Source organism: Candidatus Accumulibacter contiguus (genome assembly GCF_012940005.1).
Taxonomy (GTDB): Bacteria; Pseudomonadota; Gammaproteobacteria; order Burkholderiales; family Rhodocyclaceae; genus Accumulibacter; species Accumulibacter contiguus.
The window spans coordinates 1-57,671 of record NZ_SPMX01000022.1 but is presented as its reverse complement, the minus strand read 5'-3'; the positions used below and the strand labels follow the sequence as shown (position 1 = coordinate 57,671).

The following is a 57,671-nucleotide window of genomic DNA, read 5'->3' as shown; positions in this document are numbered from 1 at the left end:
CCGTCGCTGTGCGCGCCAGGACGTCCGATTCCACAGCGCCTGCTCGGCCTCGGCCTGCTCGACGACCATGGGCAACTGGCCGACATCGCGCACGCCGCCGTCAACCCGCTCGCCCGCCCGCTGGTCGATGCCATCGCGGACGACGACGCCCGCCAATGGGCGGCCGCCGCGCTGCCGGCGCTCGCAGACGCGTGGATCGACGGCGACACCTTCCGCTGGCCGGTCGCCTTTGCCGCCGAGGCCTGGCGCCTGATCCAGCGGGCCGGGTCGGCAGCGCCAGCCCGGCTGATCGACGCCGCCACCGCCGTGCTCGCCCGCCATCGCCACGAGCAGGGCGACCGCGCCCAGGCCATCCTCGATCAACTGGTCCTGCCGGCGCGCCAGGCGCTCGCTGCGCAAGGCCACGCTCCGTCCCGCGACTTCTGGTCTGCCGTCCATGATGTGGCGGACCGCGCCGGCGACCCAGGGTTGCGCATGGCGAGCGTCGCGGGGCTCAAGAACCGCGCCACCTCGCCCTTCGAGCGTGGCTCGGCGCTGCTGCGGGAAGCAAGGGCCGCCCAGTCCAGCGGTGATCCCGACGGCGCCAATGGCTGCTTTGCGGAGGCGGTGGAGCTTTTCCGTTCGGCAGGTGCAGAGCGGGAAGTCGCGATTGCGCGCGGGGGTCAGGCCGACATCCTGCAGGCGCGCGGGCAGCTCGACGAGGCGCTGCGCATCCGGCGGGAAGAAGAGCTGCCGGTCTATGAAAAGCTCGGCGATGTGCGCGAGAAGTCGGTGGTGCACTTCAAGATCGCTTCATTGCGTCTGGACAGGAACGAGCAGCAGACCGAGGAAGGTTTCCTGGCCATTTTCGAGAGCCTCCGCCAGGCCTACGACATCGCCGCGCAGATGCGCATTCCCGACGGGATCTCGGCCGTCGGGCCGCTTCTTGCGCAGTTCCTGGCAATGGGGCAGGCGTTCGCGCCCGCGCTGGCGGTGCTGGCGCAAGTGGACGAAGCCTGTGCGGTGCTCGGGGACGAGGCCGGGCGGCGGCGGGCGGCTGATCTGCGGCAGCAGATCGAGGCGATGCAGTGCGGGCAGGCTTGACGGCCGCGAAGCTCGGTGGTCACGGGCGGGAAGCGGATTGGCTCGGGACGACCCGGGTGGACCGCATGAAACCTGACGCGGGCGCAGCCGCGGTCCGCGTCCGGCTTGCCGCGCGCCAACTGGCGCGGATCAGCGTGGCCGGCATGCGCGTCCTGAACGGCATCCGGATGCTCGGCTGGGCAGCGATCCTGGCGACCTTCCTGATCGCGACCGACGACGTCCAGGCTGCTCCCGATCGCCAGGCCGTTCTCGTACTGAGCTCGTACCACCTGGGTTTCGCGTGGACCGACGCCCAGGTCGAAGGAATCACGTCGGTACTCGAGGAGAGCCGCCTGCGTCCGGAGATCTTCCTGGAGTACATGGATGTCCTGCGACTGCCGGCCCCCTACGACGAGCGCGGCTTCGCAGACCATCTCGGGCGCCGCTACCGCTCGCAGCGCTTCGACCTGATCATCGCCACCGATGACGCAGCCGTTTCCTTCCTCGCCAGGAATCAGCCGTCGCTGTTCGCCGGCACGCCGGTCGTTTTCAGCGATGCGGCGGCCTTCGACGCGACAGCTTTGCCGCCGGAGATCGCGATCACGGGAGTGATCGAACGGATCGACATCCCGTCGACCCTGCAGGCGGCACAGCACCTGCGACCGAAGGCCGCGCAAGTCGTGGTGTACGCGAACCGGGCCGATTCCGGCACGGGTTTGGAGCATGCGCGCGAGGTCCTCGGCACGCTGAAGACGAACATACCGATCCGGATCAAGCACGATCTCGAGCTCGAGGAAATCGTCGCCAGCGCCGCCGCGCTGTCGGCCGAGGACATCGTCTTCGTCCTGGCCTCCGCCCATGACGCTGCGGGCAAGTGGCACAGTCCGGCGGAAGTCATCGGCCGGGTGAGCGCCGCGTCGCCGGCGCCGCTGTTCGACATCACCAGCCATCGCGTTCGCGGCGGCCTGACCCTCGGCGGCAAGGTCGAGGACGGCACCGACATCGGTCGGCTCGCGGCACGGATGGCGCTGCGCATCCTGGCGGGCGAGGACGCGCGGAGCATTCCGGTGCAACAGGCGCCGCTCGCCTACGTCTTCAACCATGGCCAAATGCAGCGCCACGGCATCGACGAGTCTGAACTTCCCGAAGGAAGCGTCGTCGTCGGCAAGCCGCCGACGCTGTACGATCAGTATCGCGGCACCGTCTGGGTGACGGCGGCCGTGCTCCTCGCCTTGAGCCTGGCCGTGCTCCTGCTAATCAACAGCATCCGCCGGCGCAAGGGCGCGGAGAGATCCTTGCGCACCTCCAACACCCTGATCAACGCCATCAGCCAGACGCAGGCCCTGTACATCGCTGGCGCCGATACCCGCGAGGTCTTCGAGCGCATGTTGTCCTCACTGCTGGAGATGACCGAAAGCGAGTACGGTTTCATCGGCGAGGTATGCCGCAACGAAGACGGCTCGCCCTTCCTGCGCACGCAGGCGATCACCAACATCGCCTGGAACGACGAAACGCGGGCATTCTACGCGACGCATGCGCCACAGGGTCTGGAGTTCCGCAACCTGAACACGCTCTTCGGCGCCGTGATGACCACCGCAAGGCCGGTGATCGCCAACGATCCCGACAACGATCCGCGGCGACACGGCCGTCCGCCCGGCCATCCCGCGCTGAACGCATTCATGGGACTGCCCTTCTTCCGTGGCGACGAGCTGGTGGGAATGGTCGGTGTCGCCAACCGCAAGGGGGGCTACGGCGAGCAACTGGCGACACAGCTCGCTCCCTTCCTGAACAACTGCGCAAGTCTCACCGAGGCCGTGCACGAAAACCGGAGACGTCGCGACGCCGAAACGGCGCTGAAGAACAACGAGGAGCGACTGCGCCTCGCCCTGGTCGCGGGGAACCTCGGCTTCTACGACCTCGACCTCGGCACCGGCGAGGCGGTGATCAGCGCCGAGTATGCCGGCATGCTGGGTTACGCAGCCGGCGAACTGGAATTGAATGCGGCGAGCTGGCTCGAGCGCGTGCACCCGGACGACCGCGACGCCGCCGGGCGGACATTGCACGAGTGCATCGCCGGCACTCGCACCGAATATCAGCTGGAGTACCGGCTGCAGACCAGGTCGGGCGAATGGCGATGGATTCAGTCGGTCGGCAGGGTGGTCGCCTGCGACGGGCAAGGGCGGCCGCTCAGGCTGCTCGGCACGCATGCCGACATCAGCACCCGCAAGCAGTCGGAGGAGATGCTGGAGCTGACCAGCCTCTCGGTGGAGCACGCGTCGGACGCCATCTTCTGGCTGGACCGGGACGGCGGTTTCGTCCATGCCAACGATCAGGCGTGCCGCTCGCTCGGCTACACGCGCGAAGAACTGTTGCGGCTGCACCTCTGGGATGTCGATCCGGACACCAGCGAAGCCGGCTGGCGCGAATCGGCGCAAGGCTCCGAACTGGCCGGCTTGCTGGGCAACGGCACGCGGCACCGGCGCAAGGACGGCAGCATCTTCCCGGTCGAAGCATCGTCGCGATCCATCGCTTTCGGCGGTCGGGTCTACGGCTTCGCCTTCGTGCGCGACGTATCCGAGCGCAGGCGCGCCGAAGAAGCGGTGCGCCAGAGCGAGGACCGCCTGCGGCAGGCGATCCGCGTCTCCGGGATCGGCATCTTCGACCACGATCACCGGGCCGACACGATCTACTGGTCGCCCGAGATGGGCGCGATATTCGGCTGGGGAGCGGATGAGCCACGGACCGTCGATGGGTTCATCGAGTTCGTCCATCCCGACGACCGCGAGATGGTGCTGGCGGCCACTCGCCTCGCCCACGACCCGAGCGGCGACGGCCAGTACGCATCCGAGTACCGGATCGTTGGCCACGCCGCTGTCGTCCGCTGGGTGCTGGCGATGGGGCAGACGTCTTTCGCTGGCGAGGGCGGCTCGCGTCAGCCACTGCGCACGGTCGGGGCCGCCCTCGAGATCACCGCCCGCAAGCAGGCCGAGGAGTCCCTCCGGCGTGCAAACGAGGATCTCGACGAGCGCGTCAGGCTGCGCACCGAAGAGCTCGCCACCTCCAACGCGCAGTTGCGGGAAACGCTGGACACCCTGCGTCGCGCCCAGGAAGAACTCATCCGCAGCGAGAAGCTGGCCTCGCTGGGTTCGCTGGTAGCCGGCGTGGCGCACGAGATGGGAACACCGCTGGGCAACAGCCTGATGGTGGCCACCACCCTGTCGGACAGGATCCGCAAGTTCTCGCAACTGACGGAGGGCGCGAGCCTGTCGCGCACGGCGCTGCGGGACTTCTTCGCCGTTGCGATGCAGGCCACCAGCCTGCTCGAGCGCAGCCTCCTGCAGGCGAACGACCTGATCGGACACTTCAAGCAGGTCGCCGTCGACCAAACCAGCGCGCAGCGCCGGCAGTTCGACCTCGCGGCGACGATCGGCGAGATCGTGGCCACACTGGAACCGCAGTACAGGAAGACCCCGCATCGCCTCCGGGTCGACATCCCGGACGGCATCGTCATGGACAGCTTCCCCGGCCCCTTGGGCCAAGTCATCACCAACCTGGCAGCCAACGCGCTCAAGCATGGCTTCGCGCAGGCCGAAGCAGGCCTCCTCGAGATCGAGGTGAGCCAGCCCCTCAACGGACGCATCACCATGACGGTCAGCGACAACGGCTGTGGAATTGCCGCCGAACACCTGCCGCGCATCTTCGATCCGTTTTTCACGACCCGCCTCGGCCAAGGCGGCAGCGGCCTCGGCCTGCACATCGTCTACAGCATCGCCACCCGGGTGCTCGGCGGCCGCATCGAGGCGCGCAGCACACCCGGCACGGGAACCACCTTTGTCCTCGAACTGCCGCTGCAGGCCCCTGACGCGCAGCCCGCAGCGGCCACATGGGGCACCGTGCCCCGCTGAGATGGTGCTCGCCCGTCGCCTGTTGCCGGTACGCGGACCGCCGCGGCGGCAGATGCCGGTCAACTGCCGCATCGCAAGCGATTGATTCGGCGTCGTGTCCGCGCAGCGCCATGCCGGCCGCTGCGAAGGCGAGCCGCCACGCCGCCGCGTCCTGCGGGCAGAGAAAGCCGGCGGCGAAGGGCGAACGTCGCGAGACCGCCGGGTTGAACTGCTGCGGCTGGAAGATCACCCCGGCGACCCCGCTGCCGTATCGCCGACGCGCGCTTGCCGACACTTCGCCCAGACGCACCCGGTTCATCACGCCCCAGGCGATTCCGCGCGCCACCCGCGGATCGCCGGCGAAGCCGGTCGACCGCGCCTCGGCGTACACCAGCCGGGCCAGCAGTTCCTCGTCGCCCGGCCGGACGGCGAGAAGCACCTCCTGTGGTGCCTGCTCCGCCACGCGTCGCAGACACGACGGCAGGTCCTCGGCAAATGCCGCGTGCGCCGCCAGCAATCCGCAGGCCAGCGCCGCCACGGCGGCTGTCGCCAATGGCCCTGCCCGTCCCCTGCCCCGCCCGCATCCTTGAACACGTCGTCGGCGCGGCCGACGTAGGTGATGTAGCCGTCGGCATCGATCAAGATCCCCCTGCTGCTGCCGTCCGCGGACAATACGCCGCGACCGACACCCTTCGACAAGTAATAGCGGCTTGATCTCCGCCAGACAAAGAAGGGAACGTCATGCTCTCGGCAGAGAGCATCCATCTCCTCGCCCCTGTTCTGGCGGGTCAAGGCGGCGCAGACCGGAATGTTGTCGAAATCAACGAACAAAGCGCTTTTCATGAACCGTCTTCCTCAAGACTCACCTCACTCAACCCCAATCGCCTTGAATACCGCATCCACCGGATCGGAATAGAAACTGGTCTGGAATTTGGCGAACAGTTCCCCCGGAACGCTGGGAATATCGCCAACACTGGACATTGGCAACAGTATCTTCTTCGCCCCGGCGTCAAACGCAAGCTGCAGGCTTTCGGCAAGATTGCGCACCTGCACCACCGTACCGCCAAGGCTCATGTCACCCATGATTGCCATCTGCGACTGAACCGGGCGGCCCAGCGCTGCCGAGCAAAGGGCAATGAAGCTGGCAAGCGTGAATGACTGCGGCGCACCCGCATTCTGCAACTCGAGCAGCTGCAGGTGGAAATCGTGTTCGCCTGGCTTGATCGATGCGCTGATGCGCGAGGAATTGGCCTTGAAATAGTCGAAGGCAACCCGCACCGGTTCGCGTGGTGCAGCACCCGACGCTGATACTTTTCCACCGCCGGCGATGGTTTGAATTTCGATACGGTAGATCCCCGGCATTTCGGACGTTCCCATGCTGATCGTGTGCAGCGCTCCCGGTGCGAGGCGGCCATCCGGAATCAGTGCGCCGCTCGATTGTTCGGGAACGGCAACAAAACGCTCCTGACTATCCTCAAGGTCGATGTAGGAGAAGTGCACGTCGTAGAACTCCATGCCGCCGATCTTCTTGAGCTGCTCCTTCACGCGCCGGCGGACTTCCAGCGCGTACTCAAGACACTTCCTCACGATCTCCTTGTGGTAATCGCCGGCGGGACAGATCAGCTTCAGCAGGCCCGACACCGTCCGGCGTACGGCGATGGTGTCGCGCTGATTCAGGTTGTTGCCGAGCTTGAACCACTTGTCGATGGCGTCGGCGAAGGTGTACTTGCGCATTTCGCGCAGGTACTCGGCCAGGTAATCGACGATCAGCCCGTACTGGTTCGTGAAAAACTCCGGGCGCATTTTCGGGATCTCCCAGCCCGGCACATAGGCGTGGAAGCGGTCAAAGAACGCCGAGTCGATCATCACCTCGGGGAAGGGTCTGAACAGGTGGCTGGTCTTGACCAGCGACTCGACCGTCTGGCCTTGCGGGAGGTTGCCGACGAAGACCATCGCCGCGTTCGCGCTGATCGCCTCGCGTCCCCGCGAGAATGATCCGCTGGCCATGAAGTCCTTCATGATCTGGACGCCGTCCTGATCCTTGAAGTTGATCCCGGCCACCTCATCGAAGGCCACCACGTCCCACAGGCCGACCAGGCCGACCTTGCGCGCCGCCATGTGGTAGAACAGGTTGGCGACCGTGGTCTGCCCACCCGAAACCAGAATGCTGTTCGGGCTGATCTCCTTGTAGAGGTGGCTCTTGCCGGTGCCGCGCGGGCCGAGTTCGCAGAAGTTGTAATTGTTCTCGACCAGCGGAATCATCCGCGCCAGCAAATGCCACTTCACGCGATCCTTGAAGCAGGAGGGCTCCATGCCCGTTGAGCGGATCAGCGCATCGATCCAGAGTGCTTCCGTGAAGGCCTTGCGCCCTTCGAACAGCCCTGGCATGTCCATGGTGGGCATCTGGATCGGTTTCAGATCGGTGACCTGGAATGGCGAGCCCTTCTGGTTCTCCTCGAATCGATACTGGAGCGTCACGATGCACCAGATGCCGCCCACCAGCAGCTTTTCGAACTGGCGAACGTAGGTATCTGAAATCTCGGCATTCCTGACCCCGAGATTGGACAGCAGCGCCTCATAGGCATCGCGCTTTTCATTGAGCCTGACCGTCACCTTGTCGATGACCTTGTAACTGCCGCTCTCGCGGATCTTCGACTTGACCTTCTCGGCTTCGTCGGGCCGAACATAGTTCTCGCTGAGAATCCGCTTTACATTGACCAGACCGGAGTCGATGGTCGCCTGATCATCGGACGCGCAGTACATCCCGAGCAGGTATTCGAGGACATAGACGGGAACATTGGCCCCTTCCTTGATCAGCTTGGTCAGATCCTTGCGCACCACCTTGCCGGCGAAATGCCGATTCAGCAGGGCATCGAGATCGGCGTCGTTCTCGGGGAGTTGTTCAGTCATGATCGGTTCTAGAAGTCGTTGGCGAAGGCCAGATCCACCTTGAGCGGAATCCGCATCACTTCGACCCTGGTCTGGGTGTCACGGGCAATCAGGAAATGGTCTTTGCTCTTGTCGTATTGACCGAACCTGATGGTCAGGATCACCGAGCGCTTGCGTTCGTCCATCAGGCCGGAACTGCTGTCGAAGGTCACCGGCTGTTCGTCGCTGATCATCGTCTCCCCGTCGCGCAGGGAGACCAGCACCGACCTTGCCAATACCCGTTCCGAAACCGGTTCCGTCTGGATGAATTCGAAGCGCTGCTTGTTCGTGACCACCTTGTTCGACGAGCCCAGCAGGCTGAATTCCACCGCGCGCGTCCTGGCCGACTGGTTTTCACTTTCGCGCAGGGTGATCACCGGGATCACGATCTCCTGCGGCATGGCGCTGCCATGCACAAAGCGGGCGCCGCCGGCAAAGTGAAAGCGGGCAGCCCCTTTCGGCACCCAGAAATCCATGCTGCCCTCACCCGCTGTCGTCCCCGCCGTGACGGCCGTATTGCCGCACCACGCCTTGCTGTTCTGGCCGATTCCTTGCCCCAGCAGGTAGCGCTTCTTCGCCCGTAACGTGCCTTCCGGCTTGTCGCCGAGTGTGGACTTGTCGGCGTCGTCGAGCGCCGATTCCTGGTAGAGAAAGCCATGATCGGCCGTGATCAGTACCAGCGACCCATTGAGGCTGTTGACGATGAAGGTGGCGAGCTGATTGAGTTCCGTCAGCGTCTGCGCCACGGCGTCGAAGGTCTGCCCCTCCGAGCCTTGCTTGTCGCCCAGCAGGTCGATCCTGTCGTGATAGACGTAGATTACACGGTGGTCGCGAACAAATTCCCGGCCCTTGTCCTTGCCCATGGCAAGCAGTTCATCGGCCTTGACGGCAACGCCTGATATTTGGAGAGATGTGCGCTACGCTGCTCCAGCGTGGAAACCACGGCATCGTCGGCCATCACATCGAGGTTGCTGTTCTTCCTGTAGGCCAGCGTATGGTGCGGCAACAGCGACGCCATGCCGAGCGCGGTATAACTCGGCAGCACCCCGAGCATGGCTGTCAGGGCCGCCTTGAAGCGGCTCTTGCCGTTAATCTCGCGCACCAGCTCTTCCGCCGCCTCATAGCGGAACGCGTCGGAGATCACCACGAACACGCGGCGGATTCCTGCCTCCAGATGCGCCATGACGTGCTGCTCGAAGAAGTCCGGCTGATTGACCCAGGCACCGGTCTTCCAGCGTGATAGCAGCCCGTCGCTGCCCTCCAGCACCTTGCTCCAGGCAGATCCCAACTGCGGCACGAACCAACCCGAATAGGCGCTCTCGATGCGCTCGCGAAGCTCATGCAACAAGGCCCAACCCGTCGGCTCGACACCATCGGCAGCATGGTTGATCTGCCTGTAGAGTTGATCGAAGCGGAACAGCCCGGACTGGTACGCCGTCAAGCCGGCCTCGGCGTTGGCGAAACCGAATCCGGCGTTGAACTTCTCCTTCAGCTCGAAGAAGCTGGTCGCCGCTTCCAGCGCGTCGTAACACGACGCCAAGGCGCGTGTCGTCGCGCTGGAGTGCGCCAGCAGCTTGTTGGCCCAATGGCCGTCGCGACGACGGGCGATCAATTCGCGCAGGGTGTCCATGTCGGCACCGGCACCGGCGATGATGCGGTCCTTGAGGTCCTGGATGATGCGCCGCTCGACTTCCTCGAAAGTCATCGATTCCGCCAACGATTCAGCGGGCAGACCGGCAATTACCGCGCTCAGCCCCAGTTCGCGAGCCACCTTGCCGGACAAGGCGTCGTAGCTGCCGAAGTGCTGCATGTGCGACCGCCATCCGGCAACAAAGACCGAGGCATTCGCCGCGCGTGCCTTGTCGTTGAGGATGAAATGCGACAACTGCGCAGGACAGGAACCGCTGACGGTCCGCGAAAAATCCGTCACCAGGATCCGGAACAGTAGATCCCGAAGCGTCGGCGCGGCATCGCGATAGCCCATTTCCTGTTCGACCAGGACCCAGAACGAGTCCATCAGGTCATTGGCGACGATGTCGGTCCACGCCTTCGGTTCGGCATCCAGATTGGCGACGCCGTCCTGGACGAGGGCAGAGAAAAGCCGCAGCAGGATGCCGGAAAGTTCCGGTTGCTCGGCTCTTGCCAATACCGCGATCATCTTGCGGTCAAGATCCCCGGCGGCATCGTTGGGCGTAACCCAGCGCTTGAGGCGGTCGACACGATCCTTTGATTTGAGGAACTTGGCGCGCTCTTTCAGGTGTGCTCGCAGTTGCTGCGAGCTCAGGCCGAGATCCTCCAGCAGGATCGACGCATTGTCGGCGTGGAAGCTCCTGCTGCGCAGCCGGATGTCCAGCAGCCAGTCGCTGGCTGGGTCGGGAACCGGTTTGGCGCTGTAGAGGAGGAACCTGGCCCGAGGCGTCGCGCGCTCCAGTTGAAGCTTGATCGACAAGGCCGGCAGGTCGTCGAGATAGAGCAGTTCGATACCCTCGGGCAAGAGGTTCCTGACGGAGAAAGAGAACTCGCCGTCGGCATCGTGCCAGAAGACAATCGAATGGCTGGAGAACGCGGTGGTCAGTGCTTCGGTGATGCGTTGCTGGGTCATTGGATTCCCGCCGTAAAGTGCCCTGGCCGGGAATCGTCGGGGCCTACACGAGAGCGATTGTGCAACAGGCTCGTGCACAAATCGGTGTCAGTAGCCTCATTCATTACCGCATCCCTCCGGTTCAACCCGCGTTCGACCGCTGCGGTACGGTGGAGCAATCAGGCGGTATTTCTGGGTAGGACTTCTTGGTGATTCCGGCTGAGTCATTTCAACCAATCCTGCGTTCAGCGCCGGCAGTAGATAGTTCGCAGAAAACGTCGGTCGATGCTGCAACGCCAAACGCTCCATCGCCTCGCGCGTGCTGAGCGGGCCTTGCTTCAGGCATTCAAGGAAGCGTGCTACTTGTTCGGTTACTTGTTCGGTTACTTGTTCGGTTACTTGTTCGGTTACTTGTTCGGTTACTTGTTCGGTTACTTGTTCGGTTACTTGTACCGGGCGGATCGCTTCGGCCAGATGCACCACCACGCGCATGCGCATGCCCACTTCAATAATTTCAGGTTCAGGCAATCCCTGCGACAACGCTTCACTAAAAATTCGCCGCACTCCGCTGCCCCACTGCTCAATCAGGTTCAGTTCCCGGAACACGCGGGCGATCACATGGTTACGGATCTTGGAGATGCCCTGGCGCATGTCCTCCACCGTCATTCCAGCCAGCAGAATGCCGGGGTTTTCGATTTCGATGCGGTCATCAAAAAAAGGCAACACGAATCGGCGCGCCGCGCTGCGAGTAGTCGGCATGCACCAGAGCATTGATCACGGCCTCGCGCAGCAGGGTGAGCGGAATGCTCCAAACATCTTTTCGCCGGGTGTCGGAAAAGTCAGCGCCGCGCATGGCGTGCTTTTTAAGGAACAGCATGATGCTGTCCACCGCCTGCGGCAGCGGGTCATGAAAGTCGATATGGTCAAAGATAGCCGCCTTGTCCGTGCCCACGAAGCGACCGCACTGCACCCAGGCATCGGAGAAGTGCTGGGTGCGCTGCTTGCCAAACAACAGCACCGCGCCCTTGGTCGGCACCAACCTGCCCTGATACGGCGTAAGCAGCCTGAGCGTGCGCAGCGCCTGGTCGTCCAGATCATTGATGCCCTGAAACAGTCGCTTGGCTGCTACCAAATCCAGATCGTCCAAGCCCAGGTCGGGCATGGGCAGCTCGTCAAAGGCCACACCGTCCGCTGTGCGACGCAGTTCGTCAATCAGCGCCTGATCCGCCTGCCGACTGGTCGAACCCAGTCGCACATAGACACCATGCTCCGGCCCCTCGGCCTTGAGCCAATGCGGGCGCGTGCCGCTGACAAACACCTCGACCACCAGCAAGGTCTTGCCCGCCACGGTGATCATTTCCACATTGGGCACCAGGCGCGGCGCGATGCGATCGGCAATCAGGCTACACAAGCGCTCTTCGTCATCCAAAGGGTTGGCCACGCCAAGCACCTGGTGGTCATCGGTCACGCCCACAAACAATCGTCCCCCGGCAGTATTGGCAAAGGCCACCAGGGTTTTCAGCAAGGGCTTGGGCGACGAGAGGTCGCGCTTGAATTCAAGCGTTTTGCCTTCGGGTTGAGTCAGCAGTTCCTCCAGCGTGTTGGATGGATGCTCAGGCATCACTCGCCCCTCCTTTTACAGCCTTCGCCTTCGCCAGCAGATCCCTGAACTCGCCGTCGGCATCGTGCCAGAAGACCATAGAATGACTGGAGAACGCGGCGGTGAGCCCGTCGGTGATGCGTTGCTGGCTCATGCTGGCGCGTCCTCGTCATCCGACGCTGCCTCGTCCTGCAACTCGGCCTCGATCTGCTCGATGCTGGGGAGATAGCGCGCCAGATCATCCGGCAATTGCAGCTTGTATTCCGCCATGCCAATGGGCTGCGTCATGCCGCGCAGGGCGTATTCGGCAACGATGCGATGCTGCTGCTTGCAGAGCAGCAAGCCGATGGTGGGCTGGTCGTCGGCACTCTTCAGCCGCTCATCCACCAGCGTGACGTAGAAATTGAGTTGCCCGGCGTGTTCCGGCTTGAAGGCGCCGCCCTTGAGCTCCACCACCAGGAAGCGGTGCAGGCGGTAATTGTAGAACAGCAGATCGATGTAGAAATCCTCTTCCGCCACCTCGACATGCACCTGGCGGCCGGCGAAGGCAAAGCCCTCACCCAGTTCCATCAGCAGCTTGGTGACATGGCGCACCATCGCGCCCTCGATGTCCCGTTCCAGCGCATCTTCGGACACGCCGAGAAAATCGAAGAGGTAGGGATCCTTCAGGGTTTGCTGCGCCAGTTCGGAATCCGGCCGCGGCCAGCGTTGTTCGAAGTTGGTCACTGCGTTGCCGGATCGCAAGTGCAGCGCTGTGGAAATGTGATGCCACATCACATTGCGCGACCAGCCGTGCTCGATGGCTTTGGCGAGATACCATTCACGGTCTGAGCGCGTCTTCAGCTTGTCCAGCAGGGTCACCTGGTGATACCAGGGCAATTGTGCAAGTACCTCTTGCACAAATGTCGGCTCTGGCCACGCGTCGGCGAAACTGCGCATGTAGAGCAGGTTTCGACGCGAGAAACCCTTCATGTCAGGAAACGCCGCCGTCAAGTCCCTGGCAAGCTGATCGATAACCTTCGCACCCCAGCCCTGCGCTTGCTGGCGCTCCAGGATGTCGCGACCGATCTGCCAATACAGCAAGACCAGCTCGCGATTGACGGCAAGCACAGCCCTCTGCTGGACGTTCTGGACGTGCTGCTTGATACCGGTCAGCCAGGCGGCATAATCGACTGGCAGCACGAGGACGTCACGCATTCCGGGGACCTTTCACCTCGACGGCGCGCCCGCCATCATCGTGATCCCGATCAGTGACGATGCGACCGCCAATTGAATAATGGTTCGGGATACCCAGCGACTGGTTGAGCACCTGGGCACGATGCGCAGCGACATTACCGATGGCGAGCATCTGCACCGCGCGGCGAAAGACTTCTGGATCGGTTACCGGCTCAAAGGGTGGATTGTTCATGGTGTGCTTCCAGGGCCAGCAAAAACGTGGCGAAGGCCTCCGGCGCGGCCTCGGAGATTTGCTCGAACTGCCCAATAGCCAACAACGAGGCGTCGCTCAGTCATCGCCAGCACCCCTCGGTCACCGCTTTATCTTCAGCCAGCAGATCGCCGAACTTGCCGTAGTTCACCTTCACTCCATCATCGAGATCGAGCGTGATGCGCCGATCGGCGTCGGACTGAGGCAATGGCAAGGCGCGGGAAAAGGTGGTCACCGCCTTGCCGGTACGGGCATACAGTTTTGACTTGAGTTGCAGTGCCAGCACATCACGGCTCCAGCCTTGCTCAAGGGTTTGATCGATATAAAAACCGGCTTCGGCTACGCTGCTGCACTGGGTAAAAATCAGGATGTTGTGGCCCCAGGGAATTTCCTTCAGCAACACAGAAAGCTGGCTTTCAGCCCCTGCCCAAGGGGTATCGCGTAATTTGGCAACAGCCTGTTGCCAAATTGCAGGATTGCAGTAGAAGCGAAAGAAAGCGCGGCAATACCGCAGGTTCTTGGATGAAAAGCCGCCGATCTCCGGGAAGGCTTGTCTCAAGTCGTGACTGAAGGCGTCGATGAACCCGCTTCCCCATTGGGCGTGGGATTCCCGATCAACAATTTGCGCCCCGATTTCGTAGTAGAGGGAGATCAGCTCCCCATTGGCGGCCAACGCGCCTTTCATCCGTGTCGCATGGATGCGCTGCTTGATGGCCTTGAGCCACTCCTGGTAGTCGGCCAGCGCAGCAGACGAAAGAGCTAGGGAGCTTGTGATACCCGGATTGCTCATCACTCGCCCCTCCCAGGCCGAAGGATGGCACTGGCCACCGCATGAAAGCGGTCGAAAAATGCTTTGAAACTGGGCATGGTGAGCATGTTTACCCAATCTCCTGGATTTTCGGCACACCAATTTGCTTCTTGGGCAGCAGTCTGAGGGCTTCCCATGAAGGCGTTCCACTGCTTTTTGGCAGAATTGGGCGAGTCGTCGTTTCCTGAAATGGCTTCCAATGCCGCGTGTGAATGCCTTGCCGTTTTCCCGGCGCATAACAGCCACGCTTCTGACTTCGGCTTGGGCAACATAGGCACACCAAACTCAAAAGCAACGGAAGCAAAACCATTCACCATGCTGTCCCATTTGCATTGCCACAACTGACCCGGAGCACTGCGCGTGCCGTCTGCATCGCGGAACAAAATAGCCATCACCGTGTCAGCGTGATCTTCAGCCCACTGTTGCGCCATCAGCCCCAGCTGCCGGGCATTGCTGAAATACAAACCCGTTTCAGCGGCTTGCTTTTTGCCTCGCTGCCGCTGCATGCGCGTGCTTGATTCTTTAGCCTTTTGTGCCAGCACCTTTTCAGTCACATAAACCACCGCCTCTGGCGTATCCAGCACGTTGTAGTCCAACTTGGCCGCCCACAACCGCGCCAGCCAAACGGCCATCGGCCCACGGTTGAAATCTCCATCAGAGCACTGGCCTTGCGCGTTGTTGCATGCGCCCAAGTCGCTCGCGCCTTCTCCACTGATCAACAACTTCATGCGTCACCGCGGTCGATCGCGTCTGATTCGGCCTGCTGTTCAGCACGAGCGATTGCTTCATTGCGCTCATCCAAATCAATACACTCCTGCGCAAGCAAGCGCAAATCGGTATCAACAAAGGCATCGCCTGGCCCCATGGCATTCAGCTTGTCAGCCACGCGCGGAATAGAAAAGAAACTGCGACACCTTGTTTCCCCTTGCGGGGTTTTGTAAAGAAACTGCACTGCTTTGCGCGCCACGTCATCGGGCAAATAGTTCAACAACAACGGGCTATGGGTGGTGACCAGCAATTGCTGCGGACTTTGCAGCAAGGTATCCACCAGCGTTTCCACAATTTCCTGGTTGATGCCGTTTTCCAGCTCATCCAACAGCAGCAGCGAATGATCTGCATCCGCTTGTGTCAGTACCGCCAGAATTCGCAGAAGACCATCGTTCAGGTGGAGCGCTTCGGTTTCCAGCTTTTGGCTGCCAAATTGCTCAAACACCGACAACTTCTTCCAGCCAGATCGTTGCGACGTAATCTTGAAGTCGACCAAGGCTGGGTAAAACTTTTTCAGCAGTTCCACCAGCTTGATTTTTTTGTTCACCCTTGATGTTGTCCAGATAGGCCGACAGCTTTTCGCCACCTGCACCAATGTCGTGTTCGCTAACTCGGGCGCTCTTGCGTAATTTCTCAGGCGACAACAGCTCCAGCGAACGGACGCGACGCAGCGCATCACGGAACGCCAGCAAAGGCGCTGGCAATTCCGAATCTTTCAACGCCGACAGGATGGATCCCTGGTATTCAAACGCGATGTTTTGGCTCTCCTTGCCACCCAATGCAAATGTCTGAGCACTCAAGCGCAGCACGGTGGTGGTGCCATTTCCGTCATTCAGGAATGCCCTCTCGTGTGAGCAACGCAGATCAGAACGGTTCAACACGCCGATCCAAGTCAGCCCCCCCCCCAGCGGTTGAAAACATCACGTTGAACGTGATGTTGCGTTCCTTGCGCAACTTGCAATTGAGGTCAGCCGCAGACCAGCCTCGCTGGTCAAGCCAGCCCTGCACATCGCCACGCATCAACTGTGACAAAAAGTCCAAGGCTTGCAACACCGTGCTCTTGCCCGCACCGTTCATGCCCACCAGACAGTTGAAATGTCCGAGTGGGATTTCCACTGCAGCAAGCGACTTGAAATTGATAACACGAACAGACCTAATCATCTGAGGCACCTCCAGTGACGATTTTCACGCTATCCAGCAGATCCCCGAACTTGCCGTAGTTCACCTTCACGCCGTCGTCCAGATCGATGCTGATGCGCATGTCGGCGTAGTGACGGAGCTTTTCGTCGTAGGCCAGCAGTTCGACGTGTTTCTTCTTCAGCGCTTCGATCTGCCTGGCGATCCTGTTGCGGGCGGCGGTGGAGGTGGCAGCGTCCCTGTCCTTTTCCAGCATCTCGATGCGCGACTGCATCTTGCCGGTGAGCGGGACGACGTACTCGGCGCGCAGGCGGGCCAGTGTGCCCTCGTGGTAGCGATGCAGATAGACCAGGGCCTGGAAGGCGCCCTGGCGGCCAGAGCTGAACAGCCAGTAGATCGGGCGCTTCTTGTAGGTTTGCAGGTGATCCTTGAAGAAGCTGGAGGCTAGGTAACGGCGGATGGTCTCGTCCGGCGTCTCATTGCCTTTGATGCCCAGGCTTTCGGCGAGCCAGGCCATGTTTTCGTCAAAAGTCGACGCTGACCAAACGGCGAGCAGGAATTCGCGGAAACGCTTGGCGGCATCGTCCTCGAACCAGAGTTCGTCGGTGACCGGGAGGATACCGTCGGCGTCGGCGGGGAAGGTTTTGTAACGGGTGGCATCGAAGCCGACGTTGCCCGCGTGGGCGTAGATCAGGCCGGGTTCGTCGAGACTGTAGCGGCCCATCATGCAGCCGATGGCGTAGGAGATCAGGCGCTGGGAGTCTGTTTTCCGGTCGGCGCGAGAGAGAGTGATTTGGTCTTCGGGAACCGCAGGGTCGATTTCATCGGAAAGGCGATAGGTCTCACTCAATAGGAGATTGTTTTCCTCCTCTAGGCTCTTCATTTCCTGCAATCGCGAAGTCGTGCGGTAATCGTATTTAGTCCAACGCTGCTCTAGCGCACGAGTTTCCTCCGCACTGAAAAGCAGTGGGTGCCCGCCAAACTCCCATGAGGTTTCATGTTCATCCCAGTCCGCTTTCGCTATTGCCACCAATTTCTTGACTGTGGCAGCAATTGCGTCTTTATCGAAGGAGACTAAGGGAATTCGGGCTAGTTCCGTACTGGTGAAGCTCATCAAGGGAGCCAGAACTTTGAGGTATTCGTGTGCAATGTTGGAGCATAAGACTCCCAACAATGGAAAAAATGTCTGACTGATCCTCGCATACGACCGCTCGGCCAGTATCGTCATAGACAAACCCTTCTTCCTTGTAGCGTGCGGCGAAGCGCCCGGAACTTATTTTTGAGTAAGTAAGACCTTTCTTGAAATACGTTTCTGAATTTCGAATCGCAGAACCTTTGTGGCTCTTAATCCTGGCACCATTGTTTTGCCAGTCAACGACAATCTCGTTATTGCCATACCACTTCCTAAAGTTCCCGCCACTGTTGCAGGGATACCAGCGCTTCAGTGCCGTTTTATCGTTTCCCTTGCAGTCAAAACTAATCTTGGAAAGAGAAACTTCATGCCATAAACGTTGGAACCTTGGGTTGTCTCCAGTGGACATTCCAGAGCAAAATCGAGCAATCGAACCAATCGATTTTCCATTGAACGTGCTAAGCAATAGACGACTCGTCCAGTAGGCAACAGGAGAACCAGGGATGCGCGTGAGATCGCGCTGTGAAAACCGATCAAATTGACCCTGCCTCAACAGCAGTCCTTTCCTCTTGTCTTCCTCAGTGCCATCGACAAGACGGAAGAATGTTGGTCGGTATGCGCCATAATGGTTCGCAGATATGGAAAAGGCCGCTGTCTGTACTACCTCACCAGAGATCTCTCCAAACGCTCGCGGTCCAAACTGCGCCTCGGTCACTATGGTTTTTGTGGCAAGAATGCTTTCGCGAAACTCATCGAACGAGGACGAAAACATCCAACCTTGCATCGTAACCATGCTGTTGAAGCCAGTCGCCTTCAATAATGCGCCTCCCCTCTCTATAAACATGGCGTAAAGATCGGTTTTCGCTGTTGGATGATGCAGTTCTGCGAAGAACTTCAATGGCGCATTCATCCCCTTTGTGCCCATATACGGTGGATTCGCCACCACCGCATCGAATTTCATCGCCAGAATCTTCGCTTGCTGCACCAGCGGCACCAGATCCTGCGCCGCCGCCCTGGCAAACACATCCCCATTCTCGATGGCCTGGGCAATCCCATCTTCCAGTCCGGCCAGACCATCCTCCAGCACCTTGGGTATCTGAATCAGCGAACCGAAGGTCTTGGCATGGGCGAAGGTGCCCAGAAGCGAACCCAGCACCGTCCGGTCGATGCCGTGCGGCTTCATGTGGTCAGCGAACTCGTCGAGGTCCATGCCGGTGCTTTCCTGCAAGGACAGCACGTTCAGCTTGATCGGGCCATCCAGCAGGCGCCGGTCGTCCGCCCGTGCCTTCATCAGCAGCGCAAAGCCGGCCAGTTGCGCCGCGCGGTCGTCGATGTCGAGGCCGTAGAGGTTTTTCTCCAGGATCAGGCGCGGAATCGAGCGGGCCGGGTAGCCGCGCTCCAGATAGATGCCTTTCAGCACCGCGTAGGCTTCGACCAGGATGTGGCCCGAACCGCAGGCGGGATCGAGCACGGTGATGGTTTCGGGGTTCAGGCTGCCGCCATCTTCGTCCATGCGCGTCCTGATCAGAGCGTCCAGTTGCGTCTGCACTTCCGACGTTTGCTGGGCCGGCTCGATGTAATACGGCCACTGGCTCTTGAGACCTGAAGCGGGATTGGCCATCAGCCACAGGCGGCCGACGCTGTTCTGCACCAGGTACTGGACGATCCAGTTCGGCGTGAAAAGCTGCGTGGCGGCGGGGATGTCCTCGCTCTTCACCACCTTGCCGATCACCGCGTCCTTCTTCTCGCTGATGTAGAACTGGTACAGCCAGCCGATCACCTCGACTTCGTTCCAGTCTTCGTCGGGGATCGCTTCCACCAGCTTGGCGACGACGGAGTCGGTGCGCTCCAGGTTGCCGGGGAGCAGCAGTTCGGATTCGTCGTCGATGCGCTCGAACAGGAAGGGCATGGCTTTCGACAAGGCGTTGCACTGGGTGACCAGCAGCAGGCGGTACAGTTCGCCGTCCTGGTTGCCGGCCAGTTTCATCTCCGCCACAGTGGCGGCATTCAAGCCGGGAAGGCCCGACGACCCTGCTGCCAGCTCGGTGGCGTGGGCGATGATTTCCGGCAAGCCGCCTTCACGGCTCGACAGCACGCGGTGGCCGTGGCCGAGATAGTCGTGGATCTCCATGTAGCGCAGCGCGGCGAAGCGGTTGAACCAGGTGTAGGCGACCGCCTCGACGGTCTGCGCAAAGCCGTCCTTCTGCATCCGCCTGATCAGGCGTTCGCGCTGTTCGTGCACCTTCGCCGGCCATGCCTGACCGGCGATGACGGCGATGTCGCCCTTCCGCTCGCCGGGCGCGATGTCGAGCGTGCCGCCCTTCCCGGACAGCCCGAGGAGATGGGCGCGCGCCTCGACAGCGGCGACGAAGTCCCGCCGCGCCTGCGGTGCGTAGGTCTTGAGTCTGGCTTTGTTCATGGTTTGTTCTTACTGGATGCGGGCGCGCTGGCCGGCCTTGATGGCGGCGAGCAGCTCGGCCCTGAGTTTGCCCACGTAGCTTTCGACCTCGGCTGCGGTTTCCAGATAGATCGTCGGTGAAAGGTCTGCGGCCCGAATCACCTTCGCAGGTCTGGGTGCTGCGGTGCTGGCGCCGGTGGTCATGACCTTTTGCGTCGTCATGCTTCCGGAATCCTTCAACACCGTTGCGTGCTTCTGGCTGGCCTTCTCGATCACGACCATCGCCTCGTCGAGCAGATCGCCGGCTTGCCCCTGCAGGTACAGAATCCTGGGAATGCTGGTCAGCCCGGCGACTTGGGTCTTCAGCTCCTGCAGGGGCAGCAGTGCCCTGTTGCGCAGATCCGCACTCGCCTGAAGCTGATCGAGCGATTTCACGACCTCGGCGATCCTGGTGTCGATCGAGTGGAGGGCGCGTTCGCGCTTCTCCTGCGCTGCCGCTTCATTGGCCGCCTCAACCGTCCTGATCAGCGCTTCGATACGCGGGATCTGACCGTAAGGTGCCGGGTTGTCGCGGATCGATTCCAGTTCGGCGAGTGAGGCGGCAATCGGCGGAAGCTTCTGCAAGACTTCGCGGTTGTCGGCAAAGCTGCTCAGCGCTTCGAGCAGCTTGCGCCAGGTCGGAAGCTGGGTCTTGTAGAAGCTGACGACGTCATGGATGTCGTCGCTGGCGTCCAGCCAGTCGCTTTTCGCGCTCAGCATCGCCTCGATGAACTCGAAGGCGTCGCGGATCGCGAGCTGCTTGCCGATGCGGGTGACGGCCGTGTCGATCGCGTCCTTGCCGGGATGGTGCCTGATCGCGGCGGTCTGGACGTAGCCCTTGAGCTCGGCCTGCCAGTCGCCAAGGGCAGCGCGGTAATCCGCAACCAGCCCGTCCGCATCATCGCGGGCAATCCTGGCGAAGATTTCCTTGTAGAGATCGCGCGCCCGCTTGAGCGCGGCAGCATCCGGAACCTTCTTCTTGAGGATTGAAACCTGCTTGAAGCGAACCGATTTGGTCAGCGGGTCGACGGCGCTCTTCGGGTCGAGATCGTCGCCTTCGCGCATCAGCTTGATCTCGCCAGCCATGAACAGTCGGGCGACCAGCAGCACCACCTCCCACTCCGGCTTCCATCCCCAGGGGATGCCGGTGAAGCGATCGACGACATCGGAGAGCAGGACGCGCTCGCTGCTGGCCTTGAGGTGCAGGTAGTCGCGCAGTTCCTTGATCGCGAGGGGGTTGCCTTGTTCGCCATTCAGGCTGAGCCCCTGCTGGCCGATCGTGTCCACGGCCAGCACGGCCTTGATTTCGGCGATGGGGTCAGCCTGCCGTACCTTGAGATACGGGAGCTTGGTGTAGGTGTTGGAAATCAGATAATTGACCAGTTCGTCGAGCAGCGTGGTTGGGCTGGCGGCCTTGATCTGCGGTTTCTGGCCGAGCGCATAGCAGTCGCCGGTGACCATGAGTTCGCCCAGTTGCGCCAGGATGCGGCCACGACGCTCGCGGTTTTCGTCCTTGCGGTCCGACAGGATGCGTTTGAGCGATGCGGCAGCGATACCGGCCTTGGGACTGTCGATGTACTTTTCGATTTGCAGGTAGAGGGTCAGCTCGATGTCGAGCCGTTCGCCTTCGGCGGTCCGGATCAGCGCCCGGCCACCCGATTCCGAGCTGCGCAGAATGCATTTGGCTTCGCTGAGCAGTTCGTAGTCGTCGCCGAGCGGGGTGGCGATTTCAAGGCTGAGCGGATGGCTGGCGTTTTTCCACGGGGCGCCGTCGAGGAGGCGGTTGAATTCGTAGTCGGCCTTGGTGTCCTTGTGCCGCACCTTGGTCTGCCCGCCGAGGATGTCGTCGTAGATCAGCTCGCTGAGCAGCCGCCATTTTTCGTTGGCAGAGACGGCGACGTGGCCGATTTCGCGGGCGACATCGCGCTCTTCGTTGGTCAGGAAGAACCAGAGGTCGCCATTGCGGCTGACGAGTCGCTGCCTTTCGAGTCGGGCGAGGCTTTCCTGGATGCGGCGCTTGAGGGCCAGCTTGTCGGCGTCGATTTCATTGACGCAAAGGGTGGCGAGGTTGTCGATATTCGGTTTGACGATGTCCGGGATGTAACGGATCAGGAACATTGCCTTGAGCAGATGAACGTCGTAGGACTCGAGCGCAGCGTTGCCCGGCGCTTCGTCGATCGAGCGCTTGGCCGTGGTGTCGATGAAGCTCTCGATCGAGGGGTAGAAGTCGTAGAGCGGGACCAGCGCGTCGATTCCCCGCTCCGCATTGAGAATGGCGGCAGACTGGAAGGCGTCGAGCAGCGAACGTTCGCCTTTCGAGAGGTGCTTGCCGGTGGCGCCGACCTTGCGGATCGATTCAAAGATCTTCTGCAGCAGCGCGAACTGGTACGGGGCGAACGGGTAGCAGGCGACGAATTCCGCAGAGTCCTTGTAGCTCTTCATGGTGACCGAATTGCCGACGAAGGCGAGCTGGTTGTTGATGATGTCGCCCTTCTGTTCGAAGCGGTCGCGCAGGGCGACGTGGGCAGCTTCGGTCTTGGCGAGGAGACGTTCGCCGATCACCTCGTCGGTGTTGGAACTCGCCAGCGACAGACGGGTGTGGAAGCGCCCCTGAATCTTGGAGAAGTCTTGCGACCTGGCCTTGTTGGCTTCGCCGATGGCGGCGTCGATGTCTTCCTGACTGGTGACGATCACCCACGCGCGCCCCTGGCACAGCGTCCCCAGCTGCTCGGCGATGGTCTGCAAGGTGAGCATCAACTGCGTGTTGTTGCCGATGAACTGGCCGACTTCATCGACCAGAAAGACGATCCGGTGCCCGGCCGGCTTGCTGGCGAGGTAGTCACGGATCAGCCTGGCGAGCCCTTCGATGTTGATCCGGTAGGTGTCGCGTGCGTGGTCGAACCAGGCCGCGGCGGAGTCCTCGCTTTGCTTGAGCGCCCTGGCCAGGGCATACACCACGTCGTCACGCAGGAAATCGACGGCGTCGCGTTCGGCATTCCAGGTGGAGCCGTTCCTGTCGGCGAAGGCAGCTTTGAAGCTATCGTAGGCGTCCTTGCTGACGAGGTGGCGCTCCATTTCGGCGACGTGCGGCGCGTCGCCGCTGTAGCCGAGCTTTTCGTTGAAGACGCGCAGAAAGACCTGCAGGATGACATCGCGCTCATCCTTGCTGTCGGCCTTGGCATCAATATTGAACAGGATCACGTCGGAGCTGCCCCGCACCGCACGCTGGACATCGGCGAGCAGCATCGCGTCCTTGATCTTGTGCTCGTCGAAGAACTGCGCCGCTCGCTTGGTGCTACCGTCCTTCGGGTTGACCGCCTCGATGTTTTCCAGCAGGTAGGAGAGGATCTTGATGAAGTGCGACTTGCCGGAGCCGAAGGACCCCGAGACCCAGACGGCCATCCGCGCCGAGAGAACGGGGTCTTTCGGGTTGTCGGCGGCAGCGAGGAAGGCGTCGAAGAAGCGGCGGAAATACGCCGTCAATTGCTTGGTGACGACGTACTCGTCGAGTTCCTGCCAGATGCTCTCGGCGTCGCGCTGGTCAGCCTTGATCACACCATTGATAGGGCGGTCGATCGGCTTGGTGAAGATGTCCCTGATTTTCATTGTTGGTTGTTCCGGGAAAAGGCGTTCAGGCAACGAGACGGAAGGCCCGGTAATAGTGGTCGTCTTTCAGCCGGCTGAAGAGGCGTAAGGAATAGCCGTCGTACTGTCCGGGATAGAACATTACCAGCGGCTTGTCTTTCATGTGGGCGTGCAGCGCCGAGAGCAGTGTGTGGGTGCGCAGCATCGGATACACGGCGCCGACGTTCCAGAGAATGAGCAGGTCCAGTTCGGCAAGGTCGTGCTGGGCCACCAGCCGTTCGGCGAGCCTGTCTTCCTTGAGGACACGGCGCAGCGATTCAAGTGTCTTGGCGTCACCTTGCGTGCGTTGCATCTCGATGGCCTTGTCGAGCAGCTTGCGCTCTTCCAGCAGGCCGATCACGAGGTCGAAGAGATTGACCGCCGCGACCCGGATCGTCGGCTGATGCCTGGCCAGTGCCGGCAGGACGACCTCCTGGAGGAAAGTCCGCACGGCCATCTCGTCCTCGGGCGGGTAGTCGAAGATCCAGAAGCCGATCTCGCCGCCGGAACCGTGATTCGCCAACACGTCGGGCGAAGTCAGTTTGGGCAGTAGCTGGTTGAGCCGCTCGTTGAGGCCGTGACTCATCGAGTCATGTCCATGATGGCAAGCACTTCGGTCTCTCCGTGGCGCTTGAAGTAGCTGACGACGCCGGGGTGCAGGTGCGGCGGGGTCAGCCGCAATGTCTTGGTGGAATCGACATAGCGGCCTTCGGCGAGCACGCGGAGGATGACCTGTAGCACCTTTGCTTTGGTCGAAGCGCTGAGATTGGCAAGCTCGGGATCGCGCTGTACACATTCCGCGAGGAAGGCGTCCCAGTCTTTGGCGGGAGACAGGTTCTGCTCGAGCCGGCGAAGTTTTCCAGCGTACACGTCAAGCAGGAAGTCGGCGAGGATGCGGCTGTGCTTGACGGCTGCGGCAAACAACAGCTGCGTCGCGACCTCCTGCGAACCGGTGGCAATCAGCTTCAACCCTTCATCCTCCAGCGTCTCCAGGCGTTTGCGGATCAATTGCGCCTGGCGATGGGCCGTTGCCGGGGTCTTCTTCTGCAGCAGATTGTCGAGCTTGAGGGCAGCGAACCACTGCTCCCGGGAAGGACTGGTCAGGAGCAGACCAGCAATCCTGCGGCTTTCAGGCAGCATCAAGGAACCTGCCGAGATTTCCGCATTGTAGACTCCCATTGGATCCCCGTTCCGAAGGTCTCTCAGCCCAAGCAAGCGCACTCGGACAAGTTCTCCGACATTCCGGCCCTGTCGTTCCGCGATGGCAGCCACAGGAATGTCGAAGGGCTTTTTTCAACAGCGCTTGATGATTTTTGCATATAGTCGTCTCGGCCCTTCGCTCGACGAGCTTCGAGGGCCTGCATCAGCGCGTCGTCCGGCAGGTAATCGAGCGCCAACGACCAGCGGTCGAGGTCGGAGCCGCTTTCAACGTCTTCCCAGGAAAAGAGCCGGGCTTGCGGGACATGGGCCATGGTAGCGCTCGTGAGCAAATGGAAGAGCGCTTATTCCCTCCCTCTTCCCCAACCCCTTCCACGGCCCGCGCTGCAGCCCGGGCCGGCTGCGGCGGCGCGGAGCAGTGCTCCGCGAAACCCCGCCTTCGCCCCCACGAGGGGGGAAGGGGAGCATAGTCCACCCAATATCTTCCTAGAACTCGAAATCCTCCTCGTAGTATTCGAATTCGCCGCGCGTCGTGGCCGCGCGATCCCGGTCCTGTTCGCCCCTGCGCAGGTCGACGCGGCGGATCTTGCCGGAAATGGTCTTCGGCAGCTCGCCGAATTCGAGTCGTCGCACGCGTTTGTACGGCGACAGACGGCTGCGCAGGAAAACAAAGATGTCGCGCGCCAGTTCACGCCCCGGTGCATAGCCGGCGCGCAAGGTCAGGAAAGCTTTCGGCACGGCCAGACGCAGGGGGTCGGGACTCGGCACGACGGCCGCTTCGGCAACCGCTTCGTGCTCGATCAGGACGCTCTCCAGTTCGAACGGGCTGATGCGGTAGTCGGAAGCCTTGAACACGTCGTCGGCGCGGCCGACGTAGGTGATGTAGCCGTCGGCATCGACGGAAGCGGTGTCGCCGGTGTGATAGAAGCCATCACGCATCACCTCGGCGGTCTTCTCGGGGTCGTCATCGTAGGAGATCATCAGCCCGAGCGGACGCGGCGATAGCGTCAGACAGATTTCGCCTTCATCGGAGACATGACCGTCCATGTCGACCAGGCGCACCTGGTAGCCGGGCATCGGGCGACCCACGGAACCGAGCTTGACCGCCTGTCCGGGCGAGTTGCCGACCTGGGCGGTGGTTTCGGTCTGGCCAAAACCGTCGCGCAGGGTGATTCCCCAGGCGGCCTTGACCTGGTCGATGACTTCCGGATTCAGCGGCTCGCCGGCACCGATCAGTTCGCGTACCTTGACCGGATACTTGCCGAGGTCTTCCTGGATCAGCATCCGCCACACCGTCGGCGGCGCGCAGAGGGTGGTCACCGAGCATCTGACCAGCGTTTCGAGGATCGACGCCGCGGCAAAGCGCGAGTAGTTGTAGATGAATACCGTTGCACCGGCGTTCCAGGGCGCGAAAAAGCAGCTCCAGGCGTGCTTCGCCCAGCCGGCCGAACTGATGTTCCAATGCACGTCGCCGGGCTGCAGTCCGAGCCAGTACATGGTCGACAGATGCCCGACCGGATAACTCTGCTGGCTGTGCAGCACCAGTTTGGGTTTCGAGGTCGTGCCGGAGGTGAAATAGAGCAGTTGCGGGTCGGTCGCCAGGGTCGGGCCGTCGGGTTCGAACTCGCTCGACCCCTGGTAAGCGTCTTCGAGTTGCTGCCAGCCGGCGACCGCCCCACCGACGGTGATGCGCGTGTAGTCGCCGGGCAGGCCGCTGAACTTGTCGGCGTGCGTGTGGCCGATGATCACATGCCGCACCTGGCCACGGTCGAGACGGTCGCGCAGGTCGTCGGGGGCGAGCAGCGTGGTGGCCGGCGACAACACCGCGCCGAGCTTGATCGAGGCCAGCATCGTATCCCACAGCGATACTTCGTTGCCGAGCATCATCAGAATGCGATCGCCGCGCCCGACGCCTTGCGCGCGCAGCCAGTTGGCAACCTGGTTCGAACGCTGCGACATTTCGGAGAACGACATCTTCTGCTCCGCACCGTCTTCGTTGACCACCCACAGCGCCGGGCGATCGTTGCCTGCTGCCATTACGTCGAAATAATCCAGTGCCCAGTTGAATTCAGTGAGCTGTGGCCATTGGAAATCACGGTATGCCGTCTCGTAGTCGGTGCGGTGAGTCAGAAGGAAATCGCGTGCCTGCACGAAGGCCGAATAAGACATGTTTGCTCCTCTCTTGTGGATGAAACCTCTGGATATTGCGGTCCAATATTGTAAGGGACTTGCCGGCAGAAGGGGGCGCCGGCGGACGAGGCGCAGCGATCAATCGTCGGCAGCGCGCGGCCGGCTGGTAGAATGACGGCCATGAGAGTCCATGGCAAGCCGACGCGAACGATCACCCCCGTACCCCAGGACCGCGCCGTCGACATCATCGACCAGACGCTACTGCCGCAGGCCTATCGCGTGTTGCGGCTGAACCGCCTCGAAGAAGTGGCGCAGGCGATCTGCAGCATGCAGGTCCGCGGCGCACCGCTGCTCGGGGTCACCGCCGCTTATGGGGTCGCGCTGGCGTTGTCGCCCTGTGCCGACGACGCCACGCTGCTCGCGGCGATCAGGACGCTGGGTGCGACGCGTCCGACGGCGGTCAATCTGCACTGGGCGTTGATGCGCCTGCAAGCCTGCCTGCTGCCGCTGCCGCCGTCGCTGCGTGCCGAGGCGGCATGGCTGGAAGCGGGCAGGCTCGCCGAAGAGGACGTGCAGCAATGTCGCCGCATCGGCGAGCACGGCCTGCGACTGCTGCGCGCACTCGTCGGTGTGCGCGGGCGCATCGAGATCATGACCCACTGCAACGCCGGCTGGCTGGCGACCGTCGACCACGGTACGGCGCTGGCACCGGTCTATGCCGCATTCGACCAGGGAATCGACATCCATGTCTGGGTTTCCGAAACGCGTCCGCGCAACCAGGGCCTGCTGACCGCCTGGGAACTCCGTGAGCACGGCGTGCCGCACACGCTGATCGCCGACAACGCCGCCGGTCTGCTGCTGGCGCGCGGCCGCATCGACGCGGTGATCGTCGGCGCCGACCGCGTCGCTGCCAATGGCGACGTCGCCAACAAGATCGGTACCTACCTCAAGGCACTGGCAGCGCGTGCCGCCGGCGTCCCGTTCTATGTGGCCGCACCACGGTCGACGATCGACTTTGCCTGCACGAACGGCGCCGACATCCCGATCGAGGAGCGCGCCGGCGACGAGTTGCGGCTGCTTCAGGGATGCGACGCGGCTGGCCGACCCGGCCAGGTCCGGCAGCTCGCGGCCGATGCCGCGGTCGCCAACCCGGCTTTCGACATTACCCCTGCGAGTCTGGTCAGCACCCTGATCAGCGAACGCGGCGCCTGCCCGGCAAGCAGCGACGGGCTGAGCGCCCTCTACCCGGAGGAACGGTCATGCCTTTTCGATACATCCATACATCCAGACATTCACACATCGTGAGTCACTGATGCGACTTTCACAGTAACGGCATGACTGATCTGCGCCAACAACTGATCGACAGCGCGCGCCGCATGCAGGCCGCCGGCCTGAACCGCGGTACCGCCGGCAACCTCAGCGTGCGCGTCGGGGAGGCCGGAACGGGGAATGACGGCGACTTCCTGATCACGCCGACCGGCATGGCGTACGACGAACTGGTCGCTGCAGACATCGTCCACATGCACCACGAGGGCAGTTGCCAGGGTCGCCGCCGGCCATCGTCCGAGTGGCGCTTCCACCGCGACCTCTACGCTGCCCGCGCCGACGCCGGCGCCATCCTGCACGCGCATTCGCCGTTCGCCACCAGCCTCGCCTGCCTGCGCCGCGACATCCCGCCATTCCACTACATGATCGCACGCTTTGGCGGCGACAATGTTCGCTGTGCCGCTTACGCGACCTTCGGTACACAGGCACTCTCCGACGCCGTCCTGCTGGCGATCGTGAAACGCCGCGCCTGCCTGCTCGCGAACCACGGCATGCTGGTGCTCGGCGACGATCTGCAACAGGCGATCGACCTCGGCATCGAACTCGAAACACTCTGCGAACAATACTGGCGCGCCTGCCAGCTCGGTCAACCGGTGCTGCTCGATGCCACCGAAATGGCGACGGTGCTCGACAAGTTCGCCAGCTACGGCCAGCAGCCTTGAGCGCTACTGCGGATCACGGCAAGGAACCGACCATGCTGCGGATCAGCGAAATTCGCCTTCCCATCGAGCATCCGCCGGCCGCGCTGGCTGCCGCGGTCGCCGCTCGCCTCGGCATTGCCGAGGCCGATCTCGGCGAGATCAGCGTCTTCCGGCGCAGTTGCGACGCGCGCAAGGCGAGTGCGCCGACCTTCCTCTACAGTGTCGACGTGGCGCTGCCCGACGCCGCCGCGATCCTCGAGCGATTCGCTGCCGACCGGCAGGTGCAACCGACACCGGACATGCGCTACCAATTCGTCGGGCAGGCGCCGGCGCAGCTCACGACGCGGCCGATCGTCGTCGGCTTCGGCCCGGCCGGCATCTTTGCCGCACTGATCCTGGCGCAGAGCGGATTCCGGCCGATCGTTCTCGAGCGCGGCAAGGCAGTGCGCGAACGCACCCGGGATACCTGGGGACTGTGGCGGAAGAAGCAGCTCAACCCGGAATCGAACGTGCAGTTCGGCGAAGGCGGCGCCGGCACCTTTTCCGACGGCAAGCTCTACAGCCAGATCAAGGATCCCAGGCACTACGGGCGCAAGGTGCTGATGGAATTCGTCAAGGCCGGCGCCCCGGCGGAGATTCTCTACGTCAGCAAACCGCACATCGGCACCTTCCGGCTGGTCGGCATGGTCGAACAGATGCGCCGCGAGATCGAACAGCTCGGCGGCGAAATCCGTTTTCAGCAGCGCGTCAGCGGCCTGCACATCGAACACGGCAGAGTGCGTGGCGTGACACTCGCGAGCGGCGAGGAACTGCGCGCCGAGCAGGTCATCCTGGCGCTCGGCCACAGCGCCCGCGACACCTTCGCGATGTTGCACGCTGCCGGCGTGTTCATGGAGGCCAAGCCCTTCTCGATCGGCTTGCGCATCGAACACCCGCAAGCACTGATCGACCAGGCGCGTTTCGGGCCATACGCCGGCAACCCGCTGCTCGGTGCCGCCGACTACAAGCTGGTGCATCATTGCCGCAACGGTCGCAGCGTTTACAGTTTCTGCATGTGTCCCGGCGGCACGGTGGTCGCCGCCACTTCCGAACCGAACGGCGTGGTCACCAACGGCATGAGCCAGTATTCGCGCAACGAGCGTAACGCCAACGCCGGCATCGTCGTCGGCATCACCCCGCTCGACTACCCCGGCGGACCGCTGGCTGGCATTGCACTGCAGCGGCAGCTCGAAGCGCACGCATTCGAACTCGGCGGTGGAACCTACGAGGCGCCTGGCCAGCTCGTCGGCGATTTTCTTGCTGGCCGCCCATCGACACGGCTCGGCACGGTGCTGCCCTCGTATCAGCCCGGCGTGCGTCTGACCAGTCTCGCCAGCGCCTTGCCCGACTACGCCATCGCCGCCCTGCGCGAAGCGATACCCGCCTTCGACCGCCAGATTCGCGGCTTTGCCATGCCCGACGCGGTGCTCACCGGCGTCGAGACGCGCACCTCTTCGCCGCTGCGCATCACCCGCGGCGACGATTGCCAGAGCCTGAACGTCAAGGGTCTCTATCCAGCGGGCGAAGGCGCCGGTTACGCCGGCGGCATCCTCTCGGCCGGCGTCGACGGGATCCGGGTGGCTGAAGCGGTGACGCGGGAAATGCTCGGACAGGTGGCCCGGCACAAGCAGTGAACCCGTTCGTGGTGACTGTCGGCGCCTCAGCGCGCCGCTTCGGCACGAATGGCTGCGGCAAGCGTCATCGTTCCGGCATCAATCGCCTGCATTGCGTAGCCAGGCGAGGACCTCGACGACGTTGCTGTCCGGCGGAAAGACGGGGTAGAAGACCTTTGCAATTCGTCCATCCTGCACGATCAGCGTCAGCCGCTTGAACCATTCCGTACCGGTTACGCTGAAGGTGGGCAGTCGCAGCGAGCTCTTGAGCTGCAGGCCAGTGTCACTCAGCAATTGAAACGGTAGATGCAGCCTTTCCCTGGCTTCACGCTGCACGTCGGTGCTCTGCACACTCAGGCCGAAAACGCCGGTATGCAAGGCTGTCAACTCGGCGTGGTGGTCGCGGAAACTGCAGGACTGCGGCGTGCAGCCGCGCGCACCGGGAATTCCGTCCCATCCCTCCGGCAACGGAAGTCCGGGCCGGCCGGTCATCGGATAGATGTAGATCACCCAACGCCCATCCAGCTCGTTCAAAGAAACGTTCGAACCGTCCGTGGCCGGGAGGGTCAGAGCGGGCAGAAACAGGCCTTGCAGATGCGCTGCAGCACCGTCGTCCGTAGGAACCGGAAGGTTTTCCGGCAATTCCGAGAAGTTCATGCGGTCACGGTGTCGGGACGACGCGGTAATACACGCCGTTGGCACCGAAGGCCGGCTGGAACCAGGTGTTCCCGAGCAGATAGTAGGTGGTGCCATACTTCTGGACCGGCACCGAGCCGGCGGGCAGTGCCGCGTAGTTCACCCCCATCGCGTAGGCCGCGGCAGTGTTGGCGCTGCCGGCGGCGTAGCCCGAAGAATAGGCGTTGCTGGTGGCAGCGGCGGTATTCGCCGAGGCGATCGCCGCACCGGCAGCGACACCGACGACGGCGCCGGCCGCTGCCGCACAGCCGTAGCAACCCGCTGCGGTGTAGGCGGGAACAACGACGGGCGGGTGGTACGGATAATATGGAGCGGCTGGGCGGTACGCCGGGTACGCCGGATACCCTGGCGGGTGATAGGCGGTCGCACCGTAGGGCGTGCTGTGGTAAGCCCCTTCGCCATACCTGCCGGCAGTGGTACCGCCATATCTATTGGTGTGCTCGCTGCCACCGTCAAAGGCGTGCGCTGAACTGCCGCCCCAGGCATTGGTATGCTCGGTTCCTACCCCCGCGACGTGCTCGGTGCTGCCGCCAAAGCGGTTGGCACTGCCCCAGGCGGCGGCCTCTCCGGGTAATAGCATGCTGCCGATCACCCCTGCAAGGGCAATAACGATCCTGTTCATGAGAGTGCTCCTCACTGCGACTGGGTGGACTTGGCTGGCTTAGGTTTCGCCGGCGCTTGCAGAGCCGCCGCCGCTTTGGCATCCGGGTGGGCGAAGGCTACCGACACCGCCGTGGTGGTCTTCGACGTGGCGAACGCATCCGCTGCCACGGCCGGGTCGAGCTTCCAGTTGGCAAGCTCCATCTGATGACGCAGGCGCAACGGATCGTCACGATAGACGGCGCGCAGCATGCGCGGCAGCTTGTCATCGGCGCCGATCCAGATCTGCACAAAGACTGCGTCGTTGACGTAGGCCAGCATGTCGGTGACCGTGCCGCCGACGACCTTCGACTGACCGATGTAGAAAGCGTTGGTCAGTCCCTCGGCGATGTTCCTGTAGGGGTCGGCAAGAACCACGTCGGCGAACGGAAAATAGATCGCGGCACTCTCGAATGCAGCCTTGAGTGTCGCGTCGATGGTCGGCGGTGCCGCGGCGACTGCGACGAAATTCTCCGCCGGCGAATAGGCGGTCATCGCCTTGCCATCGTAGTAGAACTCCGAAGCCGGGCCGTCGCCGATGGTGATCACCCGCAGCTTGTCTGGCCGTTGCATGAGCACTTCGGAGGTGGTCGTGTAGGCCAGCGCAGGGCCGAGGCGACTCGGTGCTTCGTAGGTGACCACGGCGGTGAACGCCATCGAACGCGCTGCCGCCAAGCGCTCGCTCATCGCCTTCAGAAGGTCGACGGCCTTGATCTCGATTACCGGCTTGGGCGCCACGGCTTTGCTTGCGGTCCTGGCCGGCTTGGCGGCTTTAGGCTTGCCCGATGGCTGCTGTGCCTGCACGCTGCCGGCCACGAGCAGACCGGCAGCGAGCAGCGCCACACGCCGGGCGAACGGGTGATGAATCATTGTCTCCTCCTTGAAAAGGCAGCAGAATGCCTGCGCAACGCTGCTTACGGGATCATTCCACATTCGAACATCTTGTTGGCGATCGGCGCCGCCACCCGATTCAGAAACTCGGTGCGCATCGCCGGATCGCTGCGCAGCAGGCCGATGACGCGCTGCTCCTCTGCCGACTTCGGCTGGCCTTTATTCATCCACAACTGCTCACAGGTCGCCGTCTGGTATTTCTGGACCACCTTGTCGGCGACCATGTCGAGGACCGGGAATTGCGCAAAGCTGAGGCCGGCGACGAAAACGGCCGGCAGGATGGCAAACCGCCAGAAATGCTTGTTCATGATTGACTCCTCATTGGTTGGTGTAAGAAGTATGACATTACTGCTTGCCTATTGCCTATTGCCTATTGCCTATTGCCTATTGCCTGACGCGCGTGAAATGGACATCGAACTTCTGCTGCACCACCGCCTGGTAGTAGACCCCTTTGAGGAGGTCGTTCTCCGGGTCATAACTGAGCGTGTAGGTGGATCCGTTGTAGCCACCGGCGCGCAATTCAAAAAAAGAGCCTGATGGTCTTGCCGTCGCGTACGGCCTCGGCCCTCGAGAACGGCAGCGGGTTCGGGTTGGCGTAGGCGGCGTCGAGTTTACCGCCGGCATCGACACTCTTGATGGTAATCACATAGCCGCCGTCGGGCCGTACCCAGCGCCCCGGCAGGGCACCGAAAGTGGGCTCGGATGGTGGGTGCGGCGCCGTACCCTGTGCAGCAACCGGTTCAGCCAATATACTCAGGGCAAGCGCGAGGCTGGCCAGGGTGCGTACGATCGAGATCTGCATGCCTTGCCGACCCTTGAGAAAATGATTGTCCAATGATTTGCTGCGGCCGGCACTTCGGACGCCGGCCGCTTCGTTCCGGCTACTCGCTCACCTTGTTGTTGCGCATGGCCGCATCGAGTTTCTTCATGTCCTCGGGTGACAACTGCGGCCGGTCGACCTTGATCGTCAGCTTGTTGAGCTTCGCGGTCAGAGTGAACGGCGGCTTGTAGTCCGCGTCGTTCACGCCGGTCAGGGTATCGGAGCCGATGTCGAAGCTCTCGTCCCACTGCAGGATCATCGGCAGCGTCTTGGGCATCGTCCTGGTGGCGACGACCTGGCCGTCCACCTTCAGCGTGCCGGTACCGGGCCGGCCGACGCCGCTGAAGCTGTTGAAGGCCAGCGTGCCGGCACCCAGACCGTCGTACTTGAAATCGAACTCGAGCGTGTGCTTGCCGGGTGGTAGCGCCTCGGCGCCTTCCCACTTCAGGCGCTCGAGATCGACCATGTTCCATAGCCACACCGGCTTGCCCTTGAGCAGGTAGAAGCCGTAGCCACCGAAACGCCCACCCGAGGTCAGGATCATGCCCTCGGCTCCAGCGGCAGGCACCTCGATGTCGGCGGTGACGGTGTAGGAGGTGTTCAGCAGCAGCGGCGAATCCCCTTGCGGCAGGCCGACCATCGGTCGCGTGTAGACGAACTCGCTGCGCCCGGCAGTGATGTTCGGCCGTGGCGCGACGATGCGCGCCGCCACCGAAGCATCCATCGGGAAGACCTGGTGCTTCTTCGCCTCGGCGATGAACATCTGCTTCATTTCCTTGACCTTCTGCGGGTTCTTCGCAGCCAGGTCGGTGGTCTGGCTGAAGTCGCTGTTCAGGTTGAACAGTTCGAGCACCTGGTTGTTCAGGGGGTCGGGATTCGCCGGGCCGAAGGCTTCCCATGGCGCGCGATTCACCTTGGTGCTGAGAAACCAGCCGTCGTGGTACAGCGCCCACTGGCCCATCATCTCGAAATACTGGGTCTTGTGGCGCGTCGGCGCCTTGGCACTGGTCGCGTCGAACGTGTAGGCGAAGCTGGTGCCCTCGATCGGCGCCTGTCTGATGCCGTCAACCATCTCCGGCGCACGAATGCCCGCTGCCTCGAGAATGGTCGGCACGACGTCGATGACGTGCACGAACTGCTCGCGCAAGCCGCCCTTGTCCTTGATGCGCGCTGGCCACGACACCACCATGTTCTGGTTTACGCCGCCGAGCTGCGAGGCGTTCTGCTTGAACCACGAGAACGGCGTGTCGAAAGCCCAGGACCAGCCGGCCGACATGTGGTTGTAGGTTTGCTCGGTTCCCCAGACGTCGTAGAACTTCATCTGCACGTCCACGGGCAACTGGTTCAGGCCGTTGAAGAACGCGACCTCGTTCGGCGTGCCCAGCGGCCCGCCCTCGGCGCTGGTGCCGTTATCGCCGTTGATGTAGATGATCAGCGTGTTGTCGAGCTTACCAAGATCCTGGAAGGTCTGGATCACGCGGCCGATTTCATGGTCGCTGTAGGCGGCATAGGCGGCGAAGACCTCGACCTGGCGGATGAACAGCTTCTTCTCGTCGGCGCTCAGCTGATCCCATGGTTTGAGGACTTGCGACGGCCAGGGCCCGAGCTTGGTGTCCTTGGGGATCACCCCGAGCCGCTTCTGGTTCTCGAAGATGCGCTCGCGCAGCTTCTCGTAGCCGTCGTCAAAGAGGTGCATCGCCCTGATCTTTTCTACCCATTCTTGGGTCGGGTGATGCGGCGCGTGTGTGGCGCCGGGGGCGTACTTGATGAAGATCGGCTTGTCCGGCTGGATCTGGTGTACGCGTGTCATGTAGTCGATGGCATCGTCGGCCATCCCGGTGACGAGGTTCCAGCCCGGTTTGCCCTCGAAAGGATAGATCTGCGTCGTGTTGCGGAACAGGTTCGGCTGCCACTGGTTGGCGTCGCCGCCGACGAAACCGTAGAAATACTCGAAGCCCATGCCGCTGGGCCATTGGTCGAATGGCCCGACCTGGCTGGCGGCGAACGCCGGCGTGTTGTGGTTCTTGCCGAACCACGAGGTGGCGTAGCCGTTGTCGAGCAGGATGCGGCCGATCGTCGCCTTGTCCTTGCCGATGATGCTGTTGTAGCCAGGGTAGCCGGTCGACTGCTCGGAGATCACGCCGAAGCCGGCCGAGTGGTGGTTGCGCCCGGTGATCAGCGCGGCGCGCGTTGGCGAGCACAACGCCGTCGAGAACATGCGGTTGTAGCGCAGTCCTTCGTTGGCGATGCGGTCCATCGCCGGCGTCGGGATGACGCCGCCAAAGGTGCTCGGCACGCCGAAGCCGGCGTCGTCGGTGATGATCAGCAGCACGTTCGGAGCACCCTTCGGCGGCACGATGCGCGGCGCCCACCAGGGCTTGGATTGCAGGGCGTCGTCCTGGATCACGCCAGCAAATTTCGGATCGGGCGCGGGCAGCTGCTTGCCGCTGATCGAAGCCGTCGCGCTGGGTGAGCCGAGCACACCGGTAACTTGCTGGGCAAGGCCGGGGCCGGCAATCGCCATGGCCAATACAGCCAGGGCAAGCAAGGCCCATCGATGTATCCCTGTTTTCATTATCATCTCCTTGCGTTGTTGAAAATTTTCAGGTGTTTAAAAAAAAGAAGGTCGCACCCACTGCCAGCCCGGTGAAGCGCGCGTCCAGGCCGCCGTGACCCTTGCCGTCAAAGTTGTAGCTGAGGTTGCGCAGGATCACTGTCACGTCACCCCAGCCGTAGCGGTAGCCGGTACCGACCAGCGCCTGCCAGGTCGTGTTTTGCGAACCGGCACCGACATCCAGGTAGTAGGGCATGAACCACCGGCCATCTTCACTGAGGCCAATCCTGCCCTTGACGCCGACAATCCCGTCCCACTTGTTGACGGAGACCGAGGCATTCAGATTATCCGGAAAAGGAAACAAGTTGTAATTCAGCGTTGTAACCAGGTTGAGGTAACGGGTGCCAGCGAATACATCGAGATGCGACGCGCCTTTGCGCCAGACACTGTGGCTGCCGGCGAGCGTCAGGACATTGGACTGGATACCCGACGAGGAGTCAAATGGTAACGCGCCTGCTGCTCCCGGTCGGTCGATGGGCTTCAGCCCCGAGTTCTGGTGGTCGAATTTCATGTAGATGTAGTCGGAAAACAGCGACCAGTCGCCTTTGCGCGCTTCGCCGGCAAGGAAAAAGGCGAAGGAGAGGTTGTGGAGGTAAGTGTCGGGAGTGCTGTGCAGCTTGCTGGTCACGCCATTGCTGATCCCGAGCGGGTTGAGCGTCGTCGTGTTATAGATCGTCGGCAGCCACACATAGGGCGTGACACTGAAGTGCCACTGCCCGTCGAAGATGTCCATCCGGGGCTGATTCTCTGCGGCGCTGCCTGGCGTGACCGCTAGCAGACCGAGTGCGCCCAGGGCACCGACGGTACATTTTCTGAAACCCTTTGCTGACGCCATGTTCACCCTCTCCATGAGAGACACGAATTTCTGCTGACCGGCAGTCTACCAGAGAGATGGCCGATGCGGCCACCGAGCGATGGTCCAACGTGGTCCGACCTCGAGCAGCGCTGGCCACCGCTCATTGACCGCTTGCCGGGCACGCGCTACATTCGCCTGGGGAGCGCTCCCCATGCTCACCGGATTGCCGGGCCACCTCAGGGAAGAAACAATAATGCCGAACCGTCAACGCCTATCAATTGTGATGCTGAGCAGCACGCTGGCCTTGCTCAGTCCGTCAGCCGCGCATGCGCAATCCTACACGAGTGACGGCGCGGTGCGCCTCGACCCAGCATTATCGCCCGAGGAGACCCATCCCGGACCCGTACTCTCGCCGGACGCGGTGCGTCCCGAGCGTGCGCTCTCCCCGCAAGAAACCGCAACCGATCCGGTGCTTTCGCCGGATGCCGTACCGCGTGAGCGGGCACTTTCGCCAGAGGCAACGAACCCGCCGCCGGTGCTCTCGCCGGACGCCGTTCGCCCTGACCCGGCCTTGCCGCCCGACTGATAGCGGACACCTCGATTAATGGTAATGATTGGAAACACCGGAATGACCCATACCCCTTCGTCAACGCCCAGCGGAACCGTGTACATCGTCGGCAGCGGTCCCGGCGACCTCGACCTGTTGACGCTGCGTGCTGCGCGGCTGATCGGCGAAGCGGATGCCATCGTCTACGACCATCTGATTGCCGATGGCGTCCTTGAACTGGCGCGTCCTGACGCAGAAAAAATCTATGCCGGCAAGGAACGTTCACGACACAGTGTGCCACAGAATGAACTCAACCAGTTGCTGGTGCGCCTGGCACGCGCGGGCAAGCAGGTCGTCCGCCTCAAAGGGGGAGACCCCTTCATTTTCGGGCGTGGCGGCGAGGAAATCGAAACGCTGGTCGAATCGGGAATTGCCTTCGAGGTGGTGCCGGGAGTGACTGCCGCCGCCGGTTGCGCCGCGTATGCCGGCATCCCGTTGACCCATCGCGAGCATGCCCAGGCCGTGGCCTTCGCGACCGGCCACCTCAAGGACGGGACGATCAATCTCGATTGGCCTTCGCTGGCGCGTCCGCGGCTGACGGTAGTCTTCTACATGGGCGTCGGCGGCCTCGCCGAAATCTGCCAGCAGATGATCGCCCACGGACTGCCCATGGACCACCCTGCGGCGGTCGTGCAGAACGGCACGACGCGGCGGCAACGCGTGCTCACCGCCGATCTGGCAACCCTGCCGGCGAAGGTCGCAGCCGCCGGCATCTCTTCTCCGGCGCTGATCATCGTCGGAACCGTGGTGCGCCTGCAGCAGAAACTCGACTGGTTCAAACCAGCACGATGAATCGACGGATCGGGCGGGAAGCGCCCGCCTACCCGCAGCGTGTTATACTTCAACACTTTGCGAGCATGTGCTGTTCTGGATGGTGCCGAGAGGGGGAATCGAACCCCCACGATGTTTCCACCGGCGGATTTTGAGTCCGCTGCGTCTACCGATTCCGCCATCTCGGCTTTGGCTCGCAACTCGCGAGCCGGAAGAGGCCCTGATTATCGCTGATTCTCCGGCAAGGAACAAGCGGACTCGACAACATTCGTTCCGCGCTGGCGCTCGCTCGACAACCCTCTGCAGACCCCACGCATGCTGACGCTCGACGATTTCGACTTCGATCTTCCCGGCGAACTGATCGCCCAGCACCCGACCGCAGAACGTACCGCCAGTCGTCTGTTGCAACTGGCCGACGGCACCATCCACGACCGCCGCTTCAGCGAGCTTCCGGGAATCGTCGATGCCGGCGATCTGCTGGTGTTCAACGATACGCGCGTGCTCCGCGCGCGCCTCTTTGGGCAGAAGGAAAGCGGCGGCCAGGTCGAGGTTCTGATCGAGCGCATCGTCGATGCTCGCCATGCCGTGGCACAAATCCGCGCCAGCAAAGCGCCGAAGGCCGGCAGCCGCATCCTCCTCGAAAACGCCATCCTGCTGAGCGTACGCGGGCGTAGCGGTGAACAGCAGGAGTTCTTCGACCTGGAATTGCTGGAACCGGCCGGCGAAAGTGATCTCTGGAGCCTGCTCGATCGCCACGGCCGCTTGCCCTTGCCGCCCTACATCACGCACGCGGCCAGCGCTGCCGACGAAGCGCGCTATCAGACGGTTTTCGCCCGCCACCCCGGCGCCGTCGCTGCGCCCACTGCCGGCCTGCACTTCGACGAGGCACTATTGACCGAACTCGCAAAGCGCGGTGCCGAGATGGCCTGGCTGACGCTGCACGTCGGTGCCGGCACCTTTCAGCCGGTGCGAGTACAGCGCATCACCGATCACCGCATGCACGCCGAATGTTTCGAGATTCCGCCGGCGACGGTCGCCGCGATTGCCCGCACGCGTGCCCGCGGCGGCCAGGTCATCGCCGTCGGGACGACCAGCCTGCGTGCGCTCGAAGCGGCTGCGCAGCACGGCGAACTGCACGCCGGCGCGGCAGAAACCGACATCTTCATCACTCCAGGCTACCGCTTTCGCGTCGTCGACCGGCTGATCACCAATTTTCACCTCCCGAAATCGACACTGCTGATGCTCGTTTCGGCTTTCGCCGGCCTGGACGCCATCCGCGGCGCGTATCGGCACGCGATCAATCGGCGCTACCGCTTCTTCAGTTATGGTGACGCCATGCTGCTGCACCGCGACTGATTCAATCCACAGGCTCGCCCTACTCTTCTGAAACCGCTGCCATGCTCAAGAACTCCTTGAACAACTCCGCCATCGAGCAACTCGACAAGCACGGACTGACTCCCGACACGCACAAGGTGGCACTGGCCTGTGCACTGTTGTGGACCGCCCGTACACAGACCGACGTACACCGCCTGCTCGGCTTGAGTGGTCTGACCACCAGTACCGGAAGAGCGTTCACCTTCAACGATGTGAAGAGCGCGGTCGAGGAACTCAAGGACAAGAAACTGCTCGTCGCAGCGGCACGCCCCACCGCCTTCCAACTCGTGGACGCTTTGCGTGCGCCGCTCTACCGGCAGTTGCTCGAGACCCGTCCAGGGAAGTGCCTACCGGGGCTGGTCGCCGAACTCGATCGTTTCGACCCCACACGATCCAGCTACTACTGGCCCAGCAGCAGTCTTCCGACGACCATTGCCTATGTGCGAGCCAAGTTCTTTTCCGGCACAGCGAGCGAAGAGCTATCGGCGATCAGGCAACTGGTCGCACGTTCGATGGACTGGAACGTCATCCTCACTCAGGCCCTCCTGCTCGGCTTCGATGGCCCCAGTTTCGAGTACATCGATCCGGTCGAACGCTCGCGGCTCGCCTGCCGGGGCGTGGCATCGATATGCTTGAACTGGGCGCCGGATTTCAACCCGATCGCGGAGTGGGCCCTTGACCAGATCAGACGGCACCCCGACCAAGTGTCCAGTGATCTGCGTCCGGCGCTTGCTGAGCTGGCGTTGCAACGCAGTGACGCCGACCTGTTGCAGCAAGCGCTGCAGGGGCTTGACAACGGCTTCGCTGCCGCTATCCGGGCCGCAGCCCTGGTCGTCGATAGCCAGTGGGCAGCCGGACAGGCCGCCTTCGAGGCAGCGCTGAAGCAGCGCAAGGGCGAAATCGGTGGCAACAAACACCTGCTGCCCGAGAGTATCAGCTGGCTCTATCCACTCGCATTGCTCGCCCAGTCGACCCCGAAGCATCTGGAACTGGCGCGCAAGTTCTGCATTGGCGAAGCCGGCCAGCGCGACCCGAGTCCATTCACCGTATGGGGGCGCTGGGTCCATGCCATCGACGTTCGTCTCGGCAAGACGCCGATCATCCATGCCGCTTTCCAGCCAGTCCGCGACCAGGAACATCGCTGGGGACTGGATTCGTTGTGGGCCATTCTGCTCTCGGCCTGGCTGGGTAGCGAGACGATCGCTGCGCCAGGTACGCAGAATGCACAGCATACGGCCAGCGGCTGGCATGAGACGATCATGGCCCTGCGGCGAAAGCTGCTGAACTGTCATCTGAAATTGCCGAGCCGCATGCTGCGTGGCGCCGAAGAGCTACTTTCCGGACGCGATCCACCAACCGGCTATTTTGTTGCCGCTGCTGGCGAGCAATGGCGCGCGATTCTCGACGCCCTGCAATCGCTCGGCGGCGAGCAGACTGCTGCCGACGCCGGCAGTGAAACGACACGCCTGCTCTGGGCCATCGAGATCGGCAAGGAGGGTCAGTTGCTCGGGATCAAACCGCTCGAACAGAAGCGCGGTCAGCGCGGCTGGGGCCGACCACGCGCGCTGAGCCTCGTGAAAATCTTCGGCAACGAACATCTGCCAGCGTGGGATGCCAAGGTGGCGCGCGCGCTGCGCCCCGAGCGCGGTTACAGCAACCGCTATCGCATCGATCTGCCAACGGCGATCGTCGCCCTGGTGGGTCATCCGTGCATCGTCCTGGAGAACGCGCCGGAGCAGTTCGTCGAACTCAGCGAATCGCAGCCGGAGCTGGAACTGGTCCGTCAGGGCGAACACTTCGTGATGCGCATCGAGCCACCGTTGCGACCCGTCGTCGAAAGCACGTACCTCTATGTCGAGGACGCTGACATGCGTCGCGAGAACGAAGCGCTGCGCCTGCTCACGCTCGTCCAGGACGGCCCGCAGCGTCTCCGGCTGGTGCGTTTTTCGGCGGCGCAGCAGCAGGCCGCGCAGCTCGTCTCGAGGCGTGTTGCCATTCCCGCCAATGCGCCGGGAGCGCAGGCAGAAGTCGAAAAGACCTTGCGTGCGCTGTCCGGACGTTTCCAGGTACACGCCGACTCGGCACAGGCCTCCCGGCAGGTCGCCAGTGATTCACGCCTGCGTGCCGAACTCTCGCCGGTCGGCGAGTACCTGGCGCTGCGCCTGGTGGTGACACCGCTGGGCCCCGACGGCCCGCGACTGCCGGCGGGCAGCGGCCGGCTTCGCCTGATGAGCGTGCTCGGAGGCGAAAGCGTCGGCACCGAACGCGACCTCCAGAGCGAGCGCCAGCATCTCGAAGCGGTACTCGACGCCCTGCCCTTCCTCGACGGCAGCGACGGCATCAGCGAGTGGCTGATCGAAGACCCCGAGCAGGCACTCGGGGCGGTCGAAACGCTGCCGACATTGGCCGCGATTGCCGCGGTTGAATGGCCCAAGGGCAAGGCCGTTCGCGTCGTCAGCGTCGATACGCGGCAGCTCGGCGTCAGCGTCAGCCGCGAGCACGACTGGTTCCGCCTCTCCGGGCAGGCGACGCTCGACGAGGGTCTGGTGCTGCAGCTCGAAACCCTGCTGACGGCGGCACGCGAAAAATCCCGCTTCGTCCCGATGGGTGACGGTGTGTATGCTGCGCTGACGCGCTCACTCAAACAAAAGCTCAGCGAACTCGCGGCGGTTATCGAAACCGACAAGCAGGGAGGCAAGGCACCGACGATCGCCGCCGCCTGGCTCGACGAGATTCTCGACGGCACCCGGCTCGACGCCGGCAAGGATTTTCGCGAGGCCATCGAGCGCCTGCGCAGCGCCCAGTCCGCCGAACCGAAACTGCCGAGCCTGCTGCAGGCCAGGCTGCGGCCCTATCAGGAAGACGGCTACCAGTGGGCGATGCGTCTGGCGACCGCCGGCATGGGCGGCTGTCTGGCCGACGACATGGGCCTGGGCAAAACGCTGCAGGCACTCGCCGTGCTGCTCGAGCGCGCCGCCGGCGGGCCGGCGCTGGTCATCGCGCCGACCTCGGTATGCGGCAACTGGTTCGCCGAAACACGTCGTTTTGCACCGACGCTCAACGCCCGCATCTACAGCGACGCCGGCGACAGCGAACGCGAGGAACTGGTCAGCCAGGCCGGGCCGCAGGATCTGCTGATCGTCTCCTACACGCTGCTGCAACTCGCGCAGGAACGCTTCGCCGGGCGCAACTGGCACACGCTGATCGCCGACGAAGCACAGGCGATCAAGAATGCAGCCGCCAAGCGCTCGCAGGCGGTGTTCGAGCTCAAGGCCGATTTTCGCCTGGCACTGACCGGAACGCCGGTGGAAAACCGCCTCGCCGACCTGTGGTCGATCATGCGTTTTGCCAATCCCGGCCTGCTCGGCACCGTCAACCGCTTCAACGAGCGCTTCGCGGGTCCGATCGAACGCAACCGCGACCGCGACGCCCAGCATGTCCTCAAGCGCCTGATCGGTCCCTTCGTGTTGCGGCGAAGCAAGGCGGAAGTGCTGCAGGAACTGCCGCCACGCATCGAGCTGATCCTGACGGTCAGCCCGGAGGCTGGCGAAGCCGCACATTACGAAGCCCTGCGCCGCGAAGCCGCAAACGAGATCAGCAGCACGCTCGACAGCACACCGGAAGCCCAGTCCCGCTTCAACATCCTCGCGCAACTGACGCGTCTGCGGCGTGCCGCCTGCGACCCGCGCCTGTGCAGCCCGGAGTTCGGAATCAGCGGCGCCAAGGTGCAGGCCTTTGGCGAACTGGCCAGCGAGCTCATCGCCAACGGTCACAAGGCGCTGGTCTTCAGCCAGTTCGTCGATTTTCTGAGCATCCTCCGCGAACCGCTCGACGCAGCCGGAATCCGCTATCAGTACCTCGACGGTGCCACCCCCGCCGCCGAGCGAACGCGCCGGGTCGCCGCATTCCAGGCCGGCGAAGGCGAACTCTTCCTGATCAGTCTCAAGGCCGGCGGCTTCGGCCTCAACCTCACCGCTGCCGACTACGTGGTGATCACCGACCCGTGGTGGAACCCGGCGGCCGAGGATCAGGCGATGGGACGTGCGCACCGCATCGGGCAGCTCAGACCCGTCACCGTTTACCGGCTGGTCACCAAGGGCACCGTTGAAGAACGTATCGTCGACCTGCACCATGAAAAACGCGCGCTCGCCGAGAGCATTCTCGCCGAAGGCGAAGCCAGTGCCCTGCCATCGACCGAAGATCTAATGGCGCTGATTCGGGGAAAATGACATGAGCCTCGCGAACCCTGCAGCCCCCCCCTCAGTCAGCTTCTGGCAGGCGTTCGCCTTCTGGCTCAAGCTGGGATGCATCAGTTTCGGCGGCCCGGCAGGACAGATTTCGATGATGCATGCGGAACTGGTGGAACGGCGCCGCTGGATTTCCGAGCGCCGCTTTCTGCACGCACTCAACTACTGCATGCTGCTCCCCGGTCCCGAAGCCCAGCAACTGGCCACCTACATCGGCTGGCTGATGCATCGCACGCGTGGCGGCATAGTCGCCGGAATCCTGTTCGTGCTGCCCTCGCTGCTGCTTCTGATCGGTCTGTCCTGGGTCTATATCGCCTTCGGCGAGACGCCGCTGGTGGCTGGTCTGTTTTACGGGATCAAGCCGGCAGTCACCGCCATTGTCATCCAGGCGGCGCACCGGATCGGATTGCGTGCCCTGAAGAACCAGTTCCTCTGGGCGATCGCGGCGGCTTCCTTCGTCGCCATCTTCGCGCTCGCTGCGCCGTTTCCCGTCATCGTCGCCGTCGCCGCGCTGCTCGGCTACATCGGCGGACGTGTCGCACCCGAGAAATTCCAGCTTGGCGGCGGCCACGGCCCGGCCGAAGCCGCGTTCGGTCCGGCCTTGATCGACGACGACACGCCGACTCCGGAGCATGCCCGCTTCGGATGGTACAGACTGATCAAGGTGGTCATCGTCGCTGCTCTTCTGTGGGCCGTCCCGATGGGCTTGCTGACTGCGACCTATGGTTGGCAGCACACGCTGACGCAGATGAGCTGGTTTTTCACCAAGGCCGCTCTGCTGACCTTCGGCGGCGCTTATGCCGTTCTTCCCTACGTCTACCAGGGGGCCGTCGAACACTACGGCTGGCTGACTGCGACCCAGATGATCGATGGCCTCGCGCTCGGCGAAACCACGCCCGGGCCGCTGATCATGGTGGTCGCTTTTGTCGGCTTCGTCGGTGGCTACCTCAAGGCCGTTTTCGGCCCGGACAGCCTGTTCCTTGCCGGCGCGGTCGCCGCCGCGCTGGTGACCTGGTTCACCTTTCTGCCCTCGTTCGTTTTTATCCTGCTCGGCGGACCGCTGGTCGAGACCACCCACAACCAGTTGAAATTCACCGCACCGCTGACCGCCATCACCGCGGCGGTGGTCGGCGTGATCCTCAATCTGGCGCTGTTCTTCGGCTACCACGTCCTCTGGCCGAAAGGTTTCACCGGCAGCTTCGACTGGATCTCCGCCCTGATCGCTCTGGCTGCCGCGGTCGCGCTGTTCCGCTACCGGCAGAATGTCATTCACGTCATCGCGGCCTGCGCCGTCGTCGGCCTGCTGCTTTCCTGGGGAATGACGAACTGCCCTTGCTCGGTCCATTGACCGTGTCGATGCTCACCCCGAAGCGGTAGATAAGGCGATAAAAACCGGGCTACTCGCCATGCTGCGGGTGCTGGCGACGCCAGCGGCGGATCAGCAGGCGCAGGCGGCCGAAGGTCCAGTGATCGTTGAGGACGAAGTTGGCGACGCTGGCAATGATGATCGCCAGTACGTTCGCCAGCAGATAATGCAGATAGCTGGCGAAGGCGTGCGTCAGCGCGAACTGCAGCGCGATGCCAAGCCAGCAGGCGATCGTGTATTGGCCGAACTGCAGAAGGATCGGGGTGTGTACATGCGCTCGCCGGTCGAGCCAGGTCCAGGCGCGGTTGAGCAGGAAATTGTTGATCGTGGCGAAGAAGATCGCAACCGCCAGCGACAGGTTGAGGCGCAGCGACGGCGGCGCGATGGCCACGAACAGGGTCTCCTGCGCGAGGTAGAGGACGGCCACGTTGACCAGCGTTCCGGACGCGCCGACAACCCCGAACTTGATGAAGCGGTGACGTAATAGACGGCCTAGCAGCGGCAGTTGCCGGAGCCTCTCGAAGCACGTCATGCCGTATCCCTGTCGGCCTGCGGATGGGCACTGGCGACGACGATGCGCGCCTCGGCGAGCACCTGCGCCGGCACTATCCGCTGCAGGCACTGGTTGTCGCCGTCGCAGGGCGAGTTGCGGTGGTTGTACGCGGTCAGGCAGGGCGAACAGGGAAGTGCGAGATGCAGGCAGCGTGCGTGCTCACCGAGTGGACCGTAGAGCAGCGGTGTCTCGGGGCCGAACAAGGCCACCGTCGGGACTGCGGTCAGCGAAGAAAACTGCGCCGGCCCGCCGTCGTTGGTGACCAGGAGCGCGGCGATCCCGAGCAGCGCGACGAGTTCGCGCACCGATTTCGTGTATCCCGTCAGGTCGATGCAGTCGGGATGCGCGACTGCTTCGGCGAGTGCTCGACCGAGCGCCTTGTCGGAGGGCAGGCCGATGATCGCCACGGCGTAGCCCTCGGCGAGCAAACCGCTGGCCACCTGCCGCCAGTTCGCCACCGGCCAGGCGCGAATCGGCAGGATGCCGCCACTCGGGTAGAGCAGCGCCAGCCGCCGTCCCACGATGCGCGGAAATTCTTCGCCGAAGCGCGTTCCGAAGGCTTCGACCTCGCCCATCCGGAATGCTGGCAGGGGCGCCGGCAGCGGTCCCTCGTCGAGGCTCTCCTTGTCGAGCGGATGGGTCTGCGACTCGATGGCCCGCGCCAGCGTCAGGAACTGCAGCGACAGGTGGCGATACGGGTTGTAGAGCACTGGCCGGTTGATGAACGAACCACGGTACAGCCCTTCCTGCGTATGGCGGTGAAAACCGACCCGCAGCGGCGCCCCGGACAGCCACGAGAGCAGGCTGCTGATGCGCGCGAAGAGTTCGCAGTCGAGCACGGCATCCGGTCGCAACTGGCGCAAGCTGCGGATCGCGGCGATGAGGGTGCGCAGCAGCCCGCCCAGCGAGCGGTCGTCGATGGCGATGACGTTCTCCGGCGGAACGCTGGCCATCAGATCGAGAACCTCGCGATTCTTGCCGAACAGCAGGACATGCAGCGAGGCTTCCGGATAACGTGCGCGCAGCAGCGCGATCATCGGTTGTGCGAGGACCAGGCTGCCCATCTCCGAGAGCAGGATCACGACGATGCGTTGCGGTGGCGATGCCGGCGGCTGCGGCGCAGCACGCCACGCGCGCAGCCGTTCGAACAGCGAGGCGAACGCGCACAGCGGCACGCCGAGGTAACGATCAATGGCGCGCTGAAGCTTGATATTCATTGTGGCAGCGGCGCCGGGCGATAGCCATAGACCACCCGCGCATAGTAGGTGGCGACGGCGACGCCGCCCTTCCTGGCGATGAGCACCTGCACCGGGCCGAGGCGCGTGGCCATGGCGGGCAGACGCGGATCTTCGAGGTTGCCGCGCCAGCCCGAGACCGCGATCAGATCGCGCCCGGCAAATGCCGAACGCGGAAACCAGAATTCGTACATCACGGCGTTTTCGTTGAAGAAGAGGTGCCGGCTGGCGGTGTCGCGGGCACCGTCGCCACGTGGATCGTAGAAAGCCATCTCGTCGGCGGTGTTGTGCTTGTCGAGGCCGACGATGGCGGGACGGCTGCCGGTTTCCCGCAGCACTGCCTCCTCGATGCCCTGCACCTGTCCGCGCAGGTCACGCCAGCCCATCTCCAGGTAGGTGTGGTGAAGGCGCAGCCCGGCCAGCCCCCAGACCGGGTAGTAGAACAGGCCATAGGCATAGACCAGCAGCAGCGCCTGCAGCAGCGGCATCCAGCCGCGGGCGAGCCATCGGTCGAGCGCGCCTTCGCCGAGCCCCGGCCGCGACATCGTCGCCGCGAGCACCGGCAGAATCGCCAGCCAGATCGGCCCGGTCCAGTGAAACTTGGTCTCCGCGCGCAGGCTCGATACCGCGAAGACGAGTAGCGGCAGCAGCGTGAAGACCTGCATGAACAGGCGTCGCCTTCCGGCCAGCAAGCTCGGTTCGTCGTTGGCCGGCACCACCTGGAAAGTGGAACTGATGCCGCCCTGTGGTCGCAACCAGCGCCACAGGGCGAGCACGCCGAGCGGCGTCAGCAGCAGGAGTGCAGAAGCCAGAAACTCCGGCAGGCTGAACTGTGGCGCCCGCGCCGCCAGCCGCCGCGACCCCTGAAAAGCGAATGAAGCCCAGTCGTGCTGGAGGTTCCAGACGATTACCGGCGAGAACACCAGCAGTGCCACGAGTACGCCACCCCAGGCCCACGCCGAGAGCAGGCTGCGGCGCGAACGCGCATCGACGAGCATGAAGACGAATGCGGACGCCGGCACCAGCACCATCGAGTATTTGGCGAGCATGCCGATGCCGATTGCCAGCCCGGCGCCGAGCCAGGCCAGCGGGCGTTCACCGAGCAGCGCGCGCTGCAGGAAGAACAGCGCAGCCGCCCAGGCAGCGGCGAGTGGCGCATCGGGCGTGATCATCACCCCGATCCCGAAGAAGAACGGCAGTGTCGCGGCCAGCAGGGCACAACGCAGGGCGTTGCCGCGCCCGGCCATGTCCTGCGCGTATGCGACGGCGAAAGCGAGCATCACCGCCCAGGCGAGCACCGCCGGCAGGCGCACGAAAAACTCGCCATCGCCGAGGGCAAAGGTTGCCGCGATCAGCCACGCGACCAGCGGCGGATGATCGAGGTAGCCGATGTCGAGATGCTGCGAATAGTTCCAGTAGTACGCCTCCTGCGGCGCCAGCTCGATCTGCCCGAGGTAGACCAGGCGCAGCACCAGCAGGTAGACCACCGCCAATGGCACCGCAACGGCAAAATCCTGCCGTCGCGTACTCGCGCCGGTCGCCGTGCCACCCAACAGCAAGGTCAATGCACCCGCCAGCGCCGCTGGCACGATCGCCACGAGAGGCGGCCACTGCGCCGCGAACAGCGAGAGCACGCCGGCGCGCAGCGGATAGGCAAGCGCGACGACGAAGCACAGCGTCGCCCAGCGGTGCGCGCAGCGGATCCCTCGCAGCACGCTGATCGCAGCCAGCAGCGCAGCGGCAAAGGCCAGCGCCTGCGCGAATTCGAGCGACACGCCAGCGCCGTGCAGGAGCGCGAAGGCCAGCATATCGGCGAGTGCAGCGGCGCCGGCAGCAAAGCGCCAGCGCCGAAGGAACGCGGGGTCGGTGTGCGCCAGTGCGGCGAGCGAACGCATGCCGCTGGTCGCGGCCTGCACATCGGCGGGAGAACCCGGCGAGAGGCGGTTTCTATGGTCTTCCAGTTGACGCTCTCTCTCGGCGGAGCAATGAGTCAGCAGCCGTGCCCTCTACTGCCAGCAGCCGTAGAGCAGCGCGATGGTCGCAATATCGTGGACCAGGCCCGGCGTTGCGAACCCTTGCAACGCAAGGCCGCGAATGTACCCAAAACTCAGGCAGAAGACAACCTCCCGATGCGCTGCAGGCGGTTCAGGATGAGACATTTGCACTCCTCGCAAACTCTTGCCACAGCTGTGCTGTAAACCGGGGCAGAATTTTCTTGCCCCGATTTAGTGATGGCGGATCGCGGGTTCGCCAATCTCTTGATCGAACACGGATACTGCCATCCGATTACGCGGCCACCGATTTCCAGCGACATTCCTGCACCAGTAGTCGCAGAAATTCCTCCGGCATCAGAGCCTCGTCCAACAGTTCCCGTTGCCGGCAGACATTGGCAAAATCACCCGCCGTCAATTGCTCCTGTGTGGTCAGGCGATTGAGCATCGGCGCCGGCAAACCTTCGGCTAGGCCAATGTCGCCCAGGGCTTCGCGGGCAAACATCGCCGCACGCTGGGGCAATGACTTCGGCATCCACGGTATTGAACAGCCGCGCAATGTTCTGCTCGGTTTCGCCGACATACTTCGACACCAGGTCGGAAGACTGTCGGACCACCAGTTCGCGGTCGAGCGCATCGGCCAGCACATGGGCGAACTCGGTCTTGCCGGTGCCGGGCGGGCCGAACAACAGACCATTGACTCCAGCCACGCCATCCTGAGCAGCGCGCTTCAGTACGGTTACCAGCCGCTGCCCGGCGGTGGCCAGATGCGGAAAGTCATCGAGCGACCAAGCCGGTGCCGGCGCAGGCTCGATCAGCAAATTGCTTAACCCGACTTGAACAGCGAATTGGCCGCATCAAGCGCTTCGGTCAAGTCCGTTCAACAGTCGACATGCTGAACTTGGTTCACCAGGGTACGGTCGACGAAAGGGTGTACGAGCGCCTATCGCAGCGAATGCATAACCGCTTCTTTCACGGTAACGCTACGGATGAGAAGAATGATACCTTCCACGCCGCTTATAATTCTCATTTACGCATAGAACCATGATCAAGCCGCGCCTCAATCCCCTGCTCGCCATCTCTGCTGCCGTCGCTGCCCTGGTTGGTTTGCCGGTGGCGAGCGTTCTGACCAATATCCTCAGCGGCGGGACCAGCGCAACCTGGTCGCATCTGGCGGCGACGGTGCTGCCGGACTACGTGGCGAATACCCTGGTGTTGTGTCTCGCTGTCGCCCTCGGAGTGATCGTCGTCGGGGTGGCCACGGCATGGCTGACGGCAATGCACGACTTTCCGGGGCGGCGTGTCTTCGAGTGGGCACTGGTATTGCCGATGGCCATGCCGGCTTATGTGCTGGCTTATGTGTATACCGACTTTCTGCAGTTTGTCGGCCCGCTGCAGAGCTTCCTGCGCGAATTCTTCGGCTGGAGCAAGGCAGACTACTGGTTTCCCGAGGTACGCAGCCTCGCCGGTGCGGTCACCATGTTTGTTTTCGTCCTCTACCCGTATGTCTATCTGCTGACGCGTACGACTTTCAGCGAGCGCGCCAGCGGCATGTTGGAAGCCTCGCGCAGCCTCGGTTTCGGCTCCTGGCGCAGCTTCTTCCGGCTCTCCCTGCCGCTGGCCAGGCCTGCGATCGTAGCCGGCGCAACCCTGGCATTGATGGAAACACTCGCCGACTACGGGACGGTTTCCTACTTCGGCGTGCAGACCTTCACTACCGGCATCTATCGTGCCTGGTTCTCTCTTGGCGATCGAATTGCGGCCGCGCAACTGGCAGCGGCGCTGCTCGCTTTTGTCATCGTGCTGCTGCTGATCGAACACGCTTCACGCGGTCGTTCGCGTTTTCACAACACCAGCGGACGCCGGCGATCGATCGCCCGTCAGCGCTTGCCGGGCTGGCGAGGCTGGCTGGCCATGGCAAGCTGCGCCGTGCCGCTGGGCATTGGCTTTCTGCTGCCTGCCTGGCTGCTGCTGCGACTGGCGCTAACCGACGTCGATGCGCAGTTCGGCGCGCATTTCGTCGCTCTGGCGCGCAACAGTTTCCTGCTCGCAGGATTGACCGCGATCATCGCCGTTGCCCTGGCGGTGCTGCTTGCCTATGGTGCGCGCCTGTCAAACGGGCTGCTGGCGCCGACACTCAATCGTCTGGTCAGCCTGGGCTACGCGGTACCGGGTTCGGTGATCGCCGTCGGTGTACTGATCCCGGTGACGCGTCTCGACCACTGGCTGGCCGGGCAATGGCAGAACTGGTTTGGCGACAACCCGGGGCTGCTGATCACCGGTGGCATCGCCGCCCTGGTCTATGCCTATCTGGTGCGCTTCCTGGCGGTCGCCCTGCAGTCGGTGGGCACCAGTCTGGCAAAAATCACCGTCAGCATGGACGACGCGGCGCGTAGCCTGGGACTCGGCCAGGCGGCGACACTGCGGCGAGTGCATCTGCCGATTCTGCGTGGCAGCCTGTTCACGGCCTGCCTGCTGGTGTTCGTCGATGTGATGAAGGAGTTGCCGGCGACGCTGGTGATGCGCCCTTTCGATTTCGATACGCTGGCGACGCAGGCCTACACGCTCGCTTCCGACGAGCGACTCGCCGAAGCGGCCAGCGTCTCGCTGGCGATTGTCGCCGTCGGCCTGCTGCCGCTGATCGCGCTGTCGCGCCAGATATCGCACGCGCGCCGCTAACGGTCATGACTTTTTCAGGCACCCCCGATCATGAAAGAAAACATGGCTCCGCCAAGCGCATAAGTTCGCTACAATCCCTGACGGGTATGAGGAGGAGCGCGAGATGGAACCTACATCGGTCATCAGCAAAGGGCTGGTCACGACCGCCACAGGCACTTGCCGATGGTCACCGGTAGGCGGGCAATGCGATGGGCGTCGTCTGTCTTCTCTGCCCCGATGATGACAGCGCAATGTTGACCCATTCGGCATTTGGACAGACCTGGTGGGGCAAGCAATGGCTCAACGCCCTGACCCAGATCGATTTCGCCAACCGCCTGCCACGTGGTCGCAGCTACGCCAAAAAGGGCGCGGTCAGGAACCTGACGGTCAGCGGTGGCACGATCCTGGCCAGCGTGCAGGGTTCGCGCATCCAGCCCTACCGGGTGACCATCACCGTGCCGCCGATCGCGGCACGCGCCGTGACCCGCCTGCTCGACCGGATTGCTGCCGACCCCGCGCTGATCGCCCAGATGCTCAATCGGCAACTCGATCCGGCAGTGCTGGCGCTGGCCAGCGAACTTGGCATCGCCGTCTTCCCGACCCGCTGGCAGGATCTCGACCTGCGCTGTTCGTGCCCGGACTGGGCGGTGCCGTGCAAGCACCTGGCGGCGGCGATCTATCTGTTGAGTCGGGAGATCGACGGCAATCCCTTCCTGGTGTTTTCCCTGCGCGGGATCGACCTCGCCGCCGCCCTCAAGTCGCGCGACATTCAGCTCGGTCAAGATGCCGGCAGCGCGCTGCCCGCCCTGAGCGAACTCCTGCCCACCGGCGACGAGCGGGTGAGCGCCGATGCCGAACTGCTCGACGGCATCGATTTCTCGCTCGTGCCGGCTCTGTCCGAACCGCTGCTGCGCGTCCTGTCGGCGCAACCGCCGTTCTTCCCGACGGGAGACTTCCGCATGCTCATGGGGCGTTTGCTGGCACGCGTCGCGAAAGCGGCCCGGCAGGCGCTCGCCGCGGCGCCAGGCGACGAGACCGGCGGACTCTCGCCCGACGACCGCCCATGCCTGGTGATCAACTCCGAGTATGCGTGCACGCTCAGCGGAGTCGCCGGGATCAGCGACTGGCCGGCGTTGTTGGCGACTCTCGCGAACCTCTCCCCAGCCCGCCTGCCCGACTTCCAGCCCGAACTCGCGGCACTGCAGCCGTTGCGATTGCTGGCCCTGCACCTGCTCGCCCGCGGCGCAGTCGTCCCGCAGATCTTCTCGCTACAGGGGCACGAGGCTGGTCTGCGCTGGCTGCCGGCGACCCTCGATCCGGCAGTACGCGAACTGATGCAGCGGGTTCAGGATGGGTTGCCGCCCGGACGGGTGCTACTGCGCCAGGGCCGCAAGACGCTTGCCCTGAGCGCCGAGGCGCAGGCGACGACGCTGTGCTCGCTGCTTCTCGATCACTTCATCCACGCGTACTGCGGGGCCGGCCAGGAGAAACCCGCCGGCGACAAAACGCTGGCGCTGTTCTTCGTCAGCGGACGCGCGCGCTACGACGGACCCGGCGAAGGGTCGATTGCCGCCGGCATCCACGCCTGGCTGGCACGCTTTCATCTTGCCCGCCGTGAGCACGCGCCGGTGCTCTGCCTCGACGAGTGTGCCGCCAGCGATGACGGTGATGCCGGTGACTTTGCGCTGGCACTGGCCGCGGAAAGCAACAATGCCCTCGAAGTGCCGGTCGCTCTGGCGACCGTACTCCGCGATCCTGCCTGGTCGCAGGCACGTTTCGGGATTCTGCAAACGGTGGCGCTGCTCGCCGAGTTCTATCCGCCGCTCAACCGCTATGTCAGTGCCGGCGCGCGCATACCGCTGCGCATTGCCGCCGACGAGCTGCCGGACCTGCTCTTCGACACCCTGCCGGTGCTGCGTCTGCTCGGCATCCGGACGCTGCTTCCGAAAGCGCTGGAGCGTCTGCTGCGGCCACGCCTGTCACTGCAGATCAAGGGTCAGGCACCGGACAGCGGCGGCTTCTTCAACGCCGATGACGTCTTCGCCTTTGACTGGCGGGTGGCGGTCGGCGAGTATCTGCTGTCGCGCGAGGAGTTCGAACGGCTGGTGCGCGAGGCGACCGGCGTGATCCGCTTCAAGGGCACTTATGTCTATCTCGACCCGGCCGAGATCGAGCGTCTGCGTGCCCGGCTCGCGCACTCCACCGAACTCCCCGGCAGCGAACTGCTGCGCGTCGCTCTCGCTGGTGAATACGCGGGCGCGCCGATCGGCCTCGATGCCGCGGCGCAGCAATTGCTGCAGCAGTTGCTGGAAGCCGGCGCGGTCGCCCTGCCGGCGGCCCTGCAGGCAAGGCTGCGCCCTTACCAGGAGCGCGGTTACGCCTGGCTCTATCGCAATGCCCGGCTCGGCTTCGGCAGCGTCATCGCCGACGACATGGGGCTCGGCAAGACCGTGCAAGTGATCGCGATGCTGCAGAAACTCAAGGAGGATGGCGCCCTGGCCGAGGCCAGAGTGCTGGTGGTGGTTCCTACCAGCCTGTTGACCAACTGGCAGAAGGAACTCGCCCGCTTCGCCCCGGAATTGAGCGTTGCCGTTTTCCACGGCAGCCGCCGCGAACTCGCGACACGTCCGGGGGAGCAGCGACCGGACCTGCTGCTCACCACTTATGGCGTCGCGCGCAGCGAGGGCGCCGCGCTGAAGTCCTTGCCCTGGCGGGTGGTCATCGTCGACGAAGCGCAGAACATCAAGAACCCGGCGACCGCCCAGACCCGGGCCGTCAAGGCCATCCCGGCGACGACCTGCATTGCCATGAGCGGCACACCGGTCGAGAACCGTCTCTCGGAATACTGGAGCATCATGGACTTCGCCAACCGCGGCTATCTTGGCAAACTGCCGCAGTTCGTCAGGGAATACGCGCTGCCGATCCAGACCGATCACGACCAGCAGGTGGTGCAGCGCTTCCGGCGTGTCACCGCCCCCTTCCTGCTGCGCCGGCTGAAGTCCGACAAGACGATCATCAGTGACCTGCCGGACAAGATCGAGCAGGATCAGTACTGCAGCCTGTCGAGGGCGCAAACCGCGCTGTACGAATCGGTGGTACAGGAAGGATTGCAGACCATTGCTGGCGAATCGGAGACCTTCCGGCGGCAGGGGCTGGTGCTGCAGATGATCCTGGCGCTGAAGCAGATCTGCAACCACCCGGCGCAGTACCTAAAACAGGGAGATGCCGACGCAGCGCTGTCGGGCAAGGCCGTACGTTTCCTCGAACTGATCGAAGACATCCACGCGAGCCTGGGCAAGGTGCTGGTGTTCACGCAGTTCCGCGAAATGGGCGAACTGCTCTGTGGCTGGCTGCGCGAACGGCAGCGACGCGAACCGCTGTTCCTGCACGGTGGCCTGACGCGCATCCGGCGCGATGCCCTGGTCGAACGTTTCCAGAACGATCGCACCGAGCGGGTGTTCATCCTCTCGCTGAAGGCCGGTGGCACCGGTCTCAACCTGACGGCGGCGGCCAACGTGATCCACTACGACCTGTGGTGGAACCCGGCGGTCGAGGCACAGGCCACCGACCGCGCTTACCGTATCGGCCAGCAACAGAATGTACAGGTGCATCGCCTGATCACCCGCGCCACTTTTGAAGAACGCATCAACGACATGATCCGCGCCAAGCGCGAACTCGCCGACCTGACCGTCGGCGCCGGCGAACAATGGATCGGCAATCTCGGCAGCGATGAACTCGAAGAACTGTTCACCCTGCATTGAGTACCAACAGGCAGAATCGAGCAGATTTTGAGGAAAGGATGGGAGGCGGTATGCGTGAACGGGTGATCATCGACTTTGAAACCACCGGACTGTCGGCGATGATGGGCGACCGGGCCACCGAGGTCGCGGCGGTGGTGATCGACGAAACGGGAATCATCGACCGTTTTCAGAGCCTGATGAACGGCGGCCGCCAGATTCCACTCTTCGTCCAGCAACTGACCGGCATCAGCAACCTGATGATCCGCCAGGCGCCCAAGGCCGAGACGGTGATGCGCCAGTTGTTCGACTTCATCGCCGGGCGTCCGCTGGTCGCCCACAATGCCTCTTTCGACCACGGCTTCCTCAGCGCCGAACTCGACCGCATCGGTGAATCCTGTCCGACCGGGCTGCTCTGTTCGATGAAAGTGGCCCGCCGCGTCTATCCGGAAGCGCCCAATCACCGCCTGGCAACATTGATCGCGCACACCCGCATCGAAGCGACCGGCCAGTACCACCGGGCGCTGGCCGATGCCGAAATGACCGCCCTGCTCTGGCTGCGCATGGAGCAGAAGTTGCAGCACGACTTCGCCCTGCCCGAGGTGCCGCTGGATCTGATGCGGCGCATCCAGACCGCGCCCTGCAAGACGCTCGACAAGTTCGTCGACAGCTTCAAGCGACGCACCTGGCCTGGCTTGAACCCTCTGACACACCCCTGAAGGACCCATCATGAACCAACCTTGTTCTCCAATATCACCAGGCAAGCTCCCCCTCGCCAAGCGCATCGCGGTCGCACCGATGTGCCAGTACTCGGCAGGGAATGGCGAAGCCAGCCGATGAACCACACACCAGACCCTACCGCGAGCCGCTTCCCGACCATCCGCCAGGTCCATGCCAGAGCCGTCTTCGGCTGGGTGCAGGCCGGCTGGCATGACTGTCGTCAGAGCGGCTTTGCCAGTCTGTTTTACGGCACGTGTTTTGCCGCCGCCGGCTGGTTGATGCAGGTGGTTTTCGAGCACGCCTCTGCACTTTTTGCAGGGCTGGCGACCGGCTTCCTGCTGTTTGGCCCTTTTCTGTCATTCGGGCTCTACGACCTGAGTCGGCGCATCGAAATCGGCGAGCCGCCACGATTGGCTCCGACCCTCGTCGCCTGGCGCCCGAATCTGGCCAACATTGGCGTGTTTGCAGCGCTGCTGGCGGTGGTCCTGCTGATCTGGGCGCGCGCGTCGATCATTGTCTTTGCGCTTTTCTTCGCCGGCGGCTTGCCCAGCTTTGCTGAAGTCGTGCGCACCGTTCTGACTTTCGAGCAAGCCGACTTTGCGATCGTCTACTTTGCCGTCGGTGGTTTCTTCGCCTGCTTCGTTTTCGCAATCAGTGTCATCGCCCTGCCCATGATGCTCGACCGCAAGACCGATGCAATCACGGCGGCGATCGCCAGTCTCTTTGCCTGCGCTCGCAACCCCGGCCCGATGCTGCTCTGGGCTGCCTGCATCGCGGTCCTTGCCGCCATCGGTTTTGCAACGCTGTTTCTCGGGCTGATTGTGACCATGCCCCTGGTGGGGCACGCGAGCTGGCATGTCTACCGCGAAGTCGTGGCCGACGAGGAGAAGACCGACCTGTGCTGAGCGCGATCGCAGCCTGACCAGGCTACTCTGACAAACTATATTTTAGATGGTCATAATCTTAGCCTTCGGGAGGGTTTGGAAGTTCAGGCTCAATAAGGACTTCAGGGCCTTGGCGTGATGAGAAGTTGGACGGGGAACCAGCAAAAACCTCCCGCTCGTGTGGCGGACCCGACGCGGCCACGGACCGGCCCGACCCGAAACGCCACGCTGCCAGCGCGCCGACCGAAAGCGCTCCCCCTTCGTACCCCCCCGACCCAGGCGGCCCTGGTTCGGGCAGGCACGCTACCGCAGGCAAGCGCCACGGTGACCCGTGCTTTGCCCGAAGAACCCCAGCCGGTGGCCAAGCACACGACGAATACTTGGTGGCGCCAACGCCCAACATTCAAATTCAGCGGTGAGCGAAGCGAGTCCGCTGCAATGCAGTGTTGGGCAAATTTGTTGGATTGGCGGGGGGAGGCACAATCTGGACGCCGGCCGCCTTCAGTCTGGCCTCGCCACGTTGTATCTCTTTGAACAGTGCGTCCAGATTATTGCCATACTTGGCGCCAATCGCATCCTTGATGCCATGGACTTCCATCATGATTTCGTCAGTCATCGTCACTTCCTCCAAGAAGTTCCTCGGGGGTGCATATGATCGGGAGGAACAATTCGAACTGTTCAAGATACACGGCGATCTTTTCCTGAATCACTGGATTGGCAATGTGACGGCAATTCCAGGTCAGAAGGAAATCAACGTGATGCAGTGTCGAAACAACAA

43 protein-coding genes, 1 tRNA gene and 3 pseudogenes (1 of these 47 running past the window's edge) are annotated in these 57,671 nt (G+C 63.1%); 14 read left to right on the top strand and 33 right to left on the bottom strand.

The genetic code is table 11. The features are described 5' to 3' along the window. Window positions 1-1,083: the 3' portion of a hypothetical protein gene (locus E4Q08_RS09530; RefSeq protein WP_169070180.1), read on the top strand. 30 nt of this gene lie to the left of the window's left edge; 1,083 of the gene's 1,113 nt are visible here — the last part of the coding sequence; its start codon lies off the left edge, out of view; it ends in the stop codon at window positions 1,081-1,083. Beyond that, entirely contained in the window at window positions 1,068-4,967 is a 3,900-nt protein-coding gene (locus E4Q08_RS24605; RefSeq protein ID WP_169070214.1) for a PAS domain S-box protein, read from the top strand. Before E4Q08_RS09530 ends, E4Q08_RS24605 begins: the two co-directional genes overlap by 16 nt. 297 nt (window positions 4,968-5,264) lie before the next feature. On the opposite strand, the gene E4Q08_RS09520 is transcribed toward E4Q08_RS24605, so the two are convergent. The 18 genes and pseudogenes from E4Q08_RS09520 to E4Q08_RS09440 form a co-directional block, all read right to left on the bottom strand. After that, entirely contained in the window at window positions 5,265-5,789 is a 525-nt protein-coding gene (locus E4Q08_RS09520) for a hypothetical protein (protein ID WP_169070179.1), read from the bottom strand. A gap of 24 nt (window positions 5,790-5,813) precedes the next feature. Further along, window positions 5,814-7,856 (bottom strand): protease Lon-related BREX system protein BrxL, encoded by a 2,043-nt coding sequence (gene brxL, locus E4Q08_RS09515; RefSeq protein WP_169070213.1) that lies wholly within the window; start codon window positions 7,854-7,856, stop codon window positions 5,814-5,816. A gap of 8 nt (window positions 7,857-7,864) precedes the next feature. Beyond that, window positions 7,865-10,476 (bottom strand): annotated as a pseudogene (gene pglZ / locus E4Q08_RS09510) (BREX-1 system phosphatase PglZ type A). 96 nt (window positions 10,477-10,572) lie between these two features. Continuing rightward, a pseudogene (locus E4Q08_RS24055) lies at window positions 10,573-12,076 on the bottom strand (ATP-binding protein). Further along, entirely contained in the window at window positions 12,069-12,209 is a 141-nt protein-coding gene (locus tag E4Q08_RS09495; protein ID WP_169070210.1) for a hypothetical protein, read from the bottom strand. The pseudogene E4Q08_RS24055 and the gene E4Q08_RS09495 overlap by 8 nt, the downstream one beginning before the upstream one ends. Further along, the gene (locus E4Q08_RS09490; protein WP_169070209.1) at window positions 12,206-13,252 is read right to left on the bottom strand and encodes a PDDEXK nuclease domain-containing protein; all 1,047 of its coding nucleotides are present in this window, start codon (window positions 13,250-13,252) and stop codon (window positions 12,206-12,208) included. The genes E4Q08_RS09495 and E4Q08_RS09490 overlap by 4 nt, the downstream gene beginning before the upstream one ends. Beyond that, window positions 13,245-13,463 (bottom strand): hypothetical protein, encoded by a 219-nt coding sequence (locus E4Q08_RS09485; RefSeq protein ID WP_169070208.1) that lies wholly within the window; start codon window positions 13,461-13,463, stop codon window positions 13,245-13,247. Before E4Q08_RS09485 ends, E4Q08_RS09490 begins: the two co-directional genes overlap by 8 nt. A 100-nt stretch (window positions 13,464-13,563) precedes the next feature. After that, window positions 13,564-14,271, bottom strand: a complete 708-nt coding sequence (locus E4Q08_RS09480) for a DUF1016 N-terminal domain-containing protein (RefSeq protein ID WP_248594807.1) — start codon at window positions 14,269-14,271, stop codon at window positions 13,564-13,566. Continuing rightward, a complete protein-coding gene (locus E4Q08_RS09475) occupies window positions 14,271-15,017 on the bottom strand; it encodes a hypothetical protein (RefSeq protein ID WP_169070207.1) in 747 nt (248 codons plus the stop codon). Before E4Q08_RS09475 ends, E4Q08_RS09480 begins: the two co-directional genes overlap by 1 nt. Then, on the bottom strand, window positions 15,014-15,604 hold the full coding sequence (locus E4Q08_RS24600) for an AAA family ATPase (protein WP_308240092.1): 591 nt from the start codon (window positions 15,602-15,604) through the stop codon (window positions 15,014-15,016). Before E4Q08_RS24600 ends, E4Q08_RS09475 begins: the two co-directional genes overlap by 4 nt. Further along, window positions 15,495-15,935 (bottom strand): hypothetical protein, encoded by a 441-nt coding sequence (locus tag E4Q08_RS24595; RefSeq protein ID WP_248594806.1) that lies wholly within the window; start codon window positions 15,933-15,935, stop codon window positions 15,495-15,497. The genes E4Q08_RS24600 and E4Q08_RS24595 overlap by 110 nt, the downstream gene beginning before the upstream one ends. Then, a complete protein-coding gene (locus E4Q08_RS24590; protein WP_248594805.1) occupies window positions 15,922-16,218 on the bottom strand; it encodes an AAA family ATPase in 297 nt (98 codons plus the stop codon). Before E4Q08_RS24590 ends, E4Q08_RS24595 begins: the two co-directional genes overlap by 14 nt. Further along, window positions 16,211-19,745, bottom strand: a pseudogene (gene pglX / locus E4Q08_RS09465) (BREX-1 system adenine-specific DNA-methyltransferase PglX). The gene E4Q08_RS24590 and the pseudogene pglX overlap by 8 nt, the downstream one beginning before the upstream one ends. Before the next feature lie 9 nt (window positions 19,746-19,754). Next, window positions 19,755-23,369, bottom strand: a complete 3,615-nt coding sequence (gene brxC / locus E4Q08_RS09460; protein WP_169070206.1) for a BREX system P-loop protein BrxC — start codon at window positions 23,367-23,369, stop codon at window positions 19,755-19,757. 25 nt (window positions 23,370-23,394) lie between these two features. Next, window positions 23,395-23,973 (bottom strand): DUF1788 domain-containing protein, encoded by a 579-nt coding sequence (locus E4Q08_RS09455; RefSeq protein ID WP_169070205.1) that lies wholly within the window; start codon window positions 23,971-23,973, stop codon window positions 23,395-23,397. Next, entirely contained in the window at window positions 23,970-24,566 is a 597-nt protein-coding gene (locus tag E4Q08_RS09450) for a DUF1819 family protein (RefSeq protein WP_169070204.1), read from the bottom strand. The genes E4Q08_RS09455 and E4Q08_RS09450 overlap by 4 nt, the downstream gene beginning before the upstream one ends. 23 nt (window positions 24,567-24,589) lie before the next feature. Continuing rightward, on the bottom strand, window positions 24,590-24,859 hold the full coding sequence (locus E4Q08_RS09445) for a hypothetical protein (RefSeq protein ID WP_169070203.1): 270 nt from the start codon (window positions 24,857-24,859) through the stop codon (window positions 24,590-24,592). 172 nt (window positions 24,860-25,031) lie between these two features. Then, the gene (locus tag E4Q08_RS09440) at window positions 25,032-26,714 is read right to left on the bottom strand and encodes an AMP-binding protein (RefSeq protein WP_169070202.1); all 1,683 of its coding nucleotides are present in this window, start codon (window positions 26,712-26,714) and stop codon (window positions 25,032-25,034) included. A 141-nt stretch (window positions 26,715-26,855) separates the two neighbouring features. On the opposite strand from E4Q08_RS09440, the gene mtnA reads away from it, so the two are divergent. From mtnA to E4Q08_RS09425, 3 genes are read left to right on the top strand one after another with little or no spacing between them, the layout of a single operon-like run. Next, window positions 26,856-27,980, top strand: a complete 1,125-nt coding sequence (gene mtnA / locus E4Q08_RS09435; protein ID WP_169070201.1) for an S-methyl-5-thioribose-1-phosphate isomerase — start codon at window positions 26,856-26,858, stop codon at window positions 27,978-27,980. A gap of 29 nt (window positions 27,981-28,009) precedes the next feature. Then, window positions 28,010-28,663 carry a class II aldolase/adducin family protein gene (locus E4Q08_RS09430; protein WP_169070200.1) on the top strand — a complete coding sequence of 218 codons (654 nt, stop codon included), beginning with the start codon at window positions 28,010-28,012 and terminating at the stop codon, window positions 28,661-28,663. 32 nt (window positions 28,664-28,695) lie between these two features. After that, window positions 28,696-30,315, top strand: a complete 1,620-nt coding sequence (locus tag E4Q08_RS09425) for an NAD(P)/FAD-dependent oxidoreductase (protein ID WP_169070199.1) — start codon at window positions 28,696-28,698, stop codon at window positions 30,313-30,315. 78 nt (window positions 30,316-30,393) lie between these two features. Here the strand turns inward: E4Q08_RS09425 and E4Q08_RS09420 are convergent, their stop codons facing one another. The 8 genes from E4Q08_RS09420 to E4Q08_RS09390 all read right to left on the bottom strand — a co-directional run bounded on the left by E4Q08_RS09420 (window position 30,394) and on the right by E4Q08_RS09390 (window position 36,687). After that, window positions 30,394-30,951, bottom strand: coding sequence for a peroxiredoxin (locus tag E4Q08_RS09420; protein ID WP_169070198.1), 558 nt, complete (start codon window positions 30,949-30,951; stop codon window positions 30,394-30,396). Window positions 30,952-30,955: 4 nt separating this feature from the next. Further along, complete coding sequence (locus E4Q08_RS09415; protein ID WP_169070197.1) at window positions 30,956-31,612, bottom strand: hypothetical protein; 657 nt, start codon at window positions 31,610-31,612, stop codon at window positions 30,956-30,958. Between the two features lie 11 nt (window positions 31,613-31,623). Next, window positions 31,624-32,499: a DUF2092 domain-containing protein gene (locus E4Q08_RS09410; protein WP_169070196.1), complete on the bottom strand. Its 876-nt coding sequence runs from the start codon at window positions 32,497-32,499 to the stop codon at window positions 31,624-31,626. 44 nt (window positions 32,500-32,543) lie between these two features. Next, the gene (locus E4Q08_RS09405) at window positions 32,544-32,828 is read right to left on the bottom strand and encodes a hypothetical protein (protein WP_169070195.1); all 285 of its coding nucleotides are present in this window, start codon (window positions 32,826-32,828) and stop codon (window positions 32,544-32,546) included. 76 nt (window positions 32,829-32,904) lie between these two features. After that, the gene (locus E4Q08_RS25430) at window positions 32,905-33,039 is read right to left on the bottom strand and encodes a hypothetical protein (RefSeq protein WP_256435969.1); all 135 of its coding nucleotides are present in this window, start codon (window positions 33,037-33,039) and stop codon (window positions 32,905-32,907) included. A gap of 1 nt (window position 33,040) precedes the next feature. Then, window positions 33,041-33,355, bottom strand: a complete 315-nt coding sequence (locus tag E4Q08_RS24585) for a hypothetical protein (RefSeq protein ID WP_248594804.1) — start codon at window positions 33,353-33,355, stop codon at window positions 33,041-33,043. Window positions 33,356-33,401: 46 nt separating this feature from the next. Then, a complete protein-coding gene (locus E4Q08_RS09395) occupies window positions 33,402-35,864 on the bottom strand; it encodes an arylsulfatase (RefSeq protein WP_248594810.1) in 2,463 nt (820 codons plus the stop codon). A gap of 79 nt (window positions 35,865-35,943) precedes the next feature. Then, window positions 35,944-36,687, bottom strand: coding sequence for a hypothetical protein (locus tag E4Q08_RS09390; protein WP_169070193.1), 744 nt, complete (start codon window positions 36,685-36,687; stop codon window positions 35,944-35,946). A gap of 346 nt (window positions 36,688-37,033) precedes the next feature. On the opposite strand from E4Q08_RS09390, the gene E4Q08_RS09385 reads away from it, so the two are divergent. Both E4Q08_RS09385 and cobA read left to right on the top strand, forming a co-directional pair. After that, window positions 37,034-37,336, top strand: a complete 303-nt coding sequence (locus E4Q08_RS09385; protein ID WP_169070192.1) for a hypothetical protein — start codon at window positions 37,034-37,036, stop codon at window positions 37,334-37,336. 42 nt (window positions 37,337-37,378) lie between these two features. Next, window positions 37,379-38,149: a uroporphyrinogen-III C-methyltransferase gene (gene cobA, locus E4Q08_RS09380; protein WP_169070191.1), complete on the top strand. Its 771-nt coding sequence runs from the start codon at window positions 37,379-37,381 to the stop codon at window positions 38,147-38,149. An 80-nt stretch (window positions 38,150-38,229) separates the two neighbouring features. On the opposite strand, the gene E4Q08_RS09375 is transcribed toward cobA, so the two are convergent. After that, window positions 38,230-38,316: transfer RNA gene (locus E4Q08_RS09375), tRNA-Leu, on the bottom strand. A gap of 127 nt (window positions 38,317-38,443) precedes the next feature. Between E4Q08_RS09375 and queA the strand changes: the two genes are divergently transcribed. The 3 genes from queA to chrA are packed head-to-tail and all read left to right on the top strand — an operon-like array spanning window position 38,444 to window position 45,097. Continuing rightward, on the top strand, window positions 38,444-39,484 hold the full coding sequence (gene queA, locus E4Q08_RS09370) for a tRNA preQ1(34) S-adenosylmethionine ribosyltransferase-isomerase QueA (protein WP_169070190.1): 1,041 nt from the start codon (window positions 38,444-38,446) through the stop codon (window positions 39,482-39,484). 41 nt (window positions 39,485-39,525) lie between these two features. Further along, on the top strand, window positions 39,526-43,731 hold the full coding sequence (locus E4Q08_RS09365) for a DEAD/DEAH box helicase (RefSeq protein WP_248594803.1): 4,206 nt from the start codon (window positions 39,526-39,528) through the stop codon (window positions 43,729-43,731). A gap of 1 nt (window position 43,732) precedes the next feature. Next, window positions 43,733-45,097 carry a chromate efflux transporter gene (gene chrA, locus E4Q08_RS09360; RefSeq protein ID WP_169070189.1) on the top strand — a complete coding sequence of 455 codons (1,365 nt, stop codon included), beginning with the start codon at window positions 43,733-43,735 and terminating at the stop codon, window positions 45,095-45,097. Window positions 45,098-45,146: 49 nt separating this feature from the next. Here the strand turns inward: chrA and E4Q08_RS09355 are convergent, their stop codons facing one another. From E4Q08_RS09355 to E4Q08_RS25695, 5 genes are all read right to left on the bottom strand, one after another. Further along, window positions 45,147-45,647, bottom strand: a complete 501-nt coding sequence (locus tag E4Q08_RS09355; RefSeq protein WP_169070188.1) for a GtrA family protein — start codon at window positions 45,645-45,647, stop codon at window positions 45,147-45,149. Continuing rightward, the gene (locus E4Q08_RS09350) at window positions 45,644-46,885 is read right to left on the bottom strand and encodes a glycosyltransferase family 9 protein (RefSeq protein WP_169070187.1); all 1,242 of its coding nucleotides are present in this window, start codon (window positions 46,883-46,885) and stop codon (window positions 45,644-45,646) included. The genes E4Q08_RS09355 and E4Q08_RS09350 overlap by 4 nt, the downstream gene beginning before the upstream one ends. Next, window positions 46,882-48,798, bottom strand: a complete 1,917-nt coding sequence (locus E4Q08_RS09345; protein ID WP_169070186.1) for a glycosyltransferase family 39 protein — start codon at window positions 48,796-48,798, stop codon at window positions 46,882-46,884. Before E4Q08_RS09345 ends, E4Q08_RS09350 begins: the two co-directional genes overlap by 4 nt. A 391-nt stretch (window positions 48,799-49,189) precedes the next feature. Continuing rightward, the gene (locus E4Q08_RS25700) at window positions 49,190-49,342 is read right to left on the bottom strand and encodes a hypothetical protein (RefSeq protein WP_308240098.1); all 153 of its coding nucleotides are present in this window, start codon (window positions 49,340-49,342) and stop codon (window positions 49,190-49,192) included. Continuing rightward, entirely contained in the window at window positions 49,299-49,541 is a 243-nt protein-coding gene (locus tag E4Q08_RS25695; protein WP_308240095.1) for a hypothetical protein, read from the bottom strand. Before E4Q08_RS25695 ends, E4Q08_RS25700 begins: the two co-directional genes overlap by 44 nt. Window positions 49,542-49,938: 397 nt before the next feature. On the opposite strand from E4Q08_RS25695, the gene E4Q08_RS09335 reads away from it, so the two are divergent. From E4Q08_RS09335 to E4Q08_RS09320, 4 genes are all read left to right on the top strand, one after another. Beyond that, window positions 49,939-51,573 (top strand): ABC transporter permease, encoded by a 1,635-nt coding sequence (locus E4Q08_RS09335; RefSeq protein WP_169070185.1) that lies wholly within the window; start codon window positions 49,939-49,941, stop codon window positions 51,571-51,573. A 230-nt stretch (window positions 51,574-51,803) separates the two neighbouring features. Continuing rightward, complete coding sequence (locus E4Q08_RS09330) at window positions 51,804-55,313, top strand: SNF2-related protein (RefSeq protein ID WP_169070184.1); 3,510 nt, start codon at window positions 51,804-51,806, stop codon at window positions 55,311-55,313. Window positions 55,314-55,363: 50 nt separating this feature from the next. Continuing rightward, window positions 55,364-56,008 carry a 3'-5' exonuclease gene (locus E4Q08_RS09325; RefSeq protein ID WP_169070183.1) on the top strand — a complete coding sequence of 215 codons (645 nt, stop codon included), beginning with the start codon at window positions 55,364-55,366 and terminating at the stop codon, window positions 56,006-56,008. Window positions 56,009-56,125: 117 nt separating this feature from the next. Continuing rightward, window positions 56,126-56,914, top strand: coding sequence for a DUF2189 domain-containing protein (locus E4Q08_RS09320; RefSeq protein ID WP_169070182.1), 789 nt, complete (start codon window positions 56,126-56,128; stop codon window positions 56,912-56,914). 388 nt (window positions 56,915-57,302) lie between these two features. Here E4Q08_RS09320 and E4Q08_RS09315 read toward each other — a convergent pair whose 3' ends face one another. After that, window positions 57,303-57,509, bottom strand: coding sequence for a hypothetical protein (locus tag E4Q08_RS09315; RefSeq protein WP_169070181.1), 207 nt, complete (start codon window positions 57,507-57,509; stop codon window positions 57,303-57,305). Window positions 57,510-57,671 lie beyond the last annotated feature (162 nt).

Excerpts from the sequence above, each read along its gene's own strand:
- E4Q08_RS09520 (WP_169070179.1), bottom strand. The coding sequence starts at position 5,789 with ATGAAAAGCGCTTTGTTCGTTGATTTCGACAACATTCCGGTCTGCGCC.
- brxL (WP_169070213.1), bottom strand. The coding sequence starts at position 7,856 with ATGACTGAACAACTCCCCGAGAACGACGCCGATCTCGATGCCCTGCTG.
- E4Q08_RS09495 (WP_169070210.1), bottom strand. The coding sequence starts at position 12,209 with ATGAGCCAGCAACGCATCACCGACGGGCTCACCGCCGCGTTCTCCAGT.
- E4Q08_RS09490 (WP_169070209.1), bottom strand. The coding sequence starts at position 13,252 with ATGCGTGACGTCCTCGTGCTGCCAGTCGATTATGCCGCCTGGCTGACC.
- E4Q08_RS09485 (WP_169070208.1), bottom strand. The coding sequence starts at position 13,463 with ATGAACAATCCACCCTTTGAGCCGGTAACCGATCCAGAAGTCTTTCGC.
- E4Q08_RS09480 (WP_248594807.1), bottom strand. The coding sequence starts at position 14,271 with ATGAGCAATCCGGGTATCACAAGCTCCCTAGCTCTTTCGTCTGCTGCG.
- E4Q08_RS09475 (WP_169070207.1), bottom strand. The coding sequence starts at position 15,017 with ATGAAGTTGTTGATCAGTGGAGAAGGCGCGAGCGACTTGGGCGCATGC.
- E4Q08_RS24590 (WP_248594805.1), bottom strand. The coding sequence starts at position 16,218 with ATGATTAGGTCTGTTCGTGTTATCAATTTCAAGTCGCTTGCTGCAGTG.
- brxC (WP_169070206.1), bottom strand. The coding sequence starts at position 23,369 with ATGAAAATCAGGGACATCTTCACCAAGCCGATCGACCGCCCTATCAAT.
- E4Q08_RS09455 (WP_169070205.1), bottom strand. The coding sequence starts at position 23,973 with ATGAGTCACGGCCTCAACGAGCGGCTCAACCAGCTACTGCCCAAACTG.
- E4Q08_RS09450 (WP_169070204.1), bottom strand. The coding sequence starts at position 24,566 with ATGGGAGTCTACAATGCGGAAATCTCGGCAGGTTCCTTGATGCTGCCT.
- E4Q08_RS09445 (WP_169070203.1), bottom strand. The coding sequence starts at position 24,859 with ATGGCCCATGTCCCGCAAGCCCGGCTCTTTTCCTGGGAAGACGTTGAA.
- E4Q08_RS09440 (WP_169070202.1), bottom strand. The coding sequence starts at position 26,714 with ATGTCTTATTCGGCCTTCGTGCAGGCACGCGATTTCCTTCTGACTCAC.
- mtnA (WP_169070201.1), top strand. The coding sequence starts at position 26,856 with ATGAGAGTCCATGGCAAGCCGACGCGAACGATCACCCCCGTACCCCAG.
- E4Q08_RS09430 (WP_169070200.1), top strand. The coding sequence starts at position 28,010 with ATGACTGATCTGCGCCAACAACTGATCGACAGCGCGCGCCGCATGCAG.
- E4Q08_RS09425 (WP_169070199.1), top strand. The coding sequence starts at position 28,696 with ATGCTGCGGATCAGCGAAATTCGCCTTCCCATCGAGCATCCGCCGGCC.
- E4Q08_RS09420 (WP_169070198.1), bottom strand. The coding sequence starts at position 30,951 with ATGAACTTCTCGGAATTGCCGGAAAACCTTCCGGTTCCTACGGACGAC.
- E4Q08_RS09415 (WP_169070197.1), bottom strand. The coding sequence starts at position 31,612 with ATGAACAGGATCGTTATTGCCCTTGCAGGGGTGATCGGCAGCATGCTA.
- E4Q08_RS09410 (WP_169070196.1), bottom strand. The coding sequence starts at position 32,499 with ATGATTCATCACCCGTTCGCCCGGCGTGTGGCGCTGCTCGCTGCCGGT.
- E4Q08_RS09405 (WP_169070195.1), bottom strand. The coding sequence starts at position 32,828 with ATGAACAAGCATTTCTGGCGGTTTGCCATCCTGCCGGCCGTTTTCGTC.
- E4Q08_RS09395 (WP_248594810.1), bottom strand. The coding sequence starts at position 35,864 with ATGGCGATTGCCGGCCCCGGCCTTGCCCAGCAAGTTACCGGTGTGCTC.
- E4Q08_RS09390 (WP_169070193.1), bottom strand. The coding sequence starts at position 36,687 with ATGGACATCTTCGACGGGCAGTGGCACTTCAGTGTCACGCCCTATGTG.
- E4Q08_RS09385 (WP_169070192.1), top strand. The coding sequence starts at position 37,034 with ATGCTGAGCAGCACGCTGGCCTTGCTCAGTCCGTCAGCCGCGCATGCG.
- cobA (WP_169070191.1), top strand. The coding sequence starts at position 37,379 with ATGACCCATACCCCTTCGTCAACGCCCAGCGGAACCGTGTACATCGTC.
- queA (WP_169070190.1), top strand. The coding sequence starts at position 38,444 with ATGCTGACGCTCGACGATTTCGACTTCGATCTTCCCGGCGAACTGATC.
- E4Q08_RS09365 (WP_248594803.1), top strand. The coding sequence starts at position 39,526 with ATGCTCAAGAACTCCTTGAACAACTCCGCCATCGAGCAACTCGACAAG.
- chrA (WP_169070189.1), top strand. The coding sequence starts at position 43,733 with ATGAGCCTCGCGAACCCTGCAGCCCCCCCCTCAGTCAGCTTCTGGCAG.
- E4Q08_RS09355 (WP_169070188.1), bottom strand. The coding sequence starts at position 45,647 with ATGACGTGCTTCGAGAGGCTCCGGCAACTGCCGCTGCTAGGCCGTCTA.
- E4Q08_RS09350 (WP_169070187.1), bottom strand. The coding sequence starts at position 46,885 with ATGAATATCAAGCTTCAGCGCGCCATTGATCGTTACCTCGGCGTGCCG.
- E4Q08_RS09345 (WP_169070186.1), bottom strand. The coding sequence starts at position 48,798 with ATGCGTTCGCTCGCCGCACTGGCGCACACCGACCCCGCGTTCCTTCGG.
- E4Q08_RS25700 (WP_308240098.1), bottom strand. The coding sequence starts at position 49,342 with ATGCTCAATCGCCTGACCACACAGGAGCAATTGACGGCGGGTGATTTT.
- E4Q08_RS09335 (WP_169070185.1), top strand. The coding sequence starts at position 49,939 with ATGATCAAGCCGCGCCTCAATCCCCTGCTCGCCATCTCTGCTGCCGTC.
- E4Q08_RS09330 (WP_169070184.1), top strand. The coding sequence starts at position 51,804 with ATGTTGACCCATTCGGCATTTGGACAGACCTGGTGGGGCAAGCAATGG.
- E4Q08_RS09325 (WP_169070183.1), top strand. The coding sequence starts at position 55,364 with ATGCGTGAACGGGTGATCATCGACTTTGAAACCACCGGACTGTCGGCG.
- E4Q08_RS09320 (WP_169070182.1), top strand. The coding sequence starts at position 56,126 with ATGAACCACACACCAGACCCTACCGCGAGCCGCTTCCCGACCATCCGC.
- E4Q08_RS09315 (WP_169070181.1), bottom strand. The coding sequence starts at position 57,509 with ATGACTGACGAAATCATGATGGAAGTCCATGGCATCAAGGATGCGATT.